This is a genomic window from Humitalea sp. 24SJ18S-53, assembly GCF_050632385.1.
GTDB lineage: Bacteria > Pseudomonadota > Alphaproteobacteria > Acetobacterales > Acetobacteraceae > Humitalea.
The window spans coordinates 3150309-3206567 of record NZ_CP192599.1 but is presented as its reverse complement, the minus strand read 5'-3'; the positions used below and the strand labels follow the sequence as shown (position 1 = coordinate 3206567).

The window sequence follows — 56259 nt, the reverse complement described above, 5'->3', positions numbered from 1 at the left end:
CGCCACGCTTGCCTGACCAGGCTGGGTGGACCAGTTGGAGCCCGGCGCGAAGGTCGACTGCGCGTAGGAGAAATACAGCGTCTGGTTCGCCGTCGGCTCCCAGATCAACGCCGCCCGCGGGTCGAGGAAGGCGTTGTCGGCATTCAACGTCGAGGTCGGGTTGGTTCCACCGTAGGCCTGGTAGTCGCTCTGCTGCCTGGTCCAGCGCAACCCGCCAATGGCCGAGATCTCCGGAGTGACCCAGACGCGGTCGCTGGCGAAAAGGGCCGCCTGCGTCGTCTGCGAGGCCCGGGTCGCTGTCGCGGCGGTGCTGGGGGTGTAGGCGAAGTTCAGGCTGTTGTCCGGGCTGAAGAGGTTGCCACGGTAGTTGGTCCGGTCGGCGCCGTAGGTATAGCCGTTACGCTCAAAATCTTCGTACCAGAGGTCGAGGCCAAAGGTGGCTTCATGCCGCAGCGACCCGGTGAAGAAGCGCGCCGTGGCCGTGGTGATGTTCTGCGCGCCCCAGGTCTGCGAGGTATAGGGCGAGCCCGCGCCGCTGAAGGCGTATTGCGGAATGCCACCGCCGTTGAAGAAGCGGGTGGTGCAGGTCGCGTCGCAGGACGGGATGGAGTAGCTGAAGAAGCGTTCCTGAATGCCGACGCGGCTGTCGTTGTAGACGGTCAGCCAGTCATTGGCGCGGTGCTGCACGCGCGCCGTGAAGCGGTTGACGGTCGACTTGTCGCGATCGCCCTGCGTGCCGTACCAGGTGGCCCGGCCGACGCCGTTTTCCGTCACCGGATGGGCGATCGTGGTGCCGGGCCGCGCGACGAGCGGCACGCCACCGTCGGCCGCCTCATCGTAACGGTAGTACAGGTATTCCATCGTCAGCGTCGTGTCGGTGCCGAGGCCGAAGGCCAGCGACGGCGCGAAACCCCAACGCTCACCGGAGGGCAGGTCCCGGCCGGGAATGGTGGACGATTGCCCCATGATGTTGAGGCGGAAGGCGGAGGTCGGGCTCATCTGGTAATTGGCATCGGCGGTGCCACGCACCATGCCGTAGAGGCCGCCGGTCACGTTGGCATTGAGCGAGTTGCCCAGATGCGGCACCCGGCTGTTGACGTTGATCACGCCGCCCGCCGAGCCGGAACCGAAGGTCACGCCCGAGGGGCCGAGCAGCGCCTGCACTTCTTCAAAGGTGAAGGCGTCGCGGCGGTAGGAGCCGAAATCGCGCAGGCCATCGAGATAAAGGTCATTCTGCGCGTTGAAACCGCGAATGCGAAGCTGGTCGCCGGAGACGCCGCCATTGCCTTCACCCGCCGAGGAGGTGACGCCCGGCACGTTGCGCAGCGCCTGCTCCAAGGTCGTCACGTTCTGCTGCTGCAAGATCTCCTGCGGGATGACCTGGATGGTCTGCGGGATATCCATGATCCGGCCGGGAAGACGCCCGAGACCGGTGGTGCCTTCCAACGTGTTCTCCGGCCGCGCGCCTTCGACGCTGATCTGCGGCAGGGCCACGCTGCCGGGCGTCTGGGCCGGCGGGGTGGTCTGGGCATTCGCCGGTGCGACGGCCACGAAGACCATGCCGGCTGCGAGGCTTCCGCTGAACACCGACGAACACACCGCTGTCCGCAAGGAAGAGGCCATGGTCATCAAAAGTAACTCCTGTGAGACGGCGCCTTTCTGATTCGGCGCGATGCGCGCAGGTTGCTGCGAATGCGAGTGATTATCAACTAGGCCGGCGGCTTTTCCCGCCCGGCCGGTAACCGCTTCGCAACGCCTGTGACTTGAGTGCAACAGAGCGCGGCCAGGCTTTCGGGGTCTGGCCGTCAGGACTGATGGGCCAAGGTACGCCGAACGCGCGCTATCCGGCCGGGCCTCTGCCAGGGGGCGGGGCAGGGGGCATCGGTGCGGCGTTGATCGATTCCCACAGCACCCGGGGGCCGATGTCGCGCAAGCTGCGGCAGCCGGTCAGCGCCATGGCGACCTCGAACTCGACCCGCAGCATCTGCACGGCGTGGGCCACGCCGGCAGGCCCCGCCACGGCGAGCGCATGGACATAGGGGCGGCCGATCAGCACCGCGCTCGCGCCGCGGGCGAGGGCCTTCAGCACATCCGTCCCACGCCTGACGCCCCCATCGACCAGCACGGGCACGCGACCCCCGACGGCCGCGGCGATGACCGGAAGCGCTTCGATCGTCGGTGGCAGCGTATCGAGCACCCGCCCGCCGTGATTGGAGACGATGATGCCGTCCGCGCCCTCACGCACCGCGCGGTCGGCATCCTCCGGCGCCATGATCCCCTTGATCAGCAGCGGCAGCCGCGTCGCGGCGCGCAGGCGGGCGACATCGGCCCAGGTCGCGGCGCGGTCGATGAAGCCGTTGAAGATCAGGCTTTCACCCAGGCCCGCCCGCGGAATCGTCCCCGCCCGCGCGCCGCGCAGATGGACAGGTTCGCCCAGCATGGCGGGCGTGACGCCGGCCCTGCGTTCGCGGTCGCGCATGCCGCTGACGGGCGCATCGACCGTGACGACGATGGCTTTCGCCCCGGCACGCGCGGCGCGTTCGACCAGGGCATGGGTGAAGGCCCGGTCCTGCTGGATGTAGAGTTGGAACCAGAATCGCCCGCGTGTCGCTGCGGCCGCTATCTCCTCGATGGCCGTATCGGATTCCGTGCTGACCACGAATCCCGCGCGCGCGCCTACCGCGCCAACCGCCGTTGCGATCTCGGCCGCCGGGCAGGCGAGCCTGTGATGGGCGACCGGAGCCAGCAGGATCGGATGGTCGTAAGTGTCCCCGAACAGATCGAGTTGCGTGCCGCCGCCGCCGAGATCCCCCAGCACGCGCCCCGTGAGCCGGATCGCGTCATAGGCCTCCCGGTTCTGTTGCAGCGTGATCTCATCCGCCGCCCCGCCGGAAATATAGGCCCAGGCGGCCTCGGGCAGCCGGGCGCGCGCATGGCGCGCATAATCGGCGAGGCAGACGATATCCGGCGGAATGCTGTAGGCGTCAGACATCGTTCACCCTGTGATCCACGCGCCTGGCGCGGCCACGGATCGATGCGCCGTTCTGCTTGCCCTGCACAGGGACTGCAAGTAGCAATCATTCGCAATCGAGCCAGCGAGATCGCCGTGTCCCCCCATCTGCTTCCCACGATCCGCCGGCATGAGGCGGAGCTGATCGCGATCCGCCACGATCTTCACCGCCATCCCGAACTCGGCTTCCAGGAAAGCCGCACGGCTGGGGTGGCGGCGCAGGCGTTGCGCGGCTGGGGGCTTGAGGTTGCGGAAGGCATCGCCCGGACGGGCGTGGTGGCCACGCTGCGGGGGCGGCGCGGGGGCGCGCGGTCCATCGCGCTGCGCGCCGACATGGATGCCCTGCCGATCCAGGAGGCGACCGGCGTCGCCTATGCCTCCGCCACGCCGGGGGTGATGCATGCCTGCGGGCATGACGGGCACACGACGATGCTGCTGGGTGCGGCGCGGCACCTGGCGGAAGACCCGGATTTCGAAGGCACCGTTCACTTCATCTTCCAGCCCGCCGAGGAAGGGCTCGGCGGCGGGCGGCTGATGGTCGAGGAGGGGCTGTTCGACCGCTTCCCCACCGATGCCGTCTTCGGCATGCACAACGAACCTGGACTGGCGCTGGGCCGGTTCGGGCTGCGGGTTGGGCCGATGCTCGCCAATGTGGATACCTGGTCGGTCGCCTTCCGCGGCAGCGGCGGCCATGGCGCGATGCCCCATCGTGCGACCGACGCGACCCAGGCCATGGCGCAGTTCGTGGGCACGCTGCAAAGCGTGATCGGCCGCAACATCCCGCCCGGCCAGACCGCGGTGCTCAGCGTCGGCCACGTCGCCGGCGGCGATGTGCGGGCGCCGAATGTCATCCCGGCCGAGGTGGTGCTGTCCGGCACCGGCCGCTCCTTCCTGCCCGCCGTGCGGGAGGTGATGGAACGCCGCCTGCGTGATCTGGCTTCGGCCGCGGCCCTGGCCCATGGCTGCATGGCGGAGATCACCTACCGCCACGATTATCCGGCCTTGGTGAACACGGCGGCGGACGTGGCGCTGGCCGCCCGGGCCGCCACCGCGCTGGTCGGGGCCGAGGCGGTCGATGCCGACTACCCGCCGATCACCGCCGGCGAGGATTTCGCCTACATGCTGCAGAAACGCCCCGGCGCCTTCATCCTCGCGGGGAACGGCCTGGCGCCGGATGGCACCTTCCACCACGTCCACACGCCGCGCTTCGACTTCAATGACGGTCTGCTGACCATCGGCGCGGCGTATTGGGTCAGCCTTGTCGCCCATGCGCTTGGGGACGCCGCATGACACTGCCCCGCCGCACGCTGCTGGCCCTGCCGGCCCTGGCCAGCACGGCACAGGCCCAGCCCGCTTGGCCGAACCGCCCGATCCGGCTGCTGGTCGGCTTCGCCCCGGGCGGGGCGATCGACATCGTCGCGCGGCTGGTCGCACCCGCCCTGGCCGCCCGGCTCGGCCAGCCGGTGGTGGTGGAGAACCGGGCCGGCGCCGGTGGCAACATCGCCGCCGAGGTGCTGGCGAATGCGACCGCCGACGGCCACACACTGATGCTCGCGACACCCGGGCCGCTGACCGTGAACCCCGCGATCTACCGGCATCTGCCCTTCGATCCGGCGCGCAGTTTCGCCCCTGTCGCGCAACTGGGCGTGGTGCTGGACGTGCTGGCCGTGCCGGCGGCGCGACCCTGGCAGACCACGGCGGATGTCATCGCGGCCGCGAAGGCCGCGCCCGGCGCGCTCAACGTCTCCCATTCCGGCGTCGGCTCCGGCAGCCACGTGGGCATCGCCCTGCTGCGTTCGCTGACCGGGATCGACGTGCTCGAGGTGCCCTATGGCGGCGGTGGGCCGATGATGGCGGATTTCCTGTCGGGCAAGCTCGATGCCACCATCGGTACCGCGCCGGTGCTGGTGCCCCTGGCGCGCGCGGGGCGCATCCGCATCCTCGGCGTCGCGCAGAATGAACGCTCTGTCCTGCTGCCCGGCGTGCCGGCCATGGCGGAGGCGGTACCGGGCTATGATCTGCGATCCTGGTTCGGCCTTGTCGCCCCGGCGGGAACGCCGGCGTCGGTCATCGACAGGCTGCATCACGCGGCCGCCACCGCGCTCGCGGAGCCCGAGATCGTCGCACGCCTTCAACAGCAGGTGACCGAGCCCGCGGTGACGGACCCCGCCGCCTTCGCCCGGATGTTGGCGGAGGAGCGGGCGCGCTGGGCGCCGCTGATGCGCGCCGCCAATGTGACGGTGGAGTGATGGCCGAACCGATGGGCGAGGCCACCCCGGCCCCGCGCGATCCCGTGCTGTTCACGCTGATGGCGGCGGTCTTCTCGGGCAGCCTGGCGATGATGGCCTTCGTGGCGCTGGTCGGCCCGGTCGCCCGGGTCGCCGGGTTGCAACCCTGGCAGGCTGGGCTGGCTGTCACGGCCTCCGGGGTGATGTGGATGCTGTCGGCGCGGCCCTGGGGGGCGGCGAGCGACCGGTACGGGCGCCGCGCCATCCTGCTGACCGGTGCTGTGGGCTTTACCTTGGCCTTTTGGGCACTCTGCCTTTTCGTCGATGCGCTGCTGCGCTGGCAGATGCCGGCGATGCTGGCCTTTCTCGGCCTGGTGCTGCTGCGCGGCCTTGTGGGCGGCGCCTATGCCGCGATTCCGGCCGCCGGCATGGCGATGATCGCCGATCGGGTGGCGCCGGCGCGCCGCGCCCAGGCCATGGCGCAGCTTGGCACCGGCAGCGCGGCGGGGCTGGTCGCGGGGCCGGCGCTGGCCGCGGCGCTGGTGCCGTATGGGTTGGGTGTGCCGCTGCTCGCGACCGCCGTGCTGCCTCTGCTCGCCTGCCTCGCCCTGTGGTGGCGGGTGCCGCCGACGCCGCCGCGGCCGAGCCCCGCGCGGCGGCGGCTGACACTTTCCGATCCGCGTCTGCGCCGCCCGCTGTCCATCGGTTTCGCGGCCATGTTCAGTGTCGCGATTGCCCAGGTCAGCATCGGCTTCTTCGCGATGGACCGCCTTGGCCTGCCGCCCGAGGCCGCGGCCCAGGCGGCGGGCACGGCGCTGATGCTGGTCGGCGTCGCCCTGGTGCTCTCGCAAGGCGCTGCGACGCGGCTGCGGATCGCGCCGGAACGGATGATCCGTTACGGCACGCTGGTGGCGGCGCTGGGTTTTGGCAGCGTCGTGCTGGTGGATGGCGGCCGGATGCTCGCCGCCAGTTATTTCGTGGCGGCGCTTGGGATGGGTTGGGTTTTCCCCGCCTTCTCCGCCATGACGGCCAATGCGGTCGAGCCGCATGAACAGGGGGCGGCGGCAGGCGCCGCGGGTGCTGCGCAGGGGCTGGGCATGGTGGTCGGACCCGTGGCCGGCACGCTGCTCTATGCCCTGGCGCCGGCCCTGCCTTATGTGCTGGCGAGCTTGCTCCTGCTGGCGGTCTCGCTGCCGCTGTGGCTCGGGGCGGGCCGTGTGCCGGGTCGGGCGGCACCGTGATGCGCCGGCCCGGGGTCCTGCGCTTGTCGCGCTTCGGACATGGCGCTAGTGATAAGCATTCGCAATTAGCAAGGCGCCGCCCCGGGTCCCGGTCCGCTGACCACCTTGGCGCCGATGGAACGGATTTCCTCAGTGCTCCCCCTTCGACAGGTCTGGCCCGCAGATTTCGCCGCCCGCTATCGCGCGGCCGGATACTGGCGGGGCGAGACCTTCCCCGGCTTTCTTCGCGCACGCGCCGCCGAGCCCCCGGATGCGTTGGCCATCATCGGCGGCGACCAGCGCTGGACCTATGCCGAACTGTGGGCGCGCGCCGAGGCCGCGGCGGCCGGCTTCCTCGCCCTGGGGTTGCGGCCGGGCGACCGGGTCGTGGTCCAGCTCGGCAATATCCCTGAATTCTTCTCGGTCGTTTTCGGCCTGTTCCGCGCGCAGCTCGTACCGGTCTATGCGCTGCCGGGGCATCGTCTGACCGAGATCGCGCATTTCCTCCGCAAATCAGAAGCCGCCGCCTATGTCTGCGCCGATCGTGGCATGGATGGCTTCGATTACCGCGTGCTGGCGCGGCAGTTGCGCGACGGCGAGCCGCGCCTGCGCCATGTGATCGTGGTCGGTGAGGCCGAGGAGTTCACGCCCTTCATCGGCCTCGACGGCGACCGCGCGGTGCTGCCGGGCGATCCTGATCCCGCCAGCGTCGCCTTCCTGCAGATATCGGGTGGCACCACTGGGCTGTCCAAGCTGATCCCGCGCACGCATGACGACTACATCTACAGTTTCAGGGCGAGCAACGAGATCTGCGGGGTCGGCGCCGACAGCGTCTTCCTGACGGCACTCCCCGCCGCCCATAACTTCACGATGAGTTCGCCGGGCCATATGGGCGCGCTGTTTGCCGGGGCGCGGGTGGTGCTGAGCCCATCGCCCAGCCCCGATATCGCCTTCCCGCTGATCGCGCGCGAGGCGGTCACCATCACCGGCCTGGTGCCGCCGCTCGCGCTGCTCTGGGCGCAGGCCGCGCCGGGGGCGAAGCACGACCTGTCCAGCCTGAAGGTGCTTCTGGTGGGTGGCGCGAAGCTGACGCCGGAAGCCGCGCGGCGTGTGCAGGATGCGCTGCCCGCCTGCCGGTTGCAGCAGGTTTTTGGCATGGCCGAGGGGCTGGTGAACTACACGCGGCTGGACGATCCTGACGCCATCGTGCTGGAAACACAGGGCCGCCCGATCAGCACGGATGACGAGGTGCTGATCCTCGACGATCTCGGCAATCCGGTGCCGGAGGGCGAGCCCGGCAACCTGCTGGCGCGCGGCCCCTATACCATCCGCGCCTACCATAATGACGAGACGGCCAATGCGCGGTCCTTCACCCCGGACGGCTTCTACCGCACCGGTGACATCGTCTGCCGTACGCCGCAGGGCTACCTGGTTGTGCAGGGTCGTGCGGGTGATCACATCAACCGCGCGGGCGAAAAAATCTCAGCCGAGGAGATCGAGGATCATCTGCTCGCGCATCCGAATGTCTTCGATGCGGCGGTGGTCTCGGTGCCGGACGAATTTCTGGGCGAACGATCCTGCGCCTTCATCATCCCGCGCGGCGAGAAGCCGCGCACCGCGGCGCTGAAGGCCTGGATGCGCGGCCGCAACATCGCCGAGTTCAAGGTGCCGGACCAGGTGGTGCTGGTGGAGTCCTTCGAGACCACCGCCGCCGGGAAGATCAGCCGCAAGGAGTTGCGCGCACGCCTGCGCGCGCGGCTGCTGGCGGAAGAAGCCCCGTGACGGCGCAGGCAAAGCCGCCGATGACGCGGGAGCGGATGCGCGCCGACCTCGCGCGCGCCCTGCGCATGGCGCCGGAGGAGTTGGAGGATGACGACAACCTGATCGACCTCGGCCTCGATTCCATGCGCGCCATGACCTTGCTGACCCGTTGGTCGGAGCATGGGCTGGAGCTCGACCTCAGCGCCATCGCGGAGAAGACGACGCTTGGCGCCTGGTGGGCGCTCGCCGAACGCGCCAGGGCAGGGCAGGGGAATGGTTGACGGCGACCTGATCGTCGCATCGGGCCCGCGGCTGACCGAGGCGCAGGAAGGGCTTTGGTATGCCCAGCGCCTCGATCCCGGGAACCCGGTGTTCAACACCGGGCACTATCTTGACCTGCGCGGGCCGCTCGACATCGCGGCGTTCCACGATGCGGTGAATGGCATGGTGGAGGAAGCCGATTCCTTGGCTTTCCGCATCCAGGATGGGCCGGTGGGCGTGACGCAGCGGCTGGATCCCGCGCTGCGGCCCTGGCTGGAAACGATTAACTCATCCAGCGAGGCCGAGGCCCTGGCCGAGATGGCGCGCGACATGGCGCGGCCGGTCGATCCCGCGCGCGGGCCGCTCGCGGCGGAACAGCTCTACCGGCTCTCGGCCGAGCATCACCTCTGGTATCACCGCGCGCATCATCTGGTGCTGGACGGCTTTGGCACCGACCTGCTGATGCGGCGCGTCGCCGCCCTCTATGCCGCGCGGCAGGGCGGTGCGGATGCCGGCCCGCCGCTGGCCGGTTTCGACGCGGCGCTGGCCGAGGATGCCACCTATCGCGCAGCACCACGCCGCGCGACGGATGCGGGGTTTTGGCGCCAGGCCATGGCGGATGCGCCGGATGTCACCGGCATCGGCCAGGGTGTCGCGCTGACCGCGCGCTCGGCCCATCGCGCCCATGCGGCGATCACGCCCGAGGCCGCCGCCGCGCTGCGTGGGTTGACCGCGGCGCATGACCTGGCCTGGCCGGATGTGATGACCGCGCTACTCGGCGCCTATTGCCGGCGCCTGACAGCGGAGGCGGAATCGGTCGTCGGCGTCACCTTCATGAACCGTTTCGGCAGTGCGGCAGCGCGCACGCCGGCGACGCTGATGAACGTGCTGCCCCTGCGCATCCGCTTCGACGAAACCTTGCCATTGCATGATGCGGCCGAGGATGTCGCGACGCGGCTTGCGGCCCTGCGCCGGCATGGCCGCTATCGCGGCGAACAGTTGCGGCGTGACCTCGGCCGCGTCGGGGCGGGCCGCCGGGTGCACGGCCCCATCATCAACATCCAGCCCTATCACGCGGTCCCGATCTTTCCAGGGCTGACGGCGGCATTGCACCTGCTCGGCACCGGGCCGGTGGACGACATCACCTTCGACCTGCGCGGCGACCCCGCCGCCGGTGCGCTGCGGCTGGAGGTCGAGGCCAATCCTGGTCTTCACTCCGCCGAGGAGACCGCTGCACACGCCGTCCGCGCCGCCAGGTTCATCGCCGCCGCGCTGGACGCGGGCAGCCTTGCGGATGTCCCGACCGCGACGCCCGAGGAAGCACAGCGCTTCGTCCATGACGTGAATCGCACGGCCCATTCCGTTCCCGACACCACGCTGGCCCGGTTGATCGAAGCGACGATGCAGGCGCGGCCGCTGGCCGAAGCGGTGGTCTTCGAAGGCCGATCCATGACCTACGCCGAGCTTGACCGGCGCAGCGCGGCCTTGGCGGGCGCGCTGGCCGCGCGTCACATCGGGCCGGGCGATCTGGTCGCCGTGGCGCTCGATCGCTCCTTCGACCTGATCGTCGCGCTGGTGGGTGTGATCCGCGCCGGTGCCGCCTATCTGCCGCTTGATGCGAGTCATCCCGCCGACCGCATCGCCCGCATCATGGCGGCCGCGGCGCCGCGGCTGACACTGGCGGAAACGCCGCTGCCGGGCGGCGCCGATATCCTGGCCCCGGCCGACTGGCCGCGCGATGGGGCCGCGTCCGTCGGTCCCGAACCGGGCGATGCGGCCTATGCGATCTACACCTCCGGCTCCACCGGCGAACCCAAGGGCGCGGTCATCGATCACCGCGCCATCGTCAACCGCCTGGAATGGATGCGCGTGCACTACGGCATCGCCCCACAGGACCGCATCCTGCAGAAGACGCCGGCCACCTTTGATGTCTCGGTCTGGGAATTCTTCCTGCCGCTGATCGCTGGCGCCACGCTGGTCATCGCCCCGCCCGGCGCGCATCGCGACCCGGCAGCCATCGCCCGGCTGATCCGCCAGGATCGTATCACCACGGTGCATTTCGTGCCCTCGATGCTCGCGGCCTTCCTTGCCCATCCCGATGCGGCCGGGCTGACCCTGGCGCGGGTCTTCTGTTCGGGTGAGGCGCTGACCGCCGATCTGCGCGAGCGCTTTCATGAAACGCTGACGGCCGAACTGCATAATTTGTATGGCCCGACCGAGGCGGCGGTGGATGTCAGCTATTGGAACGCCTCGCGCGGCGATCACAGCCAGCCCATGCCGATCGGCTGGCCGGTGTGGAACACGCGGCTTTATGTGCTGGACGACGCGTTGCGGCCGCTGCCGCCCGGCGTCACGGGGCAATTGTTCATCGCCGGGGTGCAGCTTGCCCGCGGCTACCTCGGACGGCCGGACCTGACCGAGCGCGCCTTCATCCCCGACCCCTTCCAACCCGGCGCGCGCATGTATCGCACGGGCGACCTGGCGCGGTTCCGTCCCGATGGAGCGATCCTTTATCTTGGGCGCGCCGATGGCCAGGTGAAGCTGCGTGGCTTCCGCATCGAACTGGGTGAGATCGAGGCCGCCATCGCGTCATCCCCCATGGCGCGGCAAAGCCGTGTGATCGCGCGGGAAGACCGGCCGGGCGACAAGCGCCTGATCGCCTATGTCGTGCCCGGGCTGGATTACGATGCGGCCGCGCTGCGCGCCCATGTCGCGGCGCAGGTGCCCGACTACATGGTGCCATCGGCCTTCGTCGCGATCGCAGCACTGCCGGTCAACAGCAGCGGCAAGCTTGACCGCAACGCGCTGCCCGCGCCGGAGATCACGCAGAGCCAAGGCCGCGCCCCGGCGACGGAAACGGAACGCCGCGTCGCGGCCCTCTTCGCCGAAACGCTCGATGTGCCGCATGTGGGCGCGGAGGATGATTTCTTCGACCTGGGCGGTCATTCGCTGCTGGCGGTGGACTTGATGCTGCGCGTGCAGGAGGCGTTCGGACGCGACCCGGGCCTTGGCGCGCTGTTCGAACACGCGACGGTCGAGCGCCTGGCGCGTCTGCTCGATTCCACCGCCCTGCCGCCGACCGATGACGGGTTGCGGCCGCTGATCGTGCTGGGGCGCGGGGGGCAGGATCGGCCATCGCTGTTCGTCGTGCATCCGGCGGGCGGCGTCGCCTGGTGCTATGGCGGGATCGCGCGCGCCCTGGCGCCGGATATCGCGGTGCTGGGCCTGCAATCGCCCGCGCTGGACCCCGACGTGCCGCCGGTGGACAGCCTGGAGGCGCTGGCGGCCGATTACGCCAACCGCGTGGTGGCGGCGGATCGGCCGGGGCCGATCCACCTTGCCGGCTGGTCGGTGGGCGGGATCATCGCCCAGGCGATCGCGGTGCGGTTGCGCGATCTTGGCCGGGATGTGGGGCTGGTCGCATTGCTCGACGCCTATCCGGCCGAGGTCTGGCGCGCGGCGCCGGAGCCGGATGATGCGGCGATCTACGCGGCCCTGCTCGGGATCGCCGGGTATGATCCGGCGCGGTTCCCCGACCTGCCGATGGAGCGCGGCGCGGTCATCGATTTCCTGCGCCGCGGCGGCATGCCGCTCGGCCGTCTGCCGGAAGCGGCACTCGATGGCGTGGTGCGGGTGGTGGAGGGCAACAACCGGCTGGTGCGCGGCCACCACCACCGGCGCTTCGACGGCACGCTGACGCATTTCCGGGCGGCGCGCGACCATGTGGGGCGCGACATCTCGCCCGCCATGTGGGCACCGCATGCGGCGCGGGTCGCGGTGATCGATGTCCCCGCCCTGCATGGCGAGATGATGGGCGATGCGGCGACGGCGGTGATCGCGCCGGCGCTGCGACGGCTTTTTTAGGCCGGCGCCGGGATCCCGGCGCCGGCACAGGCGATCAGAGGCGGATGATGCTGACCGTATCCCCGTTCGGATCGTCGATCGGGGCGGGCGGCGCGGCGGGCGCGGCCTGATCAGCCGCGGGCCGCTGGCGCGGCGCCATGCGCGCCTTGTTGGAGACATAGGCAAGCCCGCTGCGCCGATCGACCGAGACCGTGTTCGGATGCGTGCCGGTGGCCAGGCTGGCGACCACGCTCAGGGCGCGGGTATCCACCACGCTGACTGTCCCGGCGCCGCGATTGGCGACATAGGCGATGGCGCCATCGGCCGAGAGGGTGATGCCGAGCGCACCCGCACCGGTCTCGATCACCTTCACCACCTCGCCCGTGGCGGCGTTCAGCACGCTCAGCGTGCCGCTGCGCTGGTTGGCGCAGAACAGCCGGCCGCTGGCGGGATCGAAGGCGATGTTGATCGCCCCTTCGCCGCCCGACGCGAAGCGACGGATGCCAGCATTACGCGCCAGGCTGACCTCCACGACCTCATTCGTCGTCAGCGCCGTGACGAAAAGCCGGTCGCCGGCCGGATCATGGGCAAGGCCGGTGATGCCGCCTTCGAGCCCTTCGGTGATGACCGTGGCGATGCGGTCGGCGGCGGTGTCCACGACCCAGATGGTGCTGGGCCGGTCGCGCGCGCCGAAGGAGGTCGCGAAGGCGCGGTCGCGCGCCTCATCCGCCACCACCTGGCGCAGGTGCGAGCCTTCGCCCTGCGTCAGCCGCGCCCGCAGCGTGCCGGTGCGCGCATCGAAGATCTTGAAGGCGCCCTGGCGCGTGCCAGTGGCGAGCAGCAGGCCGCGACGGTCGTTCACCGTCAGCCCGAAGGCCGAATCCTCGCCCAGTTCGATGGTCGAGCGCGTCTCCAGCGTGCGCAGGTCGAGCCCGATGATCTTCGCGGCGTTCTGGCCGCGCCCGCCGACGGCGGCCACATGCACGAGGTTGCTGGTGGTGCTGACGGCCAGTTCGTAAAGCGCGGCCGAGATCTTGAGGGTCTTCTCGATGGCCGGTGCGGCGCTGACCGCGGCGGGGCGCAGGGTGGCGAGCGTCGTCGCGGCGCCGAGCAGCGCCATGAGATGACGCCGCGAGACAGCCGGGCGGGAGAGCGTGGCGTTGGACAAGGGCATGAGCAGCCTACCTTGGATGCGGGAGAGGAGATGGCCAATAATGATAATCACTCGCATTATCATTGCCGACCTGCTTCCGGCAAGGAGCAGGGCTGCCTTCGGGGGGCGGCAAGGCGCCTTGCCGGTGCCGGGTGGCTCTGCGATGAGGAGATATTGCGTCTTATTCGCACATCACGCGCCGCCTCGGAGCCGCCGACCATGCCGAACCGGAGTCTTGACCAAGGCCGCGCCTGCGCCGTGCCCCCCGCCGCCGTGCCGCGCCGGGCGCTGATTGCCGGGATTGCCGCCGTGGCACTGCCGCCCCTGGCCAGCCCGGCGCTGGCGCAGCCGGCGCCGCTGCGGATCGGCATGGTGACATCGCTCTCCGGCCCCTTCGCGGCGCTTGGCGAAAGCATGCGCGCCGGCATCCGGCTGCTGCTGGCGGAATCAGGCGAACGCTTCGCCGACCGCCCGGTGGAACTGATCGTGGAGGATGACCAGGCGCGCCCCGATGATGGCGTGCGCAAGGCGCGCAAGCTGATCGGCCAGGACCGTGTCGATCTCCTGTGCGGGGTCCTCCATTCCGGCGTGGCACTGGCGCTGCGCGACGTGGTGACCGAGGCGCGGATGCCGACCTTCCTGCTGGGCTCGGCCAATGACCTGGCGCGCCGCGCGGCCAGCCCCTTCATCCTGCGGCCGACCAAGACCAACTGGATGCTGGGCAGCACCGCCGCGCGCTGGTCGCATCAGACGCATCCCGGCGCGCGGGTGGTCACCGCCGCATCGGACTACGCGGCCGGGCGCGAATTCGTCGGCGATTTCGCGCAGACCACCCAGCAGATCGGCGGACGGATCGGCCGGCAGTTCTGGACGCCGCTCGGCACCCCCGATTTCGGCCCGCTGCTGACCGCCATCGCCGCCGAGCGCCCAGACTCCGTCTATGTCTTCTTCGCCGGCAGCGATGCGGTGCGCTTCCTGCGCCAATGGAAGGAATACCGCCTGGCCGGGCGCATCCGGCTGATGGGCACCGGCGCCTGCTTTGACCAGGAGGATGTGCTGCCCGCCGTCGGTGATGCGGCGCTCGGCGCGGTCAATACCTTCCACCAATCGCCGACTGCCCCGGCCAGTGCCGATTTCGTCGCCGCCTATCGCGCCACCGGCCGTGGCCTGCCGGGGGAATTCAGCACCACCGGCTATGTCTGCGGCCAGGTGCTGCGCGCCGCCACCGAACGGGCCGGCGGCAATCCGGCCGACTGGCCGCGCACGCGCCAGGCGCTGTTCGATGCGCCGGTGCGGACCGCCTTCGGCAGCATGCCCTTCGATCCGCGCAACGGGCAGGCGATCCTCGACATCCATGTGAACGAGGTCCGTGCGGTGAATGGCACGATGATCAACACCGTCGTGCATACCTTCCCGCAGCTCCGCGACCCGGGGCCAGATGCCTGATTTCCTGGGCTATGCCGCCATCCAATCGCTGAACGCGTTGTCCTTTTCAGCCTTGCTGCTGCTCAACGGGCTCGGGCTCTCGGTCGTGCTTAGCCTGATGAATTTCGTGAACCTTACCCATGGTTCCTTCTACCTGCTGGGCAGTTATGTCGCGATCTTCTGGCTCGGCAGCGGCGCGCCGTGGTGGCTGGCCTTGCCGGCCGCCTTCGTCGCCGCCGCGCTGGCCGGCGCGCTGCTCGAACGTTTTCCCTTTCGGCGCTTCTATGCGCGGCCGCATCTGATGCAGGTGCTGCTGACCTATGGCTTGTCGCTGATCTTCGCCGATTTGATGCGCTGGGGTTTTGGCGCGCAGATCCTGCTGCCCGACCTGCCCCCCGCCTTGCAGGGCGTGGTCTTCATCGCCGACATGCCGTTTCCCATGTTTCGCCTGTTCCTGATCGCGGCGGGCGTGGTGCTGGGGCTGCTGCTCTGGCTGCTGCTGGACCGCACGATCTGGGGGGCGGTGCTGCGCGCGGCGGTGACCGATCGCGGCATTGTCGAGACACTGGGCATCGACACGCGCCGCGTCTTCACCGTGGTGCTGGTGCTCTCGGCCGGGCTTGGTGGCCTCAGCGGCGCGTTGGGCGCGGGGATGCTCGCGGCCTATCCTGGCCTGGACGAGGAGGTTCTGCTGCTGGCGCTGGTCACGGTGGTGGTCGGCGGACTTGGCAGTTTCGGCGGCACCGTCGCCGGCGCGCTGGTGGTCGGCTTCGCGCTGACCTTCAGCAAGGTGTGGTTCCCGGAGTTCGCCAATCTCGCGGCCTTCGCCGCGCTGGCACTGTTGCTGGTGTGTCGCCCGAGCGGGTTGGTGGCGCCTTCCATGCGGCGGATATGACGCGCATCCTGCCGGCAGCGGCGCTGGCGGTGGCGGCGCTAGCCCTCTTCGCTGATGATTTCCTGCTGCGCTTCCTGGCCGAGATCCTGCTGATCGGCATCGCGGTCATGAGCCTCGATATCCTGATCGGCTTCGGGGGCCTGATGTCACTCGGCCACGCGGCGCTGTTCGGTGGTGCCGCCTATGCGGCGGCGATCGCGTCGCGGCACTGGGGCGGCGACCTGCTGGTCATGCTCGGCACCGGTATCGCCGCGGGCATGGTGCTGGCGGCATTGATGGGCGTGGTGATCCTGCGCAGTGGCCAGCTTTTCCTGCTGATCCTGACCCTTCTGACCGGGCAGATTGTGTGGGAGGTCGCCTTCCACTGGCGCGATGTCACCGGCGGCGCCGACGGGTTGCGCGGATTGCCCGCGCTGTCCCTCGGCCCCTGGGCGCTGGCGGATGCACGCGCGCTGTTCATGGTCGCGGCGTTGCTGGCGCTTGCGGCGTTTGGGGTCGCGCGATCCTTCGTCGCGGCGCCGGTCGGGCGTGCGTTGGTCGGCGCGCGCGAACAGCCGATCCGCATGAGCGCGCTGGGCTACAGCCTGTTCGCCGTGCGCTTCCGGGCCCTGCTGCTCGCCGGCGGCATGGCCGGGGCGGCCGGCGCGCTGTTTCCCTTCGTGAACCTCTACGTCGGCCCGCAGAGCGTGCATTGGACGCAGTCGGCCGCGATGGTCGTCATGCTGGTGATCGGCGGCATCGGCTCGCTCTGGGGCGCCTTCATCGGCTGCGCGGTTTACCTTGGCATCCAGACCTATCTCAGTGCCTATACGGATCGTTGGCAGCTTTTTGTCGGGCTGGTTTTCGTGTTGACGGTGCTGCTGCTGCCGAACGGTATCGCGAGCGGCCTGCGGATCCTGCGGGGCCGGTTGCCTGGGCGCGGCGCGTGACGGCCATTCTGGAACTTCGCGGGATCGGCAAGCGTTTCGGCGCTTTTGCCGCGTTGGACGATGTCGGCTTCGATGTGGGCGAAGGCGAAGCGGTCGGGCTGATCGGCCCGAATGGCGCGGGCAAGACGACGCTGTTCAATGTCATCACCGGCTTCCTGCCGCCTGATGCGGGCAGCATCCGCTTCGCCGGGCAGTCGATGGATCGGCTAGCCCCGGCCCGGCGCGTCGCGTGCGGCCTGGCGCGCACCTTCCAGACAGCGATGGTCTTTCCCGGGCTGACGGCACGGGAGAACATCGCCATGGCGGTGCGGCAACATGCCGGGGATGGGCTGCGCTGGTTCGGTGGCACCCGCGCCGCCGCCGCGGCGGCACAGACCGCGGCGCGGCTGCTGGGCGATGCGGGTCTCGCGCATCGCGCGGACACGCTGCTGTGCGACATGTCCCATGGCGAACGCCGCATGATCGATGCGCTGATGCCGCTCGCGCTGTCGCCGCGGCTGCTGCTGCTGGATGAACCCACGGCCGGGCTGACCCGCGCGGAATCCGACAGGCTGCTGGGCATCCTGCGCCGCAACCACGCGGATACGGCATTGCTGCTGGTCGCGCATGACATCGACATCGTGTTCGGCCATTGCGACCGCGTGGTGGTGATGGACCTCGGCCGGGTGATCGGCTGCGGCACCCCGGCCGAGGTGCGGGAGGATGCGGTGGTGCGCCGCGCCTACCTCGGGACCATGGTTGGATGACGGCGGTGCCTGAAACACCCGTGCTGGCCCTGTCCGGTGTCTCGGCAGGCTATGGCGGGGCCGCGGTGCTGGAGCAGGTGTCGCTGGTGCTGCGCTCGGGGGAACGCGTCGCGGTGCTCGGTCGCAACGGGGCCGGCAAGACGACGCTGGTGCAGGCGGTCTTCAACCTTGGGCCGCGGGTCGCAGGGTCCGTGCAGGTGATGGGGCGGGAGGTTGGCGGCTGGCCGACCCATCGCATCGCCCGGCTTGGCATCGCGCTCGTGCCGCAGGGGAGGGGGGGCTTCCCGGATCTGACCGTGATGGAGAACCTGCGTCTGGCGACGCTCGGTGGACGCCCGGGCACCTGGACGCTCGAACGGGTGTTCATGCTTTTTCCGCGCCTGGCCGAACGCCGCGCCATGCTGAGCAGCGCGCTGAGTGGCGGCGAGCGGCAGATGCTGGCGATTGGGCGCGCCTTGCTGACCCAGGCCCCGCTGCTGGTCCTGGACGAGCCGAGCGAAGGGCTGGCGCCGGCGGTGGCGGAGGAGGTCATCGTGACCACGCTTGGCCGCCTGGCGGCGGAAGGACAGACGGTTCTGCTCGTGGAACAAAACCTTTCCCTGGCGCTGCGGTTGTGCGAACGCGCGGTCATTCTGGCTGGTGGGAAGATCGTGTTCGACGGGGCGTCCGCAGCCCTGCTGGCAATGGACGGGATGCTCGCCGAACATCTGAGCGTGTGAGCTGCGATCAGAGGCGGCGGTTGGTTGGCACTCGCTTCTTTTCTGTTATGCGATTGCGCCTCACTTCGAAAATGACGACCGCCTGTGAAACGCCGGCGGCCGGACGAGATTGCAAGGGACGCGATATGGCGTGGCAGTGGCGGGATACGCGCGAACATTATGGGCTGGTGACGCGGCTGCTGCACTGGGCCATGGCGTTGATCCTGGTGTGGCAATTCGCCGGCATGGGCCTGCGCCTGATCCTCGGGCGCACGCCGTTGATGGCGTTCTGGGTCGGTACGCACCAGTCGATCGGCGCGATACTGCTGGTGCTGATCCTGCTGCGCCTGCTCTGGGCCTGGAGCAATCGTGACCGCCGTCCCGCGCAGGAACGGACATGGGCCGGCAAGGCGGCGTTCGCCGGTCACTGCGCGCTGTACGGGCTGCTGCTTGTTGTGCCGGCGCTGGCCTTCCTGCGCGCGCTTGGCAACGGCAGGGGCTTCGCCTTCTTCGGCCATCCGGTGGTGGCGCGGAGCGGCGTGCGCATCGAATGGATGGCCGCGCCGGCGGACCTGCTGCATTCGAAGCTGGCGTGGTTGCTGTTGGCCCTGATCCTTGGCCATGTGGCGATGGCGCTGGTCCATCATTTCGTCTGGCGCGACGGCGTTTTGTCGCGAATGATCGGGCGGGCGCGGCGCCTGGGTGGACCGGACCCTCGACTGGCCCGATGAGGCGGTGCGGCCGGTGACGCCACCGCCGGAATGAGAGTCCTGGCCGCTTCCGGCTCGCCCGCCCTGCAATGCCAAAGCGCGACCTGTCCCAGGAGGACGCAGCCATGCGGGCCATTCTCTCGATCGCCGCGACAGGTATCGCGGGACTGGTGGCCGCTGTGCCGGCACAGGCCGAGGTTTGGGTGACGTTCGTCAACCCGCAGGCGTTCACCGACGCAAATCTGTACGCACCAAGGCTCGTTGATCAGGGTTCGCCGGCGCTTGTCGGGCTGCAACGGATCTTCGAACGCATGGGGCGGCGGCTGCCGCCAGGCCAGGACCTGCACATCGACGTCGTTGACGTCGATCTCGCGGGCTATTTTCCGCCTTGGCGGATCCCGAATCCCAGCCTCCGTGTCATGGAAGCCACGATCTGGCCGCGCATCAGGTTTCGGTATGCGCTTTCGCAGGAGGACCGCATCGTGGCGAGCGGCGATGAGACCGTGACGGACATGACCTACCTGCAGAGGCCGGCCGTCACCCGATCAGCCGCCCCTCTGCGCTTTGAGGAGCCCATGCTGCTGGATTGGTCCGCTGATCGCTTCGGCACCCCACGGCATCTGGCCGGTTCAACGAGATACTGCGGCTCATGATCCAACACCGCGGGCGAAAACCTGCGCGTCATCCACCTGCACCAGATGGCCGGGCGAGACCTCCCGATAACTCCGGCGCGGCGGTACGAAGCCGAGGGCGCGAAGCGGGCTGCGGATTTCGTCACTCGCCAACGGCATCCGGGCCGTGCGGCGCGCCGGATCCGGCACCGGCACGGCGGCCAGCAGGCGGCGGGTATAGGGATGTGCCGGGTTGCCAAAGATCTCCGCGCGCGGCCCGATCTCCACGATCTCACCAGCGTACATCACCGCGACCCGATGGCTCACGCGCTCCACCACCGCCATGTCGTGCGAGATGAAGAGGTAGGACAGCCCGAGTTCCGCCTGCAGGTCCAGCATCAGGTTGACGATCTGCGCCTTGATCGACACGTCGAGCGCCGACACCGCCTCATCCGCCACGACCAGTTTCGGGCGCAGTGCGAGCGCGCGGGCGATGCAGATGCGTTGGCGCTGCCCGCCTGAGAATTCATGCGGGTAGCGGTGCTGCATTTCCGGATCCAGGCCGACCTGCCGCAGCAGCCGCGCCACGGCCTCGCTCGCCGCCTGGCGGTCCGCGACCCCGTGCACGAGCATCGGCTCGGCGATCGAAAACCCGATGGCCTGGCGCGGGTCGAGGCTGGCGAAGGGGTCCTGGAAGACGCTCTGCACATCGCGTCGCACCGCCTTCAGCGCGGCGCCGCGAAGCCCCGCGATATCGCGCCCCGCCACGGCGATGCGGCCGGAGGAGGGGGTGAGCAGCCGCAGGATGCAGCGGCCGGTGGTGGATTTGCCGCAGCCGGATTCCCCGACCAGTGCCAGCGTCTCCCCTGGTTGCACCGTGAAGGACAGGTTCTCCACGGCATGAACCCGACCGACGATGCGGCCGACCAGGCCATCGCGGATATCGAAGCGGGCTGTCAGGCCCTCCACTTCAAGCACCGGCGGCGCGCCGGCCGTGACCGTCTCCGGTGCCTCGGTGGGCTGGTCGCTTTCGCCGGTCGCCTTGTCCACCACGGGGAAGCGGACCGGGCGCGACCGGCCGGCCAGCGACCCAAGGCGCGGCACGGCCGCCAGCAGCGCGCGCGTGTAGGGCTCGCGTGGCTGCGCGAAGACGCGTGACGCCTCGCCTTGCTCCACGACGCGGCCATCGAGCATGACCAGAACGCGGTCCGCGATTTCCGCCACCACGCCCATGTCGTGGGTGATGAAGACCAGGCCCATGCCCTCTTCTTCCTGCAGGCTCCGCAGCAGGGCGAGGATCTGGGCCTGGATCGTGACATCCAGCGCCGTCGTCGGCTCGTCTGCGATGAGCAGCCTGGGGGCGCAGGCCAACGCCATGGCGATCATCACGCGCTGGCGCATGCCGCCGGAGAGTTGGTGCGGGAACTCGCCCAGGCGGCGTTTCGCATCGGGGATGCGCACCTTGTCGAGCAGGCGCACCGCCTCGGCCTGCGCGGCGGCGCGGTTCAGGCCGCGGTGCGTGGTCAGCACCTCCGCGATCTGCCGTCCTATCGGCATGACCGGGTTCAGGCTGGTCATGGGCTCCTGGAAGATCATGGCGGCCGCATTGCCGCGGATGCGGCGCATCGCATCCTCCGGCAGGGCCAGCAGGTCCTGGCCGTCGAGGAGGATGCGTCCTTCGGTGCGGGCGCCGTCCTCCGGCAGCAGGCGCATCGCGGACAGGGCGGTCACGCTCTTGCCCGAGCCGGATTCACCGACGATCGCGACCGTTTCGCGCGCGGCCACGGTGAAGGAGATGTCGTGCACCACCCGCCGCCAGGCGCCGTCGCCGAGGAAGGATACCGCGAGCCCCTCGACCGAGAGGATCGGTGTCTGGGCGCTACCGGGTTCGGACATCGAGCGTATCGCGTAGCCCGTCGCCGAGCAGGTTGAAGCCAAGAACCAGGAAGGCGATGGCCAGCCCCGGGAAGATCGAGATGAAGGGCGCCGCCCGCAGATGGCCCCGGCCCTCCGCCAGCATCTGCCCCCATTCGGCGGTTGGTGGCGGTACGCCGAGGCCGAGGAAGCCAAGCCCCGCCGCGACCAGCACCGTTTCCGCCATCAGCAGGGAAGATTGGACGATGATGGGCGCCAGGCTGTTCGGCAGGACGTGCCGCGCCATGATCCAGGCATTGCCCGCGCCGAGCGTCCGCGCATTGTCGATGTAGTCGAGTTCGCGCACCTGCAGCACCGCGCTGCGCGCGACGCGCACCAGGCGCGGCGCCGCCGCGATGGCAATGGCGAAGATGGTCGAGACCAGCCCAGGCCCCAGCACCGTGATGACCGCGAGTGCCGTGATGATGGAGGGCATCGTCATCAGCACATCGGTGCAGAACATGATGACGCGTTCCACCCAGCCGCGGAAATAGCCCGCCGGCACCCCCAGCAGCAGGCCGAAACCGGTCGCGATCACGACGACGCAGGCGCCCAGCAACAGGGACGTCTGCGCCCCGATCATCACGCGCGTCAGGATATCCCGCCCGAATTGATCGGTGCCGAGCCAGTGGACCGCGCTCGGTCCCTTGGCGACGTTGCGCAGGTTCACGTCATCCGGATCGAAGGGGGCGATCCAGGGGGCGAGCAGCGCCACGGCCAGATAGATCGCCAGGATCGCGAGCCCGGTGACACCAAGCCGGTGGCGCATGAACTTCTGCAGTAGCCGACGGCGCGGCGACTGGGCGGCGATGGCGTTCATCCCCTCAGCCCAGGCGCACGCGCGGGTCGGCGAGGCTATAGGCCAGGTCCACCAGCGTGTTCACCACGACGAACATGATGCCGACGAGCAGGAGCGCCCCCTGCACCATCGGGAAGTCGCGCGAGAACACCGAATCCGCCAGCAGCTTGCCGATGCCCGGCCAGACGAAGACGGTTTCGGTCAGCACCGCCCCGCCCATGAGATAGGCGAATTGCACGCCCACCACGGTGATGACCGGGATGGCGGCGTTGCGCAGCGCATGGGCGTAGATGATGCGTGACTGGGCCAGGCCCTTTGCCCGCGCCGTGCGGATGAAGTCCTGGCGCAACACCTCCAGCATGGAGGATCGGGTCATGCGCATGATGATGCCGGTGGAATTGGCGCCGATCGCGATGGCAGGCAGCACCAGATGCCAGATGCTGCCGGACCCCGTCGCGGGCAGCAGGCCGAGTTGGATGGCAAAGATGAGCTGCAGGAGCAGGCCGATCCAGAAGATCGGCGTGGAGATGCCGAGAAGGGCCACGACGGACAAGCCGATATCAGTCGCCGTATTGGCGCGCAGCGCCGCGCGGACGCCGAGGAAAATCCCGATCGTCGCGGCAATCACGATCCCGGCCGTGGCCAGCAGCACGGTCATGCGCAGACGATCCAGCAAGGTCGGTAGCACAGGCTCCTTCGTCACGATCGACGTGCCCCAGTCGCCGGACAGCACGTTGCCCGCCCAGACCAGGAACTGCATCCAGACCGGACGGTCGAGCCCAAGTTGCCGCCGGATCGTCTCCACATCCTGCTGCGTGGCTCCGACGCCGGCCACCGTCAGCGCGGGGTCGCCGGGCACCAGTTGCAGCACCGAAAAAACCAGGACCGACAGCGCAGCGACGACCATCGCCGCATGCAGCAGCCGCCGGGCCAGGAAAGCACCAATCCTCATCGAGGCCGGACATTGTGCAGGCGCCAGCTATCTGTCGGCATGTAGTCGATGCCGGTGATATCCGCGCGGTGCCCGGTGACCATCACGGAACTGTACAGCGGCGCCCATGGCGCATCGCCCATGATCAGGGCCTGCGCCTCGGCCGCCAGGGCCTTGCGGCTTGGCTCGTCCACCTCCGCCGCGACGCGGGCGGATAGGGCGTCGGATGCCTCGCTGCGGTAGAACATCGTGTTCCAGCCCGCGGGGGGCACGCGGTTGGCGGTGAAGACAGTGTCCAGGATGTGCTGGATGTCGTTGGTGTTGCTCTGCCATCCCAGGAGGTAGAGCGCGCTGCGGTTCTCTGCCTCCGGTCGACGCAGGACGGCCAGGTAGCTGGACCAGTCCATCACCTGCACCTCCGCGCGGATGCCGACGGCACGGAGTTGCGCCTGCACGGCGACGGTGACTTCGCGGTCCATGAAGTAGCGTCCCTGCGGGGTCCAGATCGTCGTCTGGAAGCCATTCGGGAAGCCGGCTTCCGCCAGCAGGGCACGGGCGCGGCGCGGATCGTAGGGCGTGACCGGCGGTGGGGCGTAGCCGGCGACGACAGAGGCGATGATGGATTGCGCCGGTTCGCCCAACCCGCCCAGCACGCCTTCCACGATCGCGTCGCGGTCGATTGCGTGCAGCAAGGCGCGCCGCACCCGCACGTCGTTGAAGGGCGCCCGCGCGACATTGATGCCGATATGCACGAGACGGTTGTTCGGCTTTTCGATCAGGCCGATCTGTGGTGCGCGGCGCAGGCGCGGCAGTTCCACGGCCGGCACGTCGACGATGATATCGGCCTGTCCCGTTTCGAGCATCGCCAGGCGCGTGGCGGCTTCGGGCACGTTCAGGAAGGTGATGCTGCGCGGGCCGGAGCGGGGCCCCCAGTATTCGTCGTTGCGCGTGATGGTCACGCTCTGCTGCGGCACGTGCGATTGATAGCGGTAGGCGCCGGTAGCGACCGGCCCCCAGGCGATAGCGGCCGCAGGCCGCTCCAGCGACGCCTTGCTCATCACGCTCGCACTGTCCTGCGCCATGACCGCGAGGAAGGGGCCGAAGGGCGTGGCCGTGACGATCTGCACCGTCAGGGGGTCGACCTCACGCAACTCACGGATCGCACGCAGGTCATTGCCGCGCGGCAGGCCATTGGCGGGGTCGAGCATCCGGCGGATGGAGGCGACGACATCGGCCGAGGTCAGCGTCGTGCCGTCATGGAAGCGGACGCCGGGGCGCAGGCGGAAGGTCCAGGTCACCTTGTCATCGGCGACGGCCCAGCTTTCCGCCAGCAGCGGTTCGATGGCGCCGGTCGCGGGGTTCATCCGTACCAACTGTTCCATCACGTGGTAGCGCACGGTCTGCGGCTGGGACCCATCCGAATTGCCCGGATCCAGGCTGAGGATGGGCGAACCGAAGGCGAAGCGGATATCCCGCTCGGCCCCTTGGGCCACGCCCGGCCGCGCAAGCAAGGGGGCGGCGCCGGCAGCCCCCAGTCCGATCAATGCGGCGCGTCGGTGGATCGGTTGCATCGGCCTGTCTCCGGGTCAGCGTGCGGGCGTGAAGCGGATGTTGTTCAGCCGCCAATTGTCGGTCGGCAGGTATTCGATGCCGCTGATATCCGCCCGATGCCCGGTGACCATGACGGCGCTGTAGAGCACCACCCAGGGCATGTCCTGCATCACCAACGCCTGCCATTCCGCCGCCAGCGCCTTGCGTCGCGTCTCATCCACCTCGGCCGAGACGCGGGTGGCCAGCGCATCGGCGGCCTCGCTGCGGTAGAACATGGTGTTCCAGCCCGCGGGCGGGACGCGGCTGCTCGCGAAGACGGTGTCGGCGATGTATTGGATGTCGTTGGTGCCGGTCTCCCAACCCAGAAGGTAGAGCGCGCTGCGGTTGTCGGCTTCCGGCCGTCGCAGCAGGGTCAGGTAGGTGGACCAGTCCACCACCTGCACATCGGCCCGGATGCCGACCGCGCGCAGTTGCGCCTGCGCGGCGACCGTCACCTCACGATCCATGAAGTAGCGCCCCTGCGGGGTCCAGATGGTGGTCTGGAAGCCCTGCGGGAAACCGGCCTCGGCCAGCAGCGCGCGGGCGCGGCGCGGGTCGTAGGCCGAAACCTCCTGCGGGGCGAAGCCGAAGACGCTGTCGGCGATGATCGACCGCGCCGGGCGGCCAAGCCCGCCCAGCACGCCCTCCACGATCGCTTCCCGGTCGATGGCGTAGCTCAGCGCCCGGCGCACGCGCGGATCGTTGAAGGGCGGGCGGGTGACGTTGATGCCGAGGTGGACGAGGCGCGTATTCGGCTTCTCGATCAGCCCGATCGCGCTGGCGCGCCGAAGCCGCGGCAGTTCCACGGCCGGCACGTCGACGATGATATCGGCCTGGCCCGTTTCCAGCATCGCCAGGCGGGTCGAGGCTTCCGGCACGTTCAGGAAGACCAGGCTGCGCGCCGCCGGGCGGGCGCCCCAATAGGCATCGTTGCGCGCCAGCGTGACGTTCTGCTGCGGCACATGGGACTGGTAGCGGAAGGGGCCGGTGCCGACAGGGCTCCAGGCAATGGTCGCGGCCGGCCGTTCCAGGGATGCCTTGCTCATCACGCTGGCACTGTCCTGCGCCAGGGTCGGCAGGAAGGGGCCGAAGGGCGTGCGGGTGACGAGCTGGATGGTCAGCGGGTCGACCTCACGGATCTCCGTGATGACACGCAGATCATTGCCGCGCGGCAGCCCGTTCGCTGGATCGATGACCCGGCGCAGCGACGCCGCGACATCGGCCGAGGTCATGGCGCTGCCATCATGGAAGCGCACGTTGGGGCGCAGGCGGAAGGTCCAGGTGACATTGTCCGCGGCGACCGACCAGCTTTCGGCCAGCAGCGGTTCGATCGCGCCCGTATCGGCGTTCAATTGCACCAGCGATTCCATGATGTGGAACCGCACGGTCTGCGCCTGCGACCCGCCGGAGATGCCCGGATCGAGGGTCAGGATCGGCGACCCGAAGGCGAAGCGGATATCGCGCTCGGCCGTTTGGGCCGCGAGCGGGGCTGTGACCAGCCCGGCGGCCAGAAGGCCGGTTCCACGACGGGTGATCCGCATCTGCTTCTCCTGTGTCACGGCGGGGGAACGATGACCCAGAGGGCGTGGGTCAGGTCGGTGTCCGAAGGGTTGCGCCAAGAATGCGGCAGGGTCGGCGGGAAGGTCAGCGTATCGCCCTCCACCAGCCGATGGATTGTGCCATCGACGGTGATCTCAAGCGCGCCGGACAGCACGTGCACCAGGTCGGCCTGCGCCCGCAGCGCATAGGGTTCGGCGCCCGATCCGCCGCCGGGTTCGATGATGCTGCGCAGCGCCATCATCTCCTTCTGGGCGGTGCCGGAGATGAGGTATTCCGTCATCTTCTCCCCACCCAGGTCGATCCGCACCGCCTCATCCCGCCGCACGAGTTGCGTGGGTGGCGGGTCGAAGATCGAACCGGGGCGGATGCCGACCGCTTCGCAATAGCGCAGCAAGGTCGCGACCGACGGCGCGACGGCATCCGCTTCCAGCTTGCTGATGAAGGATTTGTTGACCCCGACGGCCAGCGCGACCTGCTGCATCGACAACCCACGCGCCTGGCGCAACGCCTTCAGCTTGGCACCGATGCGCACCCCCTCCTCCCGCACCGGGAAGGGCACGCCATGCTGCGCCATCTGGGTGGTCTCGGCGCGGGTCGATCGGGCGGGGAGGGCCACCGGTCAGCCCGCGAGCATCGCGTCGATCGCGGCCTCGAGCATCGCGGCAGCTTCCGCCGCCTGCAGTCGATGTCCCGCGAGCGTCGCCGCATCACGGGCCAGCACGGCGCCGGCCGCCACCACCGCCCGGTCGATCGCCGATGGCGCGGGGCCCCCGATCAGCCCACGGCGCGCGACGAAACCGGCCGGATCCATCGCCTCGGCGAAGGCTTCGGCCGACAGGCCCGGCGCGGGCAGCCCCATCGACACCGCCGCCTCATCAAGGTCGGCCGTCGTCGCGGTCTGGGACGTGACGCCGCGTTCCGCGCAGCGGCGCACCAGGACGCCGACCAGATGATGCGCGTTGCGCCAATCCATGTCGGCCAGGCGCACCAACGTGGCCGCGACGTCGGTCGCCTGTGCCCAATTGGCGCCGGCCAGGGCGAACATCCGCGCCTCGCGCACCTGCAGGTCACGCAGCAGCGGGGACATCGTCTCCAGCCGCACGGCCAATCCGGTGCCGGTGCTCCACAGGACCGCCTGCGTGTTGCGGCGTTCCATGATGGGGAAGCCGGTCGGCCCCTTTTCGGCCGAGAAGACGGTGACGAGGAAGCCGAGCGATTGCGCCGCCAGGCCCTTCATATCCTCCAGCCCGTCCGGGTTCTTCTTCTGCGGCATGATGGAGGAGGTGCCGCAGTAGCGATCCGGCAATTCCACCATGGCGAATTCGGTCGTGGACCAGAGGAACAGGTCATCCGCCACCCGCCCCAGCGTCTGCGCCAGCACGGCGAGCACGCTGGCGTATTCCATCTCCAGATCGTGGCTGAGGATCGCGTCCATCGTATTCGGCAGCGGCGCATCGAAGCCGAGCAGCGCGGCCGTGCGGTGCCGATCCAGCGGAAAGTCGCTGCCCGTCATGATGGCGGCGCCGGCGGGGGACATGTTCAGGCGCTGGTGGAAGGACAGCAGCCGTGCCGCGTCGCGGGCGAAACACGCCTCGAACATCATGCACCAATGCGCGAAGGTCGTGGGCTGCGCGTGCTGGCCATGGGTATAGCCCGGCATCACCGTGCCCCGATGCGTCACAGCCAGGTCGAGCAGCCTGCCGCGCAGGGCCGCCAGTGCCTCGATCATGCGGTGCACATGCGCCTTGTAGGTCAGCCTCCGCGCCACCTCGATCAGGTCGCCGGAGGAGCGGCCGAGATGCAGGCGCCCGCCGATGGCGTGGCCCAGGGTCTGGATCAGGTAGTGTTCGCCCGAATGCATGCCGCCATCGGCACGCGCGCGGGCGTCTTCCATGCCTTCCGCCTCCATGCCGCGCAGCGCGCCCAGGATGGCGCGACCCGTCTCCCGCGGCAGGATGCCCTGTTCGGTCAGCATCAGGGCATGCGCCTTGTCGAAGGCGTGGATGCCGTGGATGGATTCGCCCAGCAGGTTCGACCGGTGGAAGTCCAGATGCGCCAGCGGCTCCTCCGTCAGCCGCGTGCCGGCGGTGCGGAAGCCGCGATAATCGCTGTCGGTGCTCATGCGGCACGCTCCAGTAGGTCGGTGATGATGGTGGGGTCGTCGGTGGGTGTCAGGCCCATGACCCGCGCTTCGAGTGCAGCGGCGCGGTCGTCACCCAGGACCGGGGTCGCGAGGCCGCGAAACTTCTGACGGACGGCGTCATCCGGCAGCGGGTGATTCCAGGATCCGATGGGCACGTCGCGCCGTGCCTCCAGCGGCGCGCCGGCGCGTGGCGTCACGGTCAGGCGGCAGGCGATGTTGCTGGGCACCGATGGGTCCTCGATCAGCCGCACCCGGCGCATGAAACACGCGACCTCGGGCGCGGCGCGAACCTCGGGCGCGAAATCGGCCAGCCCCGCATCGCCGCGCAGCCAGGCGACGGCCAGCGCGTAGGGCATGCTCATCTGCGCTTCCAGCATCGTCGCGGCTTCGGTGGCACCGCACATCTTCACCAGCGTCGGATGCACCCCGGCCTCGATCGCCCCGACATCCTCGGCCGCGACCTGGCGCCGCAGGTCCAGCGCCAGTTCCACCGCCGCATGGGTGCCGCGGCAGGAGGCGAAGGGCTTGATCGAGGACCGGTGGATACGGAAATCCCGCCCCAGGTCGCGCGTCAGCGCGCCGGGATCGGCGGCACCGCGCGCATAGGTCGCCAGGAAACCGCCCCAGGGCGCGTCGAAGATCGCGGCGGGGCCGGTCATGCCCGCCCGTGCCAGCGCCGCCGCCATAAGCCCCGCGGAGGCGGCGTGGCCCGGATGCAGCCGCTTCGTCATCGCGCCATCGGCCATGAAGGCCCAATTGCCGGAGGCGAAGGACCCCGCCAGGCCGAGCGCGTGCTGCGTCACCCCCGCATCCAGCCGCCACAGCCGTGCCACGGCGGCCGCCGCGCCGAAGACGCCGCAGGTGCCGGTGGAATGCCAGCCCGCGCCATTATGCGCGTCATACCCGCCGGCGGCTTCCATCACGCGCCGGCCCAGGTCGTATCCCGCGACGATGGCGGCGATCAGGTCGCCCGCCGAGACGGCCCGCGCCAAGGGCAGCGCGGCCAGCACGGCCGGAACGACGACCGCGCCGGAATGGTCGCAGCCGCTGGCATCATCCAGTTCCAGCGCATGCGCCGCCGTGCCGTTGACCAGGGCCGCCAGCGCGGGTGGCACGGACTCCGGCCGGCCCCACAGCACCGATGGCCCGGTCGCGCCATGCGTCACGCGCCCGGCCGCGAGCACCGCCGAGGGCTCCGGCTGCGCCGCCCCGGCCAGGGCGGCGCCCAGCGTATCCAGCAGGTGGCGGCGTACGGCGTGGATGGTGGCGCCGGGCAGGGCAGCACCATCCAGCCCTGCATAGAAGCGCGCCAGTTCGACGGCGGCGGGCGGGGCGGTCAAGCGAAATCCCGCTGGTACACCGCCACCTGGCAAGCGACGATGATGCTTCGACCTCGACCCATCCTGTCCGCTGATCCGTCCTGGTTGATGGTTTCCTGTTGGGAAACCAAAGTTGACAAGGAAGGCTCGCGTCTTGCACGCTCCCTGTCAAGAGAAACGGCAGGACTTCGCCCCGCGCATGGACCACCCCCCCGCCACCGCCGCCCTTCCGGCGCTCCGCCCCCCGGGGCTCGTGGTCAACGTGATGAAGGGCGATGCCGATGAACATCGCGCCGGCGCCTGGCTGGAATGGAACGGCCAGTTGGACGGGCTGCGCGCCGCGCTGATCGGCGTGCCCTTCGATGGCGCTTCCGTCGTCCGCACGGGGTCGCGCGGCGGGCCGGATGCGGTGCGACTTGGCCTGGTGAACTACACCACCTTCAGCAGTGCCGATGGCCGCGGGATGGAGGCGCTGCGCGCCGCCGACATTGGCGACGTGCTGATCACGCTGACCGACATGGCGACGAGTTTCGACCGCGTCACGGAAACGGCGGCGGCGCTGGTGCGACGCGGCATCGTGCCGGTGTCGATCGGCGGCGACCATTCCATCGCCTATCCGCTGATCCGCGGCGTCACCCAGGGGCTGCGGCCAGGCGCGAAACTCGGGATCATCCACTTCGACGCGCATCACGATCTGCGCGCGGCGCATCTGGGCGCCGAATCCAGCGGCGTGCCCTTTCGCAAGGCGCTGGAAACCCTGCCCGATGCGGTGCATGGCCAAAACCTCGTGCAGATCGGCATGGCGGAATTCACCAATTCCCGCCAGTTCCACGACTACGCCGCCGACCACGGCATCACCGTCATTCCCGGTCGCGGCCTGCGGCATGGCGCGCTGCTGGCGGCGGTCGAGCGTGCGTTGGAGATCGCGGGGCAGGGGACCGATGCGATCTATGTCTCGGTCGATATCGACTGCATCGACCAGGCCCAGGCGCCGGGCACCGCGGCCCCCAATCCCTTCGGGCTGGACCTGCGGGATGTGCAGGAGGCGCTGCGGCTGATCGGCGCGCATCCCAAGGCGATCGGCATGGATCTGGTGGAGATCTCACCCTCCTTCGACCACGACAACATGACGGGGCGCGCCGGCGCGTCCCTGATCCTGAGTTTCCTCTACGGCCTGGCGGCGCGGGGCTGAGCATGGCGACCGCGCTGCCCGACATCACCGGCCATGTCCTGGTGCGCCAAAGGCACTGGGGTCGCTGGACGGCGGTGGCGGTGATCCTGCTGCTGCTGACCCTGCTGGCGCGCGCCTTCGCGGCCGGGCAGATCGAGTGGCAGGTGGTGGGTCAGTTCCTGACCGCGCCGGTCATCATGGCGGGGCTGGTCAACACGGTGGTGATGTCCATCGCGGCCATGGCGCTTGGCATCGTGCTGGGCGTGGTGGCGGCGGTGATGCGCATGTCGCACAATCCGGTGCTGCAGGGCGCGGCGCTGGGCTACGCTTGGTTGTTCCGTGGCACGCCGGTGATCCTGCAACTGCTGCTGTGGTTCAACCTGGCGCTGATCTTCCCGACCATCGGCATTCCGGGGCTGTGGTCCGCCAGGACGGTGGAGGTGATGACGCCGGCCTTCGCGGCCTTGCTAGGCCTTGGGTTGAACCAGGGCGCCTATACGTCCGAAGTGTTCCGCGCCGGCATGCTGTCGGTGGACCAGGGACAGTATGAGGCCGCCAAGGCCATCGGTATGACGCGGCTGCGGGCGCTGCGGCGGATCGTCTTTCCCCAGGCGATGCGCGTGGTGATCCCGCCGCTGGGCAATGAATTCATCGGCATGGTGAAGCTGACCTCGCTGGCCAGCGTGATCCAGTACACCGAGATCCTCCACAGCGCGCAGAACATCTACTACGCCAATTCGCGCGTGATCGAATTGCTGATCGTGGCCGCCATTTGGTACCTGGCCGTGGTCAGCGTGCTGACGCCGCTGCAGATGTTGCTGGAACGGCGCTTTGCCCGCGGTACGGTGGGGGGGCGATGAACCTGCCGCTGGTTTCCATTCGTGGCGTGCGCAAGGCCTTTGGCGCCTTCCAGGCGCTGCGCGATGTCTCGGTGGACGTCGCGACGGGTGAAGTGGTCTGCATCATCGGCGCCTCCGGTTCCGGCAAGACCACCTTGCTGCGCTGCGTGAACCAACTGGCCGAACCCGATGGCGGGGCGATCTGGGTGGATGGCGAACTGGCCGGCTTCCGGATTGACGGGCAGCGGTTGCACCGCCTGCCGGAAGCGGCGATCGCCCGGCAGCGCCAGGCGACCGGCATGGTCTTCCAGCGCTTCAACCTGTTCCCGCACCTCACGGCCCTGGGCAACATTATCGAAGGCCCAATGCAGGTGCTGAAGCGCCCGCGGGAAGAGGCCGTGGCGGAAGCCCGCGCGTTGCTGGCGCGCGTTGGTCTGGCAGAGAAGGCAGGCAGTTATCCGGCACAACTCTCCGGCGGCCAGCAACAGCGCGTCGCCATCGCGCGTGCGCTGGCGATGAAGCCGAAGCTGATGCTGTTCGACGAACCCACCAGCGCGCTCGACCCCGAATTGGTGGGGGAGGTGCTGGCGGTGATGCGCGAACTCGCGGCGTCTGGGATGACGATGATCGTCGTTACGCACGAACTCGGTTTTGCGCGAGAGGTCGCGGATCGCGTCATCTTCATGGACCATGGCGCGATCGTGGAGGAAGGCCCGCCGGCACAGGTGCTGGGCGCCCCGCGGGAGGCGCGGACGCAGGCCTTCATCTCAGCCGTCCTGGCCTGACTGATTCTTGGAAGGACCAACCGATGCCCTATGATTCCCATGATGCGCTGCCGCTGCTGCCGGCGAATCGCGCGCCGCTGGCGCCCGAATTCCCCTGGCCCGGCGGGAACCGCGCCGCGATGTTCCTGTCCTTCGACGTGGATGCGGAGACCGCCTGGACCGGCAAGGACCCCAACCGCTACGACGAACTCGTCTGCATGTCCTATGGCGGGTTCGAGGCGCGGGTCGGCGTGCGCAAGCTGCTGGAGATGCTGCGCGACCTCGGCCTGCGTGCCACCTTCTTCATCACCGGCTGGTCGGTCGAGGCGAACCCCGCCATGGCCGAGGCGATTGTCCGTGACGGGCACGAGATCGGCCATCACGGCTTCCACCACCTGATGCCGCAGCCCGGCGATCCGCGTTTGATCGAGGAGGTGGACCGGGGGCTGGATACCCTGAAGCGCCGCCTTGGCGTGACCCCAAAAGGCTACCGCGCCCCCTCCGGTGAAAGCTGCGAAGAATTGCGCGTGCTGTTGAAGCAGCGTGGGCTGCTCTACTCATCCTCCTGGCGCGACGATGTGCGGCCTTATCGCCATTTGCTGGCCGATGGTTCGCCCGGGCTGGTCGAATTGCCGGTGACCATGACCTATGATGACTGGCTCTATGGCCTGTCGCATCGCTACAGCCCGCGGCCGATGATGCCCAAGGAGCATGTCCTTTCGATCTGGAAAGACGAGTTGGACGAGACGCGGGACTGGGGTGGCATGGTAACCACCGTGTTGCATCCGCAATGCAGCGGCCGGCCGATGCGCTTGCGGCTGCTGCGTGAGTTCCTGCGCTATACGCAGGGCTATCGCGATGTCTGGATCACCACCGGCGAGGATATCGCCGCACATTTCGCCGCCTGTGAGGCGGCTGGATCGGGAGCCCCATGATGACCCTGCCACGCATCCTCCTTGCCGCCGCGGCACTGCTCGCGCCCAGCCTCGCCACCGCCCAGCCCGTGCCGGAGGCGATCCGCGCCCAGGGCGCGCTGCGCGTCGCGATCGAGGCGACCTATCCTCCTATGGCCTACCGCGACCCCGCGACGAATGAACGGCGCGGCGTCAACGTGGACCTGGTGACCGCGATCGGCCGCGAACTCAACCTGCCGATCCGCTGGGAAGAACTGGCCTTCGCGCAACTGATCCCCGCCATCACCACCCAGCGGGTGGATTTCAGCGGCAGCGCCATGACCGACCTGCCGTCGCGTCGGGAGAGGCTGACCTTCGTGGACGTGGTCAGCACGGGGGCACAGATCTTCACCACTGTCGCGCAGCAGCGTGGCGCGACCCAGCCCACGGATTTCTGCGGCCGCAGCATCTCCACGCCGCGCACCACCAACTACTTCCCCCAGGCGCAGGCCTGGAGCGAGGCGAATTGCGTTGCGGCGGGCCGCCCGCCGATGCGCGTCATCGGATCGGATGGTGCGGCCGCCAGCCGCACGGACCTGATGGCCGGTCGCGCGGATGGGGCGATCCTGGGCGCGGAGTTCGTCGTCTTCCTGGCGCAGCAGAACCCCGGCACCTTCGTGGTCGTGGGCGAGCCAATTTCCCGCAACCTGTCGGGCATGGCCTTCGACAAGTCGCAGACCGTGCTGCGTGATGCGGTCGCCGGGGCGCTGACCCGGCTGATCGCCAACGGCACCTATGGCGAGATCCTGCGCCGCCATGGAATCGAACGGCAGGCGCTGGCGACGATCACGATCGACGCTGGGGAATAGCGCGGGGCGACCGACCGGCGCCTGATCCTGTTTCAGCGCCGCGCCTCATGATCACGAGCGAACGGCACGATCTGGGCGCGCCGTCGCCGATTGGTTCAAGAAAAGCTCGCCCCAAGCGACGAACGGCGTCGCCCAGGGCCCCATTCGCGCGGCCGTAGCCCCGCGTGGAACCAGTTCACGAGCGAGCATACGTCGTGGACCGGCATACCCAGGTCCTGACGCAGGGCGGCGGCATAGGGCGGCATGTTCGTGCATTCCAGCACGATCGCGCCGACATCCGGATGGGCCGCGATCAGCGAACGCCCGGCTTCGAGAATATCGGCCTGGGCCAACGCCGCATCCAGGTCCGGCTTGTCCTGCTTCACCAGGACGCGGAAAAGCTCCCGGCCATGCTCGACACCGACGATCGGCGTGTCCTCGGCCGCGCCGGCGGCCCGTAAATGTGCGGGCGTCAGGCTGGCGCCGGAGATGGTGATCACGCCGACGCGCCGGCCTGGCGGCAGCGTGGCCTGCACCCATGGCACTTGCAGCAGGGCGGATGTCGCGACGGGAACCGCGACCGCCGCCGCCAGTTCACGCTGGAACAGCGACAGGAAGCCGCAGGTGGTCGTGATGGCCTCGGCCCCGATCTCGACCAGTTCCTGCGCCGCCGCGATGAAATCGGGCAACAGGGCGGACGGGTCCTGCAGCACGACGCGATCCGGCGTGGCCCCGCGCACGACCTTGAACAGCACAGGAAAATCCCAGGTCGTTGCATTGCCCATATCGCCGGGAATGCGCGGGAAACGTGTCTGCAGCATCAGGATGCCGAGCGGCGCGCCATGAACGGCATGGCCGCCGCGCGCAGGGGAAGGGGTCATGCCATGGCCTTCATGGGTTTGGGGGCGGGGGCCGGCGCCCGGAATCCCGCGGCGCCGAAGGCGACAAGCTGGGCGATCAGCGCCTCCTCATCATCAGTGTCGCAGCGATCATCGGATATGCGCTTCAATCGCCGGAACCCCGGATCGGAATCGATCAGCACATGCAGCAGCGATCCGGTGATGAAATTGTAGCGCCAGAACAATTCGGCGCGATCGTGGCCCGGCAGCGCGCGCGAAAATGCCTCCACGAAGCGCAGGATCATCGGATTGAACTGCGTGTCGAAGAACCGGCTGGTCTCGACGGTCGGAATGGCGCGGGCCTGTTGCAGCAGGCGGATCAAGGGGCGCCCGCCTTCGGCATCACGATCCAGGGTGACGCTGGGACGCACGATCGCCTCGATGATCCGTTCCACCGTCAGCGGCGTGCCGCAGGCCTCCGCTTCGTAGCGATCGAGCAAGGCGATGCGGGCCTGCATCGGCCCCAGCGCCTGCTCCAGCACACACAGCGCCAATTCGTCCTTCGACCCGAAATGATAGTTCAGCGCCGCAAGGTTGCAGCCGACGCGCTTGGCGATCGCCCGCACGCTGCTGCCATGGACGCCGTGCTCGGCGAAGATGGCGACCGCGGCGGCCAGGATTTTGTCCCGCAGGCCGGTGCCGGGCTTTGCGCGCCGGCGTGGTGGCCTGTCATCCGTGGTCACGACGGCGCGGCGAGGTGCAGGCGGATCAGATCGGCAATGTCCTCCGCCACGGCCTGCCCCTGTGATAGCAACGCCGTCTGGGCGATGAAGCCATGCGGCATGCCGGGAAACAGCTTCAGCCTGTGCGGCACGCCGGCCTCGGTCAGCAGGCGGTCGAGTGCATGCGTGTCATCCAGCAGCGCGTCCAAGGCAGCGGCGACCAGCAACATCGGCGGCAGGCCGGCCAGGCTGGCCTCAAGCGGCATCGCCCCCGATCCGGCCAGCGGAGCATCGCCCAGATAGCGCTGCCAGAACCATTCGAGCCGCGCGGTGGACATGCCAAAGGCGCCACCGCCAAAAGCCGCATGCGACGGCGTCGTAAGGTCGCCCGTCAACATGCCGTAGATGATCGCGGCAAAGCGCGGCATCGGCTCGCCGGCATCACGCAGGCGCTGCAGGGCCGAAAGCGCCAGGTTGCCGCCGGCGGAATCACCGCCGATGCCAACGCCGCCGCCCCGCGGCAGCCAGCGCAGGACCGTCATCACCTGCTTCAGCGCGGTAGGGAAGGCATGCTCCGGCGCGAGCGCGTAATCGATGCCGACGACCATCGCCCCCGAACGCACCGCGACCTCGCGCTTGAAGCGATCCAGGCTGTCGATGCTGCCGATGGCGAAGCCGCCGCCGTGCAGATGGAGATAGGTGGGCAGCGGGCCAGGGCGATCGGGGCGATAGAGCCGGACGCGCACGGGCGGATGGTCGCCCTCCAGCATCAATTCGGTGATCTCCGCCATCGCCGGCCCGCCCTCGTTCAGGAAGGCCTGGTACTGGCTGTTGAGCGCGCGCACCTCGGCGACCGGCTGGCGAAGGAAGTCGCCGGTGGACAGCCCCTTTTCACGCAGCAGCGCCTGGGCGGCGAGAACCTCCCGATCGAACAGGGAAGCGGGGCTGGGATCGGCCATGATGTTCCTGGGCGTTTGGGTATTGCAAACGATCGTTTGTTTGATCAACCTCTGTCAACAGCAACCTTGGCAGGACATTGGCATGGATCTCGGCATCGCTGGTCGATCGGCGCTCATCTGCGGCGGCAGCAAGGGCATGGGGCGGGCCGCGGCACTGGAATTCGCCAAGGCCGGCTGCCTGGTCACCATCGCCGCTCGCAATCCCGACACGCTGGCAGAAGCGGCGGAGGCGATGCGCGCCGAAACCGGCGCCCGGGTCGATTGGGTGTCCGCCGATATCACCACCCCCGAAGGGCGCGCCAAGGCACTGGCCGCGTGCCCCGCGCCCGATATCCTGCTGAACAACACCGAAGGCCCCCGCCCCGGGAATTTCCGCGACTGGACGCCGGAAGACTGGATGGTCGTGTTGAATGCCGTGATGATATCGCCGATCGAGATGATCAGGGCGACGGTCGATGGCATGATGGCGCGACGCTGGGGACGCATCGTCAACATCACCTCCCGGTCGGTGAAGAATCCGCAGCCGGAACTCGGCCTGTCGAATGGCGCGCGGTCGGGCCTCACCGGATTTGTGGCGGGGCTGGCGCGGCAGACGATCAGCCACAACGTGACCATCAACAATGTCCTGCCGGGTGCGGTGGATACCGAGGCCCAACGCAACCACATGCGCGGCATGGTCGAAGCCAGCGGCCAGAGCTTCGACGCGCTGCGCCGCGAAAGAGAATCGCGCACGCCGGCAGGGCGCTTCGGGCGGCCGGAGGAGATCGGCGCCACCTGCGCCTTCGTCTGCTCCGACCTCGCGGGATTCATGACCGGGCAAAACATCCTGGTTGATGGCGGTGACTACAAGGGAACGTTTTGACACGCGTCGCGGTCATCGGCGGTGGGCTCGTTGGGATGGCCGTCGCCTGCGGGCTGGCGCGCGCCGGGCGGGAGGTCGTGGTCTTCGACGAGGATGACCTCGGCATCCGCGCCTCACGCGGCAATGCCGGGCTGATCTGGGTCCAGGGCAAGGGCGACCGCTACCCGGATTATGCGGTCTGGACGCGGCAATCGTCTGATCTCTGGCCCGGTTTCGCCGCGATGCTGGCGCAGCAGACGGGCATCGACGTGGAATATGAGCAGACCGGCGGCTTCCACTTCTGCATCAATGAGCGGGAGCTGGAACTGCGCGCCGCGATGGTGGCTGAGGTCGCGAAGGGACCCGGTGCCAATGGCATCACGATGGTCGACCGCGACTTCATCCGCGATCGGGTGCCGCTGATCGGTGAGCGCGTCATCGGCGCATCCTGGTCGCCGCTGGACGGCATGGCCAATCCACTGCTGCTACTGCGCGCTCTGCATGCGCTGGGGCGGCAGGATGGCGTCGCGTATCGGCCTGGCGATCCCGTGCGGGCCATCGCACCGCTGCCGGGCGGCGGCTTCCGCATCGACAGCGCGGCGACCAGCATCGAGGCGGCGCAGGTGATCCTGGCGGCCGGGCTCGGCAATCCTGCGCTGGGGCTGATGGTCGGGCTGGATGTGCCGGTCGGCCCCGTGCGCGGGCAGATCGTGGTCACCGAACGCCTGCCGCGCTTCCTGCCGCATCCCACCCCCAGCATTCGGCAGAACCGCACCGGCACCGTGATGTTCGGGCTGAGCGCGGAGCCGATCACGAATACCGACCGATCGACCCGGCTGGCCGTCACCGGGGGCCATGCCCAGCGCGCGCTGGTGGAATTCCCGCATCTGGCCGCGGCGCAGGTCGTGCGCAGTTGGGCCGCGCTGCGCATCATGCCGCGCGACGAACAGCCGATCTACGATGAATCCCCGACATGCCCTGGGGCCTTCGTCGTCACCTGTCACAGCGGCGTCACCCTGGCCGCCGTGCATTGCCTGGCCCTTGCCCCTTCCTTGGCCGAGAGCCGGCTGCCGCCTGGCTGCGAGCATTTTGTTCTGGAGCGCTTCCATGCTTCGCCCGCTGCAACCGCCTGACCCCGCCCGCGCCGTGCCGGTGACGGTCGATGGCGACGCCGTCGCGGCCGCACCGCAGGAAACCGTCGCCGTGCTGCTGCTGCGGCTGGGGCGACTGCCTTTCCGGCGCTCACCGGTTTCGGGTGCGCCACGCGCGGCCTATTGCCTGATGGGTGCCTGCTTCGAATGCCTGGTCGAGATCGATGGCCAGCCCCGCCGCCAGGCCTGCATGGTCGAGGTCGCCCCCGGCATGCGCATCAACCGGGACGTGGCACCGTGAGCCACGACCTGGTGATCGTGGGGGCCGGTCCCGCCGGCATGGCCGCGGCGATCGCCGCGCGTGCGCAGGGTTTGAGGGTCCTGGTGATCGACGAGCAACCGGCGCCAGGCGGCCAGATCTACCGCGCGATGGCACGCAACCTTGCGGCGGGTGCGGCGGACTGCCTGGGGCGCGAGTATGCGGCCGGGGCGCCGCTGGTCGCGCACTTCGCCGCCAGCGGCGCGGAGCTTTGGACGCGCAGCACGGTGTGGAACATCGAGCCGACGGGCACCGGCTTTGCCGTCACGGCGAGCACGGACGGAGCACCGCGCAACGCCCTCGCGCCCCGGCTGCTGCTCGCCACCGGCTCCATGGAACGGCCGGTTCCGATCCCGGGTTGGACGCTGCCGGGGGTGATGACGGCAGGCGCGTTGCAGATTGCGCTGAAGGCCAATCTCATGGTGCCCGCCGGGCGGCTGGTGCTTGCCGGGGCGGGGCCGCTGCTCTGGCTGATCGCGACGCAGTTGGCCGGTGCCGGGGCACCGCCGGTGGCGCTGCTGGATGCGACGCCGGGCGCGCGGTACTGGAAGGCGCTGCCAGCCCTGCCAGGGGCATTGCGCGCGCCCTGGCCACTGCTGAAAGGGCTGGCGATGATGCGGCGTGTGGCGGCCGCCGGCGTCGCCATCCATCGTGGCGTGAGAGACCTGAAAATCGTCGGCACGGCCGCCGTCAGCGACATCGCCTTCACCAGTGGCGGTCGCCGCCACACGATCTCGGCCGATCTCGTCGGCCTCCATGACGGCGTCGTGCCTTCCTTGAGCGCGGCGCTGGCGCTCGGTTGCGACGTGCGATGGAACGGCCCGCAGGCGGCCTTCCGTCCCCGCACCGATGAATGGGGCGACACCTCGGTGCCGGGGCTGGCGATCGCCGGCGATGGCGGCGGGATCCTGGGTGCCGAGGCCGCGGCGCTGACCGGTGAGCTTGCCGGGTTGCAGGCCGCCGAGGCGCTCGGCCGGCTGGTGGAGGGTCGGCGCGACGCCCTCGCGGCCCCACTGCGGCGGGCGCTGGCGCGAGCGCGCGCCGTCAGGCCGTTCCTGGAGCGTCTCTACGCCCCCGTCATCGCGCCGGCGGCGATCGACGATGACGTGATTGCCTGTCGCTGCGAGGAAGTCACCGCCGGCGCCATCCGCGCCGCGGCCAGGCTCGGCGCCGTCGGGCCGGCGCAGGCCAAAAGCTACACGCGCTGCGGGATGGGCCCCTGCCAGGGGCGGATGTGCGGCCCCACCGTGACGGCGCTGATCGCAGAAACCCGCGGTCTTGCGCCGGACCAGGTCGGCCTGCCGCGGCCGCGCTTCCCGCTCAAGCCGGTGACGGTGGCGGACCTGGCCGCCACGGCGCCGGCGCCGACCGAGGTGATGCGTACCGCGTAGCGATCAGGCGCGGCGCACCATCATCGCGGTGGTATAGCCGCTCATGTTAGGCTCGAAGCTGTAGCCCTGGCGCAAGCCCCAAACGAGGGACAGGTGGAATAGCGGAATCATCGGGATGTCATCCGCCACCATTTGCACCGCGTCCTGCAGCACCTTCTCCCGCGCGTTGTCGTCGAGCAGCGTGAACGACCTCTCCGTCAGCGCGTCCAGCGAGGGATTGGAATAGCGGCTCCAGTTGTTGGCGCCGGCGCGCTTGGCGACATCGACGGTGCTGACGACATTGCTGAGGAAGTATGACGCCTCGCCGGTCGAACTCGCCCAGCTATGCAGCCACATGCCGTATTCCTGGCGGCTCGCGCGGGCGCTGAAGGCGGCATAGGGGAGGGCGTCCACCGCCGTCTGGATGCCGATCCGCGTCCACATCTGCGCGACCGCCTGGGCGATGCGGCTGTCGTTCGCGAAACGGTCGGTCGGCGTGTGCAGGGTCAGCCGGAAGCCCTGCGGAAAGCCGGCTTCGGCCAATAGCCTGCGGGCGGCATCGGCGTCGAAAGGCGGCACGCCGACGGCCGGATTGCTGGAATAGAAACCGTCCGGCAACCACTGGCCGTTGGGCGTGCCGCGACCTTCCATCACCCGCGCGACCAGCGCCTGGCGATCGATGCCGAGCGACAAGGCCCGCCGCACCCGCAGGTCCAGGAAGGGGTTCGCGGCCAAGGGTTGCCCGGCATTGTCAGTGACATCGGCCAGGCTGCCGCTGCGGCTGAAATTGGGCTGGAGGAAGATGAGGCGCGTGCTCTGCGTCTCGGCAATGGTGACGCGGCGATCGCGCTGCAGCGCCAGCACATCGTTGGAGGAGACTTCATCGATGATGGCGACGTCGCCCGACAGTAGCGCGGCGCTGCGGGCACCAGCCTGGGGGATGATGCGAAGATTCACCTGATCCCAAGGCTCCGGCCCGCCGAAGTAGCTGTCGTTGCGCAACAACTCGGTCGTCGTGCCGGATTGGAAGCGGGCGAGCTTGTAGGGCCCCGTACCGATCGCGGCCTTCCCGCTGTTGTAGTCCGCGGTGGTCGCGCCTTCGCCGGCATGGCGCGACACGATGGCGACGAAGGTCAGGTCGTTCGGCAGGGCCGGATGCGGCCCGGCGGTGTGCATGCGGACGGTCAGCGGGTCCACGACTTCGACGCGGGTCACCTGGCGCACGTAGCCGGCGAAACTGCCTGGGCTGTTCGGCACCTCCGGCACCCGGGCGATCGTGAAGGCGACGTCGTCGGCGGTGAAGGGCCGCCCGTCATGCCACAGCACGCCGGGCCGCAGCTTGAATTCCCAGATGCGATCCTCGACCGGGCGCCAGCTCAGCGCCAGGCCAGGCACCGGGCGCAGCCGCGCATCCCGCTCCACAAGCCGGCTGAAGACGTGCTGGACCAGGTTCAGGTTCGGGTTGAAGGCGTAGAAATGCGGATCGGCCGAGCTTGGCGTCGTCGCCAGGCCGATATCGAGCACGGCGCGGCCCTGCGCGCCGGCAGCGCGCGGCAAGAGCCCCGCCGTAGCAAGCGTGCCGAGGGTTCGGCGTGAAACGGCGGGGAACTGCATGGGTGTGCTCCTGCGTTCAGTGTGCTTTCACGGGGCGGTTGGCGTGGCTGGTCTGCGGCACCCCGCGTTCCAGCGACATATGGGAATGCACGCAGCGCCAGCCATCAGGACGACGGGTAAACATCATCGTGGCGCGGCCCGGGCGAGCGTAGCTGGCTCCATCGGGCGCGTAGCCGGTGCTGGTCCAGGGCGCGACAGCGACGGCGATGTCGCCCATCCCAAGCACCTCCACCGCCGACATGGTGAAGCGGAAATCCGTCGTCTTCGGCCAGACATTGTCCCATTGCGCCGTGATGAAGGCGTCGATGCCATGCAGCAGCCGGTTGAACGTGCCGAAGACCACCACATCCTCGTCCCACATCGGGCGTGCCGTGGCGTAGTCGACCTCTCGCACGCAGACCGCGAGCTTTTCCAGCCAGGCACGGATCTCCGCATCGGTCTGGGCATCGACCCTGGGCAGTTGCGACATCGGTTTTTCCTTTGTTTCAGTCGATCAGCGAGACGTTGGCGATGGATTGCCGCTTCAGGATGGCATCCATCACCTTGCGCCGGCCGAGTTCGACGCCCTCGGCCGCGAGTCTTTGTGCCTGCTCGGCATCCCCCCCGACGAGGGCCGCGACCAGGGCGCGATGCGCCGGTTCCATCACCTTGGGGCCGCGCCATTCGATCAGGCCGATGCGAATGACGCGCTCGGTGCAATCCAGCAAATCGCCCAGGATCGCCGCCAGCTTGTCCATGCCGGCGGCACGGGCGATCGCCAGGTGGAACACCCGGTTGGCCGCGAGAAAGGCGTCCTGCGACACAAGGTCGCCATCGCGATAGGCGGCGAAACAGTCGTCGAACGCCTGGATCACCGCCAGGGGCATGCGCCCCGCGGCATGGAAGGCGGCATGCGGTTCCAGCAGCAGGCGCAGGTCGAAGGCCTCCACGACCTCCTTCACGATGATCGGCGCCACGACATAGCCGCGCCGGTTGACGCTGCGGATCAGCCCCGCCTGCGACAGGCGGGACAGGGCCGCGCGGATCGGCGCCTTGCCCAGGCCATAGCGATCGGCCAGCCCGGCCTCGGTCACCGAGGCGCCGGGGGCGAGGTCGCAGCGGATGATGTCCGCACGCAGCCGTTCGCAGGCGAATTCCGTCAGCGACTGGTCGCTCGGCCGCTCGAGCAAGGCTGACATGGCGTCAGTCCAGCACGATATTCGCGCGGGCGATGATGCCGCGATACTTGGCGACTTCCTCGTCGATGAAGCGGCTGAAGGCATCCGCGTCCAGGCCGGTCGGCTGGAAGCCCTGGCGGATCAGGAACTGGCGGGCTTCGTCGGTGCTTCCGGCGCGCACGACATCGGCCGAGATCTGCTGGAGAAGCGCCGGCGGCAGGCCGCGCGGCGCCCAGACACCATACCAGGAATAGAATTCCAGCCCATCGAGCCCGGCCTCGGCGGCGGTCGGGATTTCGGGCGCGATCTCCAGGCGCTCGGCGGAGGTAACAGCCAGCGCCTTGAGCTGGCCGCCGCGGACGAAAGGTAGGGCCGAAAGGACCGGGTCGATCATCAGGTTCACCCGCCCGCCCACCATGTCGGCCAGCGCCTGGGCGCTGCCGTTGTAGGGCGCGACCAGCACATCGACGCCGATGCGCTGCTTGAACAACTCCGCCGCCAGATGACCCGCCGAGCCGCGGCTGGAGGTCGCGAAGGTGAAGCGGTCCGGTGCGGCGCGGATCTGCGCGGCCAGCGCGGCCAGGCCGTCGGCCTGGACGCTGGGATGGCAGACGAACAGCAGCGGCCCGCGCGCGACCTGGGCGACAGGCTGGAAATCCGCCACCGCGTCATAGGCCGGAGTGCGCGTCAGCAAGGGGCTGATGACATGCACCGAGGCATTGAACATCAGCGTGGTGCCGTCGGGCGCCGCCCGCGCGACGAAGAGGCCGCCCACGGCGCCGCTGCCGCCGGACCGGTTTTCGACCACCACGTTCTGGCCGATCAGCGCCGCCATCTGCTGGGCGACCATGCGCGCGACGGCGTCGGTGGCGCCGCCGGGCTGATAGGGCATGACCATCCGGATGGGGCGCGCGGGGAGGGCCTGGGCCCATGGTCGTCGCGGTGCGGCGACCAAGGCCGTTGTCGCGAGGCCCCGAAGGCAGAAGCTGCGGCGCTGGATCATCGATGGCTCCTGTCGCATGGGGCCCGAGGGGTGCCCGAGGGGATGCAATCTTCCGCACTTCAGGATATGCGACAACAGACATGTCAGGCGATGACGGGTTTCCTTTGGCAGCGGAACCAATTCTTGCCGAATAGCGAGGCATCAAGGGCAAAGATATACGCCTGCGTGACACGAATGGTGTCAGTTTGGATCATGTTAACATGTCATAATATAAAATACGCAGCGTATGAACATTTCATGCCGCCGAGCGGCTTGCCCCAGCCACAGCAATGAACCGCTGCGTCAACGCCTGACCCGTCCCGCGACGCAGACCGCCATGTGATCGCCCGCCTCGTCACGCGCGGGGCGGATGCGATCATCCTCCGCTGCACGGAGATCATGCTGCTGGTGAGGCCCCAGGACAGCAGCAGCCCAGTCGCCCGTTGCGATCAGCCGCCGTCCCGCGCGGCACGATGGTCAATGGGAATGCGGGCTCATCGCGGCCGGCGGCAAATGTCAGGCCCTTTCCGCCTTGGCGGATCGCGGGCTAGCCTTCGCACCTGCAACACCCGCCAGGATCCTATCTCCATGCACCGTCGCGACGCGCTCCTGCTTCCAGCCGCTCTCCTCGGCGGCACTATCGGCCGGGCCCGGGCGCAGGGCAGCCGCGTCGCCCCGCCGCCGAGCCGTTTCATCGTCCCCTATGGCGCCGGCAACATCACCGACCAGGTGGCGCGCGTGCTGGCCGAGGCCATGGTGCCGCGCTGGGGCGGACGGATGGTCGTGGACAACCAGCCTGGCGCGGGCGGCATGCTGGGGCTGCTGAACCTGACGCGCGCACCGGCCGATGGCAGCACCTTCGCGATGATCTCGGTCGCGGCGCTTGCGATTTCGCCGCATCTGCAAAAGCCCGCGCGCTATGATCCCTTCACCGATCTTTCGCCGATCTGCGGCGTATCGGTGTCGTCGTCGTTCCTCTGCGTGAATGCGGCCCTGCCGGTGCACAGCCTCGCGGAACTGGTCGCCTATGCACGGGCGCGGCCGGAGAGCGACCCGATCTTCTACTACTCGCCGGGCAATGCGACGGTGCCGCACCTGAACCTGGAAAATCTGCGCCGCTCGCTGGATTTCCCGATGCAGCACGTGCCGTACCGCACCAGCGCCGCGGGCAACACCGATCTTCTGGCGAACCGCGTGCAGGTGACCATCGACAGTTTCAGCATCACGCTGCCGCACATGCAGTCGGGTGCGTTGCGGCCGCTGGCCTACAACGCGCCGAACCGTCATCCGGATTTCCCGGATGTGCCGACCTTTGCCGAAGCCGCACCTGGGGTTGCCATGCTGAACGCCTGGCAGGCGCTGTTCTTTCCGCGCGGCACCGCGGCCCCGGTGGTGGAGGCCGCGGCGCGCGACGTCATCGCGACGATCGACACCCCGGCATTTGCCGCGAAGCTGCCCATCGGCACGCAGCCCTTCGTGCTGGGGCCGCAGGAACTGGCGGCCTATATGCGCGCCGACAGCGAACGACTGGGGCGACTGGTCGCCGATATCGGCTTGCAACAGGATTGAACGGCGGGACGCCCGGCGCGGGGGATCGCACCGGGCGCCACCATGGCCCTGGATTACCGGAACAACACCGTGTCGATCCCGTAGATCGCGCCGTTGCTGCACGGGATTGCCGCCGTCACCACGGTCGCGACCACGCCATTGGCCGCGGTCACGGTGGTGACCGGGGGCGTGGCGTTCGACACGGCCACAGTCAGCGGCGTGCCACCGGAGGTGGTGATGCTTTGCCCGTTGGTGAGGGTGGCGCTGGGCAGGCGCTGATTGGTGGTGTGCACGCCGATGGCGGCGAGGCTGAGGATCGGGTCCGCAGTGCGCGGGCCGCCCGACTCCTCCATCGGGAAGACGCGATCGATCAGGGCCGGATTGACCTTGGCGGCCGCGGCGTTGTTCGGTGCGAAGACGGTGATCGCCTGGGCGTTGCGCATGTCCTGCACCAGGTGGCTGCGGATGACCGCGCCGACGAAGCGCGAATACTCCGGCATGCCCTGCAACGTGTCGATGCAGTTGCGCAGGGGCGTCTGGGCCGAGGCGCCGGTCGAAGCGAACAGGCCGGCGGCGAGGGCCGTGCCGGCGAGCGTGGCGGTCCGGCAATGACGGGTCATGGTTTTCATTTCGTCTCTCCCAATACTGTTGTTTCTGGAGGAAGCCAGCTACCCGCGCAATCTGAAAGATTTTGTCGGACGACTGGTTGTACAATAACAATAAAAATTTTTAGATAATTCAGAAAATAAAACTAAAAATAAGAAAAACCTATGCGCAAACCTGCTTGACCAGCCCGGGCGGGCGGGGTGGCGGCGCGTCAGTTCGGCGGCCGTGATGAATGTTATGTTCGACTGCCGTGAAACGAAAAATAGCAGATGATGCGGCCAACGCATTGATACAGATCAAAGCCGAGTTCCGCCGATGTGCCCATTGATCATGCCGCTTCAATTGGCGGGCGCGATCCGTTGGAACCCCCTGGCCAGATGTCGGCGCCAGGAATAATGATCGCATCAGATGTTCTTGTTGGGAGGAAATGACGGTGGCCAAGAAGCATAGAAAAGACGCGCCGGCGGAGGTGCACCCGGCCAAGGCCACGGCCAGCAAGAACACGGCCGCCGCGACCGACAAAGCCGCATCGCCCTTCAAGCCGGACGGCCGTCTGAGCCGCCGCGCCTATGAAAGCGCGCTGGCCGAACTGCACGTGGAACTCGTCGCCCTGCAGCAATGGGTGCAGGCGACCGGGGCCAAGGTCTGCATCCTGTTCGAGGGGCGCGACGGCGCTGGCAAGGGCGGCACCATCAAGGCGATCACCGATCGCGTCAGCCCGCGCGTCTTCCGCGTCGTCGCCCTGCCGTCACCGACCGAGCGCGAGAAATCGCAGATGTATGTGCAGCGCTACGTCCAGCACCTGCCGGCCGCCGGTGAGGTCGTGATCTTCGATCGCAGTTGGTACAATCGCGCCGGCGTCGAACGCGTGATGGGGTTCACGCCGGAGGCGCAGGTGCAGCGCTTCCTCGACCAGGTGCCGGGTTTCGAGAAAACGATCATCGAATCCGGCATCATCCTGCTGAAGTACTGGCTGGAGGTGAGCGAGGAGGAGCAGGCGCGGCGGCTGGAGGCGCGCATCAATGACGGGCGCAAGCTGTGGAAGCTGTCGCCGATGGACCTCAAATCCTACAGCCGTTGGTATGACTACTCACGGGCGCGGGATGCGATGTTCCTGGCGACCGACACATCCTGGGCGCCCTGGTACGTGGCCCCGTCGAACGACAAGAAGCGGGCGCGGCTGAACATCATCCGCCACCTGCTGCGCCACGTGCCGTACGAGACGCCCAAGCGGGAGAAGATCAAGCTGCCCAAGCGCCAGGACGCGGGCAGCTATGTGGAGCCGGACTACCCGTTCAAGCTGATCGCCGACACCCTGGCCCCGTCGCCGGGCTGACGGCGCGTCACGCCTCCGCGATGCAGTCGACCGAAAGCATGAAATCCATGTGCGAGAGGTGCACGGATTCGGTCGTCTGCCGCGCCGGGTAATTGCCCGGGGCGAAATAGGTTTTGAAGATCGCGTCGAACTCCGCGTAATTCTTCATGTCGGCGAGCGCGACGTTCATCTTCACCGCGCGATCCAGCGACGTGCCCGCCGCCGCCAGGATCGCCTTGATGTTCTGCATGACTTGGTGCGTCTGCGCGGCGAAGTCGCCGCGCGCGATCAGGTTCGCCGCGCGCGCGCCGGTGAAGGGCGTCGCGCCGCTGACAAAGACCAGGCCGGCCGCTTTCACCGCGTGCGACAGGCCGGAACGATACGGGGTGACGTCGGGGGCGGTGATGATTTCGCGCGGCATGTAGTGTCCCTGTGCTCGGTGGCGGCGGGATCATGGACACTTCGGGCGGAATGGCCATAGCCGCGCGCGCTCATTGCGCTTCCACCGCGAGGTCGAAATCGCCGGCACCGCCGATGTTGCTGACCTTGAGCACATGTGGCCCGGCAGAGGTGGCGGTCACCGACAGCATGGATGCCAGCCCGCCGCCGCCATCATCGTCCGAACCCAGCCGTTCCCCGTCCGGCCCGAAGAGTTCCAGCACCGTGTCCACACCCGCCGACAATTCGCGGGTGCGCGCGACGATGCGCTGCCCGGCGGCCAGGTCCAGTTGCACGAAGGCTTCGGCCGCGCGCCCCTGCGCCAGCGTATAGGTGGTGCCGATCGTGATCGGCTGGCCGCGCCCGGTCGGCCCCGCCACGGTCGGCGGCGCCGGGGAGGCGATGCCGACCGCGGTGACCGAGAACAGGAACTCGCCGGCCGTGCCGATGTTGGACAGCGCCAGCACGTGCGGCCCGCCCGCGCCGTCCGGATTGAGTGCGCTGAACGCCATGCGGGACGCCAGCCCCACGCCGCCATCGTCGTTGTTCGGCCCGGCCACGCCATTCGGGGCGTGCAGGGTCACGACGGTATCCACGCCCGCGGCCAGGTCCATCGTCTCGACGCGGTAGCGCGTGCGTGGCGCCAGGTCGACCTGGACGTAGCGGACCTCATTGGCCTCCAACGCCATGCTCAGCGCCTGGCCGAGTGCCACCGGATCGCCCCGTCCGGTCGGGCCATCGACGAAGGCCGGCGTGTGCACGACCTCCAGCCTGGTCGTGTCGAGGTCCTGCTTGTCGCCCCTGACCGAAAGCAGCCAGGGTCCGGCGGCGCCCGGCAGGCGCATGGTCGATGCCTGGGTATCCAGCCGTCGCCGTTCGACGATGCCCTGGCTGCGCGAGACGCGCAGCAGGTCCAGCCCGCGTGAATCCCGTGCCCGCAGGATGAAGGTCTCCCCCTCGGCGTGGGGCAGCAGCACCCAGGCGGGCGCCCCGGGGGGCGCCGCCTCGGGCAGCACGGCGCTGAGCGCGCCGTCGCGCTGGCGGGCCGGCGGGGCGGCGTCCCAGAAGGCGGCGCGGGTCCAGGGCAGGGGGGTGGCCGCGGCCTCGGCCAGCGCCGCGACCGGGGGGCTGGGCGCGGCGTCGGACGCAAGGGTCGCAAGCCCCTTGCCGCCGGAGCGTTCGATCGCCGCGGCGACAGCCGTGGCGTCGCGGCGCAGCAGCACGGTGTAGAGCCGTGCCGCGGCATCGCGCGCCGGGCCGGCGGCGGCGGGCAGGTCGGCCAGGGCGGCGACCGCGGGCGTCCAGGGCTGGTTGGGATCGACCGGCAGCGCCTCCACCCGCGCGGCCGCCGCCGTCAGGAAGGCCTGGAGCGCGGCGGTGGAATCCTGCGTCACCGCCGCCCCCGGCTGGCGCCCCAGGGCCTCGACCGCATCGGCCAGGCGGGCGGCGACGGCGGCAGCATCCGGCGGGGCCTCGGCGCCACCGCAACGGGCGGCGGCGATGGCGGCGGGGCCGGTAGGCACGGCGGATTTGGCGATCTCGGCCAGGGCGTCCAGGCAGGCCTCGGTGCCGGTCAGCCCATGCGCGAGGGCCGAGACCACGCGCTGCCCCAGCGGTTGGGCGAAGAGGTCGCGTTCCGCCACGATGCCGCGCAGCAGGACCAGGCGCAGCGGATCAAGTTCGGGCGCGGGTGGCGCGCCGGCCGGGACCAGCCGGTCCGCCGCGAGCACCAGCCCCAGCATCTGTTCCCGCGGCGGCGTGCCCTTTTGCAGCAGCCGGCCGGTGATGGCGGCCCACCAGGGTGGTTGCGGGCCGTCGATCGGCAAAAGCGCCGCCATCACCGCCCGCACCTGGGCCTGGTTCGGCCCGGCGGGGGCGATGCCGAGGGCGCCGTCCAGCGGCGCGCGCGCGGCGGCCTGGTCCGGTGCCCGGCGGCTGGCGGCCTGGTCAGGGGTCAGGCGTTCGGCGGCCAGGCGGGCTTGGGCCTGGCGCACCATCTCGGGCGTTGGCCCGCTGCGGGGCAGGACTTCCCGCAGCACCCACAGATCGGTCAGCGACGTGGTCGAGGCATCTTCGTGCAACACGGCCCAGCCGAGGTCGCGCTGTTCGGCAAACCCCGACAGCAGGCGCAGCCAGGCGGTGGGCGCGGCCTCACCGGTGCGGGTCGGGGTTTGCTGCGCCAGGGCCAGCAGGGCGCGTTCCTGGCGGCTGCGGCTGCCGGATTGGGCGAAGCTGGCCAGGGCCTCCAGCGCCGCGGCGCGGCCGTCGGCGGCCAGCATGTCGAGTGCGAATTCGGCGTAGCGCCCGCCGGCATAGAGTTCCGCGCGCAGCAGGTCGGCGGCCTGGTCGGGCGGCAGGGTGCGCAGGATTCCGGCGGCGGCTTCCAGCGGCAGCGAGGCGCTGGCGTGGCGTGCAAGGGCCAGGCGGGCGGCCTCGGTATCGGCGCGGATCGGCGTCTCGTCGCCCACATCGCCGCGGCTGAGGAAAAGCCCGGTCACCAGCACCATCGCCTGGCGGTCGCCGTCGTCGGCGTGGTCGGCGGCCAGCACACGGTGCAACGCGGTCAGGCGTTCACTGCGATTGGGGTCGAGCAGGGCGAGTTGGGCGAAGGCATTGGCGCGGCGCTGGGGCGGGCGGGCCTTGTCGGCGATTTCGGCATGCAGCAGGCGGCGTTCCACCCGGTCGCGCTGGTCGCGGTCGGACAGGCGGTCGGTCACGCGTTCGTCCGTCACGCTGGCGATGCGGCCGCCGATGGGGCTGGCGGGGTCCTGGATGGCGGCGATGACGCGTTGCTGGATGGCCTCGTTGGCGGCGGCGACGCCGGCGGCGTTGCGGTAGGTTTCCTCCAGCACGACCTCCCGCGCGCGGGCGACGGCGGCGGCCTGGCCGGCGGCGATGCGGTCGCCGGTCTCGCGTTCCAGCTTGGTCACCTTGTCGTCGATCTGCTGGCGGAAATCGGCCAGCGGGCGGACCAGCTCGGTGCGTATGTAGTTCCATATGGTGCCGCCGCCGATCAGCGCGAGGACCAGGGCGATGGGGGCGTAGACGTTGCGGATGCGGCGGAAGAATTCGTCGGTGACCTCCCGCCGCACCGTCTCGCGCACCGAGGCCGCGACCTGGGCCTGGTAGTCGGCCTGGGATATAGTGACGCCGGCGTCGGAGACGGTCGCCTTGACCTGCCAGAACTCGGACATGGTGGCCCCCTGCGTGCATGCGCGGTTGGGGGGGCAGCGTGGCGCGATGGCGCGGGGAAATCGAATCAAACCGTGCGGGTCAGCGCTCCAGCACCGCCATGCGGCGGCCCTCCAGCACGGCGCAGGATAGTGGCCCGCCCGACCAGGCCGCCGTGTCCAACCCGATGCGGTTGGCGCGCACGGTGACCATGCCGGCGGCCGTGTGGCCATGCACGACGACGGCGCCGTGGTCGGCCTCCGATGCCAGAAAGCTCATGCGGATACCGGTCAGGTCGGCACGGGTCTGGGCATCCAGGGCCACGCCTGGGCGCACGCCCGCATGGGCGAAGAAATAGCCGCCCGCCGCATGGGTCAGCGGGCGGGCGGCGATCCAGGTGCGGTGGTCGTCTGGGAATGACGCGGCCCAGGCGGTGGGGCCGTCTTCTGCGCGCAGCCCGTAGGAGGCGAGCGTCTCCCGCCCACCCCAGGCCAGGAAATCGGCCAGGGCCAGGGGTTCGCCGTCGAGCGCGCCGAGCAGCAGGTGTTCGTGGTTGCCGGCCAGATTCACGGTGGCGCAGCCGGGCACGGGATCGCCGGCCAACAGGTGCGCGACGACCGCGCGAGCATCCGGCCCCTTGTCCACGTAGTCACCCAGATGCACGACCGTTGCCCGCGCGGGCCGCGCCAAAAGATCGGCGGCGATATCGGCGTGCAGCGCGCGCAGCCGGTCGGCGCAGCCGTGGATGTCGCCGATCGCGTAGATCCGAACGCCCTCCGGCAGCCAGCCGGGGGCGTCGAAAAACTTCACTTGGCGGCGACGTTCTTCATGATCGGGGCGACGAATTGCGGTTCGGTGTCCCATGGGAACAGGATCCAGGTGTCCTGGCTGACTTCGGTGACGAAGGCATCGACTTCCGCCCGCCCGGCGGGCTTGGCGTAGATCGTGGCGAAATAGGCCTTTGGCAGCATGGCGCGGACGACGCGGGCGGTGGTGCCCGTGTCCACCAGATCGTCCAGCAGCAGCCAGCCGGCGCCGTCTCCGGCGGCGATGGGGGGCTTGGTCACCTGCGGGTTGCCCCGCTTCTGTTCGTCGTAGGTGACGACGCTGACGGTTTCGACCAGGCGGCATTCCAACTCGCGGGCGATGATACCGGCCGGGATCAGGCCGCCGCGGGTGATCGCGACGATGCCGGTCCAGGGGCCAAGTTCGGCCAGGCGCCAAGCCAGTGCCTTGGCGTCGCGGTGCAACTGGTCCCAGGTGACGGTGAAGTAGCGCTGCGACATCAGAACATCTTTCCCCCATTGGGCACGGCGAAATCGGGTTTCAGCAGCACCACCGCGCCATCGGGGTCGGGGATGCCGAGGACCAGGACCTCACTGCGGAAGCCGGCGATGTTGCGGGGCGGGAAATTGGTCACCGCCACCACCTGGCGGCCGATCAGCCGGTCGGTGCGGTAATGCACCGTCAGTTGGGCCGAGGATTGCTTGACCCCGATCTCCGGCCCGAAGTCGATCCACAGGCGCAGCGAGGGCTTGCGCGCCTCCGGGAAGGGCTGGGCATCGACGATGGTGCCGGCGTTGATCGCCAGCTTGTCGAAATCTTCGATCGTGCAGGGTGTTTCCATGCTCGCCGGTATGGACCCGGGCGGCGTGCCCGAAAAGAGGGTTCAGCCTTCCATCACGCGGTCGGTCGCGGCCTCGGCCGGGGGCGGGATGCGGCGGGCGAGGTGCCTGGCCAGCGGCCGCAGCAGCACGTTCACCAGCAGCACGAGCACCGTCAGGGTCAGCCCGCCCAGGACCTCCCGCGCGCCGACCAGAAGGCCGATGATGGCGACGACCCAGATGGTGGCGGCGGTGGACAGGCCGCGCACGTTATGGAGCGCGTCCTGTTTCAGGATCGCCCCGGCGCCGAGGAAGCCGACGCCCGTCACCACGGCGCCAAAGGCATTGCCCCAATTGGCATCGGGGATTCGGGTCACGGTCAGGTCGCCGAAGGCGGCCGCCCCGATGGCGACCAGCACGCAGGGGCGGATGCCGCAGGAATGGCTGAAGAATTCGCGTTCCAGCCCGATCAGCGCGCCGCAGAGGAACGCCAGCAGCAGCAGCGGGATGGTGCCGTCGGTGAGGAAATACTGGACGATCATGCGTGGGCTTTCCCGGGGGGCTGGACCCCCATCCTGGCACGGCCGGGCGTGGCGGGGCAGGCGTGGCCTGGACGGTCGGGCGGCATCGTGCCATCGGGGTTCGAACAACAACCAAGGCGCGCCACGCCATGACCGACCTGCCCGCGACCCCATCCTTTCGCTGCGACGGGCTGGTGGCCCTGGTGACCGGCGCCAGCCGCGGGATCGGCCGGGCCGCCGCGGTGGCGCTGGCCGAGGCCGGGGCCCGGGTCGTGCTGGCCGCCCGCGCGCAGAATGAATGCGAGGAGACGGCCGCCATCCTGCGCGAGCGCGGGTTGCTGGCGGAGGCGGTGGCGCTGGATGTCACCGACCGCCACGCGGTGCGGGTGGCGGTCTCGGCGCATGGTCCCTTCGACATCCTGGTGAACAATGCCGGAACCAATATCCGCGAGCCTTTCCTCGAGGTCGCCGATGCGTCCTTCGATGCCCTGATCGACCTGAACCTGCGGGCGGCCTTTGGCGTGGCGCAGGCGGTGGCGCAGGGGATGGTCGCCGCCGGAAAAGCCGGGGCGATCATCAACATGTCCTCGGTCAACGGCCATGTCGGCGGGCTGAACCGCACCGTCTATACCGCGACCAAGCATGCGATCGAGGGGCTGTCCAAGGCGATGGTCAGCGAGTTGGGGCCGCATGGCATCCGCGTGAACACGATCTGCCCGGGGTTCGTCGAAACCCCGCTGACGCATGGGCTGCTGTCGGACCAGAAATTCCGCGAAGGCACGGTGCGGCGCATGCCGATGGGCCGCATCCTGACGGTCGAGGACCTGATGGGCGCCGTGGTGTTCCTGGCCAGCCCCGCGAGCGGCATGGTGTCGGGCTGTTCGCTCATCGTCGACGGGGGGTTCCTGGTTCAGTGACAAAGGGCATGAAAATCGGCCGGCGGGGCGGCGCCCTGGCGGCGGCGGGCGCGTTGGTCCTGGCCACGACCCGGGTCTCCGCGCAGGGCGCGCTGCCAAGCGCCAGCGTCGTTTTCAATGACGGGCTGTCGGTGCCGATCCCGGCGCGGCCGCCGCTCGGCACGGGGTTGGATCGGGCGCTGGTGCTCGGCGGCGGGGGCGAGTTCTTCGCCGCCTGGATGCTGGGCTTCATGCATGGGCTGAACGCGGGGGGCGTGCCCTATGCGGCGCCCGACATCATCATCGGCACCTCCGCCGGATCCTTCGTCGGCAGCACCATCGCTGGCGGCCACATCACGCGACTGACGCGGGAATTCGATTTCTTCGGCCGCTTTCCGGGGCTGATGTCCGACCTGGTGCCCGTGCCGGTGCCGAATGCCAGCCAGCGGCGTGCGCATGAGCTTTGCGCAAGCGCCAGCGACGCGAGCCCGGCCACGATCCAGGCCATCGGGCGCGGCGCCATGGCGGCGCGGAACCCGTCGGTCACGGGGTTGCAGCGGATGATCGAGGTGCTGACCGGCAATGTCGCCTGGCCGGACCCGAAATTCCATGCGGCGACGATGGATTGCTACAGCGGCGAACGGCTGATCGTGTCGGCCCGCCATGGCGTGCCGGTGTCGCATGCGGTGTCGGCCAGCATGTCGCTGCCGGGCATTTTTGGCCCGACCTTCGTCGGCGACCGCCTGTGCATGGATGGCGGCATCAGTTCGACCAGCCTGCACGCCGATGTCGTGGCGGGGGCGAAGCGGGCCGTGGTGGTGTCCCTGACCGATGGCACGCCGGGCAGCGGGCCGCGGTTCTCGGCGATCCCCTCCGACCCCTTGCGTGAGATGCGCGATCTTGAGGCCGCGGGCACCCGCACGCTGCTGATCGCGGCCAATCCGGGCCAGGTGAACCTGGTGTCGCCGGCCGAGATCGGGCCGGCGCTGCGGGCGGGGCATGAACGTGGCTTGCGGGAAGCCGATCGGGTGAAGGCTTTTTGGGCCTGATGTCTGGATGCCTGACGTCTGGGTGCCTGCATTTTCAAGGAAAAACCGTCGATGCGTGACTTCCACCTTGCCGGGCGCAGCCCGGTCTATGCCTCCAACGGCATGGCCGCGACCTCGATGCCGGCCGCGACCCTGACCGCCATCGACGTGTTGCGCGCCGGCGGCAATGCGCTGGATGCGGCGATCGCGGCCCATGCCGTGCTGGCGGTGATCGAACCGCAGAGCACCGGCATCGGCGGGGATTGCTTCTGCCTCTATGCGCCGGCCGGGACGGGCCAGGTGATTGCGGTGAATGGATCGGGCCGGGCACCGCGGGGGGCCACGCCCGCCGCATTGCGCGCGGCGGGGCTGACCAAGATGGAGCCGACATCGGCCCATTCCGTCACCGTGCCGGGGGCGATCAGCGCCTGGGAATTGCTGAACCGCACGCATGGCCGCAAGGGGCTGGACGAATTGCTGCGCCCCGCGATCCACCATGCCGAGGCGGGGCACCCGGTGCATGACAAGGTCGCCTGGGACTGGGCCAATTCGGCGGCCAAGCTGGCGAAGCATCCGGGGGCGGCGCGGAAATTCCTGATCGACGGCAAGGCGCCGAAGCCCGGCCACCGCTTCGTGCAGGCGCCGTTGGCCAAGACCTTGCGGGCGATCGGCACGCATGGCGCGCGGGCCTTCTACGAAGGGCCGATCGCGGCCGACATGGTGGCGACACTGCGCGCCGTCGGCGGGTTGCACACGGAGGAGGATTTTGCCCGGGGCGCCACGGTCGCGGAATTCGTCAACCCGATCTCGATCCCCTGGCGCGGCATGGAGGTGTTCCAGTGCCCGCCCAATGGATCGGGCGTCATCGTGCTGATGATGATGGGGCTGATGGGCGGTTTCGAGACACCGTCGCAGGGCGCCTTCTCGGTCGAGCGGATGCACCGGCATATCGAGGCCGCGCGCCTGGCCTATCGCGA

At 69.3% G+C, this 56259-nt stretch carries 52 protein-coding genes (2 of these 52 running past the window's edge); 27 read left to right on the top strand and 25 right to left on the bottom strand.

Going from position 1 to position 56259, the window contains the following annotated elements; all coding sequences use genetic code 11:
• Positions 1 to 1494, bottom strand: partial view of a TonB-dependent receptor gene (locus ACQW02_RS15230; protein WP_431280761.1) — the 5' portion only. It extends 609 nt beyond the left edge of the window; only the first 1494 of its 2103 coding nucleotides appear in the window; its start codon is at positions 1492 to 1494; its stop codon lies beyond the left edge, outside the window.
• Between the two features lie 346 nt (positions 1495 to 1840).
• On the bottom strand, positions 1841 to 2992 hold the full coding sequence (locus ACQW02_RS15225; RefSeq protein ID WP_431280760.1) for an alpha-hydroxy acid oxidase: 1152 nt from the start codon (positions 2990 to 2992) through the stop codon (positions 1841 to 1843).
• Between the two features lie 114 nt (positions 2993 to 3106).
• On the opposite strand from ACQW02_RS15225, the gene ACQW02_RS15220 reads away from it, so the two are divergent.
• From ACQW02_RS15220 to ACQW02_RS15195, 6 genes are all read left to right on the top strand, one after another.
• Entirely contained in the window at positions 3107 to 4300 is a 1194-nt protein-coding gene (locus ACQW02_RS15220; protein WP_431280759.1) for a M20 aminoacylase family protein, read from the top strand.
• A complete protein-coding gene (locus ACQW02_RS15215; protein ID WP_431280758.1) occupies positions 4297 to 5259 on the top strand; it encodes a Bug family tripartite tricarboxylate transporter substrate binding protein in 963 nt (320 codons plus the stop codon). The genes ACQW02_RS15220 and ACQW02_RS15215 overlap by 4 nt, the downstream gene beginning before the upstream one ends.
• Positions 5259 to 6479, top strand: coding sequence for an MFS transporter (locus ACQW02_RS15210; protein WP_431280757.1), 1221 nt, complete (start codon positions 5259 to 5261; stop codon positions 6477 to 6479). The genes ACQW02_RS15215 and ACQW02_RS15210 overlap by 1 nt, the downstream gene beginning before the upstream one ends.
• A gap of 132 nt (positions 6480 to 6611) precedes the next feature.
• Positions 6612 to 8240 carry a (2,3-dihydroxybenzoyl)adenylate synthase gene (locus tag ACQW02_RS15205; protein WP_431280756.1) on the top strand — a complete coding sequence of 543 codons (1629 nt, stop codon included), beginning with the start codon at positions 6612 to 6614 and terminating at the stop codon, positions 8238 to 8240.
• A complete protein-coding gene (locus tag ACQW02_RS15200) occupies positions 8237 to 8500 on the top strand; it encodes a phosphopantetheine-binding protein (RefSeq protein ID WP_431280755.1) in 264 nt (87 codons plus the stop codon). The genes ACQW02_RS15205 and ACQW02_RS15200 overlap by 4 nt, the downstream gene beginning before the upstream one ends.
• Positions 8493 to 12344, top strand: a complete 3852-nt coding sequence (locus ACQW02_RS15195) for an amino acid adenylation domain-containing protein (RefSeq protein WP_431280754.1) — start codon at positions 8493 to 8495, stop codon at positions 12342 to 12344. Before ACQW02_RS15200 ends, ACQW02_RS15195 begins: the two co-directional genes overlap by 8 nt.
• 34 nt (positions 12345 to 12378) lie before the next feature.
• Here the strand turns inward: ACQW02_RS15195 and ACQW02_RS15190 are convergent, their stop codons facing one another.
• A complete protein-coding gene (locus ACQW02_RS15190) occupies positions 12379 to 13497 on the bottom strand; it encodes a YncE family protein (protein WP_431280753.1) in 1119 nt (372 codons plus the stop codon).
• A gap of 198 nt (positions 13498 to 13695) precedes the next feature.
• Here ACQW02_RS15190 and ACQW02_RS15185 point away from each other — a divergent pair, with 198 nt between their 5' ends.
• The 7 genes from ACQW02_RS15185 (at position 13696) to ACQW02_RS15155 (ending at position 19532) form a co-directional block, all read left to right on the top strand.
• On the top strand, positions 13696 to 14922 hold the full coding sequence (locus ACQW02_RS15185) for an ABC transporter substrate-binding protein (RefSeq protein ID WP_431280752.1): 1227 nt from the start codon (positions 13696 to 13698) through the stop codon (positions 14920 to 14922).
• Complete coding sequence (locus ACQW02_RS15180) at positions 14915 to 15796, top strand: branched-chain amino acid ABC transporter permease (protein ID WP_431280751.1); 882 nt, start codon at positions 14915 to 14917, stop codon at positions 15794 to 15796. The genes ACQW02_RS15185 and ACQW02_RS15180 overlap by 8 nt, the downstream gene beginning before the upstream one ends.
• On the top strand, positions 15793 to 16725 hold the full coding sequence (locus ACQW02_RS15175; protein ID WP_431280750.1) for a branched-chain amino acid ABC transporter permease: 933 nt from the start codon (positions 15793 to 15795) through the stop codon (positions 16723 to 16725). The genes ACQW02_RS15180 and ACQW02_RS15175 overlap by 4 nt, the downstream gene beginning before the upstream one ends.
• Complete coding sequence (locus tag ACQW02_RS15170; RefSeq protein WP_431280749.1) at positions 16722 to 17471, top strand: ABC transporter ATP-binding protein; 750 nt, start codon at positions 16722 to 16724, stop codon at positions 17469 to 17471. Before ACQW02_RS15175 ends, ACQW02_RS15170 begins: the two co-directional genes overlap by 4 nt.
• A 5-nt stretch (positions 17472 to 17476) precedes the next feature.
• Positions 17477 to 18190 carry an ABC transporter ATP-binding protein gene (locus ACQW02_RS15165; RefSeq protein ID WP_431280748.1) on the top strand — a complete coding sequence of 238 codons (714 nt, stop codon included), beginning with the start codon at positions 17477 to 17479 and terminating at the stop codon, positions 18188 to 18190.
• A 167-nt stretch (positions 18191 to 18357) separates the two neighbouring features.
• Entirely contained in the window at positions 18358 to 18900 is a 543-nt protein-coding gene (locus ACQW02_RS15160; RefSeq protein WP_431280747.1) for a cytochrome b, read from the top strand.
• 104 nt (positions 18901 to 19004) lie between these two features.
• Positions 19005 to 19532, top strand: a complete 528-nt coding sequence (locus ACQW02_RS15155; RefSeq protein ID WP_431280746.1) for a DUF3016 domain-containing protein — start codon at positions 19005 to 19007, stop codon at positions 19530 to 19532.
• Here the strand turns inward: ACQW02_RS15155 and ACQW02_RS15150 are convergent.
• Genes ACQW02_RS15150 through ACQW02_RS15115 form a run of 8 tightly spaced genes read right to left on the bottom strand, consistent with a single transcriptional unit; the run spans position 19527 to position 29767 of the window.
• Positions 19527 to 21386 carry a dipeptide ABC transporter ATP-binding protein gene (locus ACQW02_RS15150; RefSeq protein WP_431280745.1) on the bottom strand — a complete coding sequence of 620 codons (1860 nt, stop codon included), beginning with the start codon at positions 21384 to 21386 and terminating at the stop codon, positions 19527 to 19529. The genes ACQW02_RS15155 and ACQW02_RS15150 overlap by 6 nt on opposite strands.
• Entirely contained in the window at positions 21370 to 22224 is an 855-nt protein-coding gene (locus ACQW02_RS15145; RefSeq protein ID WP_431280744.1) for an ABC transporter permease, read from the bottom strand. The genes ACQW02_RS15150 and ACQW02_RS15145 overlap by 17 nt, the downstream gene beginning before the upstream one ends.
• Before the next feature lie 4 nt (positions 22225 to 22228).
• Complete coding sequence (locus ACQW02_RS15140; RefSeq protein WP_431280743.1) at positions 22229 to 23155, bottom strand: ABC transporter permease; 927 nt, start codon at positions 23153 to 23155, stop codon at positions 22229 to 22231.
• Positions 23152 to 24705 (bottom strand): ABC transporter substrate-binding protein, encoded by a 1554-nt coding sequence (locus ACQW02_RS15135; RefSeq protein ID WP_431280742.1) that lies wholly within the window; start codon positions 24703 to 24705, stop codon positions 23152 to 23154. Before ACQW02_RS15135 ends, ACQW02_RS15140 begins: the two co-directional genes overlap by 4 nt.
• Positions 24706 to 24720: 15 nt before the next feature.
• The gene (locus ACQW02_RS15130; RefSeq protein ID WP_431280741.1) at positions 24721 to 26265 is read right to left on the bottom strand and encodes an ABC transporter substrate-binding protein; all 1545 of its coding nucleotides are present in this window, start codon (positions 26263 to 26265) and stop codon (positions 24721 to 24723) included.
• Between the two features lie 14 nt (positions 26266 to 26279).
• Positions 26280 to 26900, bottom strand: coding sequence for a cupin domain-containing protein (locus ACQW02_RS15125; RefSeq protein WP_431280740.1), 621 nt, complete (start codon positions 26898 to 26900; stop codon positions 26280 to 26282).
• A 3-nt stretch (positions 26901 to 26903) separates the two neighbouring features.
• Positions 26904 to 28406, bottom strand: coding sequence for an argininosuccinate lyase (gene argH / locus ACQW02_RS15120; protein WP_431280739.1), 1503 nt, complete (start codon positions 28404 to 28406; stop codon positions 26904 to 26906).
• A complete protein-coding gene (locus ACQW02_RS15115) occupies positions 28403 to 29767 on the bottom strand; it encodes an MmgE/PrpD family protein (protein WP_431280738.1) in 1365 nt (454 codons plus the stop codon). The genes argH and ACQW02_RS15115 overlap by 4 nt, the downstream gene beginning before the upstream one ends.
• A gap of 178 nt (positions 29768 to 29945) precedes the next feature.
• On the opposite strand from ACQW02_RS15115, the gene ACQW02_RS15110 reads away from it, so the two are divergent.
• The 5 genes from ACQW02_RS15110 to ACQW02_RS15090 are packed head-to-tail and all read left to right on the top strand — an operon-like array spanning position 29946 to position 34282.
• Positions 29946 to 30938 carry an agmatinase family protein gene (locus ACQW02_RS15110; RefSeq protein ID WP_431280737.1) on the top strand — a complete coding sequence of 331 codons (993 nt, stop codon included), beginning with the start codon at positions 29946 to 29948 and terminating at the stop codon, positions 30936 to 30938.
• 2 nt (positions 30939 to 30940) lie between these two features.
• Positions 30941 to 31777 carry an amino acid ABC transporter permease gene (locus ACQW02_RS15105; RefSeq protein WP_431280736.1) on the top strand — a complete coding sequence of 279 codons (837 nt, stop codon included), beginning with the start codon at positions 30941 to 30943 and terminating at the stop codon, positions 31775 to 31777.
• Positions 31774 to 32541 carry an amino acid ABC transporter ATP-binding protein gene (locus ACQW02_RS15100; protein ID WP_431280735.1) on the top strand — a complete coding sequence of 256 codons (768 nt, stop codon included), beginning with the start codon at positions 31774 to 31776 and terminating at the stop codon, positions 32539 to 32541. Before ACQW02_RS15105 ends, ACQW02_RS15100 begins: the two co-directional genes overlap by 4 nt.
• A gap of 23 nt (positions 32542 to 32564) precedes the next feature.
• Positions 32565 to 33455, top strand: a complete 891-nt coding sequence (locus ACQW02_RS15095; protein ID WP_431280734.1) for a polysaccharide deacetylase family protein — start codon at positions 32565 to 32567, stop codon at positions 33453 to 33455.
• Positions 33452 to 34282: a transporter substrate-binding domain-containing protein gene (locus tag ACQW02_RS15090; protein WP_431280733.1), complete on the top strand. Its 831-nt coding sequence runs from the start codon at positions 33452 to 33454 to the stop codon at positions 34280 to 34282. Before ACQW02_RS15095 ends, ACQW02_RS15090 begins: the two co-directional genes overlap by 4 nt.
• Positions 34283 to 34377: 95 nt before the next feature.
• Here ACQW02_RS15090 and ACQW02_RS15085 read toward each other — a convergent pair whose 3' ends face one another.
• The 3 genes from ACQW02_RS15085 to ACQW02_RS15075 are packed head-to-tail and all read right to left on the bottom strand — an operon-like array spanning position 34378 to position 36781.
• Positions 34378 to 35142, bottom strand: a complete 765-nt coding sequence (locus ACQW02_RS15085; protein ID WP_431280732.1) for an aspartate/glutamate racemase family protein — start codon at positions 35140 to 35142, stop codon at positions 34378 to 34380.
• Positions 35139 to 35843, bottom strand: coding sequence for a TetR/AcrR family transcriptional regulator (locus tag ACQW02_RS15080; RefSeq protein WP_431280731.1), 705 nt, complete (start codon positions 35841 to 35843; stop codon positions 35139 to 35141). Before ACQW02_RS15080 ends, ACQW02_RS15085 begins: the two co-directional genes overlap by 4 nt.
• Positions 35840 to 36781, bottom strand: a complete 942-nt coding sequence (locus ACQW02_RS15075) for an alpha/beta hydrolase fold domain-containing protein (RefSeq protein WP_431280730.1) — start codon at positions 36779 to 36781, stop codon at positions 35840 to 35842. The genes ACQW02_RS15080 and ACQW02_RS15075 overlap by 4 nt, the downstream gene beginning before the upstream one ends.
• On the opposite strand from ACQW02_RS15075, the gene ACQW02_RS15070 reads away from it, so the two are divergent.
• The 4 genes from ACQW02_RS15070 to ACQW02_RS15055 are packed head-to-tail and all read left to right on the top strand — an operon-like array spanning position 36780 to position 40423.
• The gene (locus tag ACQW02_RS15070) at positions 36780 to 37643 is read left to right on the top strand and encodes an SDR family oxidoreductase (RefSeq protein ID WP_431280729.1); all 864 of its coding nucleotides are present in this window, start codon (positions 36780 to 36782) and stop codon (positions 37641 to 37643) included. The two genes, ACQW02_RS15075 and ACQW02_RS15070, sit on opposite strands and share 2 nt — an antisense overlap.
• A 35-nt stretch (positions 37644 to 37678) precedes the next feature.
• On the top strand, positions 37679 to 38755 hold the full coding sequence (locus tag ACQW02_RS15065; protein ID WP_431280728.1) for an NAD(P)/FAD-dependent oxidoreductase: 1077 nt from the start codon (positions 37679 to 37681) through the stop codon (positions 38753 to 38755).
• Positions 38730 to 39014 carry a (2Fe-2S)-binding protein gene (locus ACQW02_RS15060; RefSeq protein ID WP_431280727.1) on the top strand — a complete coding sequence of 95 codons (285 nt, stop codon included), beginning with the start codon at positions 38730 to 38732 and terminating at the stop codon, positions 39012 to 39014. The genes ACQW02_RS15065 and ACQW02_RS15060 overlap by 26 nt, the downstream gene beginning before the upstream one ends.
• A complete protein-coding gene (locus ACQW02_RS15055; protein WP_431280726.1) occupies positions 39011 to 40423 on the top strand; it encodes an NAD(P)/FAD-dependent oxidoreductase in 1413 nt (470 codons plus the stop codon). The genes ACQW02_RS15060 and ACQW02_RS15055 overlap by 4 nt, the downstream gene beginning before the upstream one ends.
• Positions 40424 to 40426: 3 nt before the next feature.
• Here the strand turns inward: ACQW02_RS15055 and ACQW02_RS15050 are convergent, their stop codons facing one another.
• The 4 genes from ACQW02_RS15050 to ACQW02_RS15035 are packed head-to-tail and all read right to left on the bottom strand — an operon-like array spanning position 40427 to position 44065.
• The gene (locus ACQW02_RS15050; RefSeq protein WP_431280725.1) at positions 40427 to 42016 is read right to left on the bottom strand and encodes an ABC transporter substrate-binding protein; all 1590 of its coding nucleotides are present in this window, start codon (positions 42014 to 42016) and stop codon (positions 40427 to 40429) included.
• A gap of 16 nt (positions 42017 to 42032) precedes the next feature.
• Positions 42033 to 42485: a YybH family protein gene (locus tag ACQW02_RS15045; protein ID WP_431280724.1), complete on the bottom strand. Its 453-nt coding sequence runs from the start codon at positions 42483 to 42485 to the stop codon at positions 42033 to 42035.
• 16 nt (positions 42486 to 42501) lie between these two features.
• Positions 42502 to 43194 carry a GntR family transcriptional regulator gene (locus ACQW02_RS15040; protein ID WP_431280723.1) on the bottom strand — a complete coding sequence of 231 codons (693 nt, stop codon included), beginning with the start codon at positions 43192 to 43194 and terminating at the stop codon, positions 42502 to 42504.
• Positions 43195 to 43198: 4 nt separating this feature from the next.
• The gene (locus ACQW02_RS15035; RefSeq protein WP_431280722.1) at positions 43199 to 44065 is read right to left on the bottom strand and encodes a Bug family tripartite tricarboxylate transporter substrate binding protein; all 867 of its coding nucleotides are present in this window, start codon (positions 44063 to 44065) and stop codon (positions 43199 to 43201) included.
• Between the two features lie 678 nt (positions 44066 to 44743).
• On the opposite strand from ACQW02_RS15035, the gene ACQW02_RS15030 reads away from it, so the two are divergent.
• Complete coding sequence (locus ACQW02_RS15030) at positions 44744 to 45724, top strand: Bug family tripartite tricarboxylate transporter substrate binding protein (RefSeq protein WP_431280721.1); 981 nt, start codon at positions 44744 to 44746, stop codon at positions 45722 to 45724.
• Between the two features lie 53 nt (positions 45725 to 45777).
• On the opposite strand, the gene ACQW02_RS15025 is transcribed toward ACQW02_RS15030, so the two are convergent.
• Positions 45778 to 46332 carry a fasciclin domain-containing protein gene (locus tag ACQW02_RS15025; RefSeq protein WP_431280720.1) on the bottom strand — a complete coding sequence of 185 codons (555 nt, stop codon included), beginning with the start codon at positions 46330 to 46332 and terminating at the stop codon, positions 45778 to 45780.
• Between the two features lie 410 nt (positions 46333 to 46742).
• Between ACQW02_RS15025 and ppk2 the strand changes: the two genes are divergently transcribed.
• Positions 46743 to 47645, top strand: coding sequence for a polyphosphate kinase 2 (ppk2, locus tag ACQW02_RS15020; RefSeq protein WP_431280719.1), 903 nt, complete (start codon positions 46743 to 46745; stop codon positions 47643 to 47645).
• Between the two features lie 7 nt (positions 47646 to 47652).
• On the opposite strand, the gene ACQW02_RS15015 is transcribed toward ppk2, so the two are convergent.
• The 6 genes from ACQW02_RS15015 to ACQW02_RS14990 all read right to left on the bottom strand — a co-directional run bounded on the left by ACQW02_RS15015 (position 47653) and on the right by ACQW02_RS14990 (position 53379).
• Positions 47653 to 48045: a RidA family protein gene (locus tag ACQW02_RS15015; RefSeq protein WP_431280718.1), complete on the bottom strand. Its 393-nt coding sequence runs from the start codon at positions 48043 to 48045 to the stop codon at positions 47653 to 47655.
• Between the two features lie 70 nt (positions 48046 to 48115).
• Complete coding sequence (locus ACQW02_RS15010) at positions 48116 to 51256, bottom strand: hypothetical protein (RefSeq protein ID WP_431280717.1); 3141 nt, start codon at positions 51254 to 51256, stop codon at positions 48116 to 48118.
• 79 nt (positions 51257 to 51335) lie between these two features.
• Positions 51336 to 52043, bottom strand: coding sequence for a metallophosphoesterase (locus ACQW02_RS15005; protein WP_431280716.1), 708 nt, complete (start codon positions 52041 to 52043; stop codon positions 51336 to 51338).
• Complete coding sequence (gpt, locus tag ACQW02_RS15000; RefSeq protein WP_431280715.1) at positions 52040 to 52519, bottom strand: xanthine phosphoribosyltransferase; 480 nt, start codon at positions 52517 to 52519, stop codon at positions 52040 to 52042. Before gpt ends, ACQW02_RS15005 begins: the two co-directional genes overlap by 4 nt.
• Entirely contained in the window at positions 52519 to 52860 is a 342-nt protein-coding gene (locus tag ACQW02_RS14995) for a tRNA-binding protein (RefSeq protein ID WP_431280714.1), read from the bottom strand. The genes gpt and ACQW02_RS14995 overlap by 1 nt, the downstream gene beginning before the upstream one ends.
• 42 nt (positions 52861 to 52902) lie before the next feature.
• Entirely contained in the window at positions 52903 to 53379 is a 477-nt protein-coding gene (locus ACQW02_RS14990) for an MgtC/SapB family protein (protein ID WP_431280713.1), read from the bottom strand.
• Between the two features lie 128 nt (positions 53380 to 53507).
• Between ACQW02_RS14990 and ACQW02_RS14985 the strand changes: the two genes are divergently transcribed.
• The 3 genes in view from ACQW02_RS14985 to ACQW02_RS14975 are tightly spaced (at most 51 nt apart) and all read left to right on the top strand, a layout consistent with a single transcriptional unit that may run on beyond the window.
• Positions 53508 to 54275 (top strand): SDR family NAD(P)-dependent oxidoreductase, encoded by a 768-nt coding sequence (locus ACQW02_RS14985; RefSeq protein ID WP_431280712.1) that lies wholly within the window; start codon positions 53508 to 53510, stop codon positions 54273 to 54275.
• Positions 54276 to 54283: 8 nt separating this feature from the next.
• Positions 54284 to 55303, top strand: coding sequence for a patatin-like phospholipase family protein (locus ACQW02_RS14980; RefSeq protein ID WP_431280711.1), 1020 nt, complete (start codon positions 54284 to 54286; stop codon positions 55301 to 55303).
• A gap of 51 nt (positions 55304 to 55354) precedes the next feature.
• A protein-coding gene (locus ACQW02_RS14975; RefSeq protein ID WP_431280710.1) for a gamma-glutamyltransferase family protein crosses the window boundary here: on the top strand, positions 55355 to 56259 show its 5' portion. Its footprint extends 700 nt past the window's final position; the window shows 905 of its 1605 coding nt (coding positions 1-905); its start codon is at positions 55355 to 55357; its stop codon lies beyond the right edge, outside the window.

Coding starts and splice junctions, on each gene's coding strand:
- ACQW02_RS14985 (WP_431280712.1), top strand. CDS start 53,508: ATGACCGACCTGCCCGCGACCCCATCCTTTCGCTGCGACGGGCTGGTG.
- ACQW02_RS15185 (WP_431280752.1), top strand. CDS start 13,696: ATGCCGAACCGGAGTCTTGACCAAGGCCGCGCCTGCGCCGTGCCCCCC.
- ACQW02_RS15050 (WP_431280725.1), bottom strand. CDS start 42,016: ATGCAGTTCCCCGCCGTTTCACGCCGAACCCTCGGCACGCTTGCTACG.
- ACQW02_RS15130 (WP_431280741.1), bottom strand. CDS start 26,265: ATGCGGATCACCCGTCGTGGAACCGGCCTTCTGGCCGCCGGGCTGGTC.
- ACQW02_RS15100 (WP_431280735.1), top strand. CDS start 31,774: ATGAACCTGCCGCTGGTTTCCATTCGTGGCGTGCGCAAGGCCTTTGGC.
- ACQW02_RS15190 (WP_431280753.1), bottom strand. CDS start 13,497: ATGCCCTTGTCCAACGCCACGCTCTCCCGCCCGGCTGTCTCGCGGCGT.
- ACQW02_RS15140 (WP_431280743.1), bottom strand. CDS start 23,155: ATGAGGATTGGTGCTTTCCTGGCCCGGCGGCTGCTGCATGCGGCGATG.
- ACQW02_RS15090 (WP_431280733.1), top strand. CDS start 33,452: ATGATGACCCTGCCACGCATCCTCCTTGCCGCCGCGGCACTGCTCGCG.
- ACQW02_RS15135 (WP_431280742.1), bottom strand. CDS start 24,705: ATGCAACCGATCCACCGACGCGCCGCATTGATCGGACTGGGGGCTGCC.
- ACQW02_RS15015 (WP_431280718.1), bottom strand. CDS start 48,045: ATGCCGCGCGAAATCATCACCGCCCCCGACGTCACCCCGTATCGTTCC.
- ACQW02_RS15145 (WP_431280744.1), bottom strand. CDS start 22,224: ATGAACGCCATCGCCGCCCAGTCGCCGCGCCGTCGGCTACTGCAGAAG.
- ACQW02_RS15110 (WP_431280737.1), top strand. CDS start 29,946: ATGGACCACCCCCCCGCCACCGCCGCCCTTCCGGCGCTCCGCCCCCCG.
- ACQW02_RS14980 (WP_431280711.1), top strand. CDS start 54,284: ATGAAAATCGGCCGGCGGGGCGGCGCCCTGGCGGCGGCGGGCGCGTTG.
- ACQW02_RS15150 (WP_431280745.1), bottom strand. CDS start 21,386: ATGTCCGAACCCGGTAGCGCCCAGACACCGATCCTCTCGGTCGAGGGG.
- ACQW02_RS14995 (WP_431280714.1), bottom strand. CDS start 52,860: ATGGAAACACCCTGCACGATCGAAGATTTCGACAAGCTGGCGATCAAC.
- ACQW02_RS15035 (WP_431280722.1), bottom strand. CDS start 44,065: ATGCCCTATCAGCCCGGCGGCGCCACCGACGCCGTCGCGCGCATGGTC.
- ACQW02_RS15030 (WP_431280721.1), top strand. CDS start 44,744: ATGCACCGTCGCGACGCGCTCCTGCTTCCAGCCGCTCTCCTCGGCGGC.
- ACQW02_RS15195 (WP_431280754.1), top strand. CDS start 8,493: ATGGTTGACGGCGACCTGATCGTCGCATCGGGCCCGCGGCTGACCGAG.
- ACQW02_RS15060 (WP_431280727.1), top strand. CDS start 38,730: ATGCTTCGCCCGCTGCAACCGCCTGACCCCGCCCGCGCCGTGCCGGTG.
- ACQW02_RS15065 (WP_431280728.1), top strand. CDS start 37,679: ATGGCCGTCGCCTGCGGGCTGGCGCGCGCCGGGCGGGAGGTCGTGGTC.
- ACQW02_RS15105 (WP_431280736.1), top strand. CDS start 30,941: ATGGCGACCGCGCTGCCCGACATCACCGGCCATGTCCTGGTGCGCCAA.
- ACQW02_RS14990 (WP_431280713.1), bottom strand. CDS start 53,379: ATGATCGTCCAGTATTTCCTCACCGACGGCACCATCCCGCTGCTGCTG.
- ACQW02_RS15075 (WP_431280730.1), bottom strand. CDS start 36,781: ATGGCCGATCCCAGCCCCGCTTCCCTGTTCGATCGGGAGGTTCTCGCC.
- ACQW02_RS15025 (WP_431280720.1), bottom strand. CDS start 46,332: ATGAAAACCATGACCCGTCATTGCCGGACCGCCACGCTCGCCGGCACG.
- ACQW02_RS15085 (WP_431280732.1), bottom strand. CDS start 35,142: ATGACCCCTTCCCCTGCGCGCGGCGGCCATGCCGTTCATGGCGCGCCG.
- ACQW02_RS15175 (WP_431280750.1), top strand. CDS start 15,793: ATGACGCGCATCCTGCCGGCAGCGGCGCTGGCGGTGGCGGCGCTAGCC.
- ACQW02_RS15180 (WP_431280751.1), top strand. CDS start 14,915: ATGCCTGATTTCCTGGGCTATGCCGCCATCCAATCGCTGAACGCGTTG.
- ACQW02_RS15045 (WP_431280724.1), bottom strand. CDS start 42,485: ATGTCGCAACTGCCCAGGGTCGATGCCCAGACCGATGCGGAGATCCGT.
- ACQW02_RS15210 (WP_431280757.1), top strand. CDS start 5,259: ATGGCCGAACCGATGGGCGAGGCCACCCCGGCCCCGCGCGATCCCGTG.
- ACQW02_RS15225 (WP_431280760.1), bottom strand. CDS start 2,992: ATGTCTGACGCCTACAGCATTCCGCCGGATATCGTCTGCCTCGCCGAT.
- ACQW02_RS15040 (WP_431280723.1), bottom strand. CDS start 43,194: ATGTCAGCCTTGCTCGAGCGGCCGAGCGACCAGTCGCTGACGGAATTC.
- ACQW02_RS15070 (WP_431280729.1), top strand. CDS start 36,780: ATGATGTTCCTGGGCGTTTGGGTATTGCAAACGATCGTTTGTTTGATC.
- argH (WP_431280739.1), bottom strand. CDS start 28,406: ATGAGCACCGACAGCGATTATCGCGGCTTCCGCACCGCCGGCACGCGG.
- gpt (WP_431280715.1), bottom strand. CDS start 52,519: ATGTCGCAGCGCTACTTCACCGTCACCTGGGACCAGTTGCACCGCGAC.
- ACQW02_RS15155 (WP_431280746.1), top strand. CDS start 19,005: ATGCGGGCCATTCTCTCGATCGCCGCGACAGGTATCGCGGGACTGGTG.
- ACQW02_RS15215 (WP_431280758.1), top strand. CDS start 4,297: ATGACACTGCCCCGCCGCACGCTGCTGGCCCTGCCGGCCCTGGCCAGC.
- ACQW02_RS15095 (WP_431280734.1), top strand. CDS start 32,565: ATGCCCTATGATTCCCATGATGCGCTGCCGCTGCTGCCGGCGAATCGC.
- ACQW02_RS15010 (WP_431280717.1), bottom strand. CDS start 51,256: ATGTCCGAGTTCTGGCAGGTCAAGGCGACCGTCTCCGACGCCGGCGTC.